The organism is Jatrophihabitans lederbergiae (assembly GCF_031845305.1).
In the GTDB taxonomy this organism is placed as follows: Bacteria; Actinomycetota; Actinomycetes; order Mycobacteriales; family Jatrophihabitantaceae; genus Jatrophihabitans_A; species Jatrophihabitans_A lederbergiae.
Genome location: NZ_JAVREH010000026.1, coordinates 1 through 49,952 on the forward strand (window position 1 = coordinate 1; position 49,952 = coordinate 49,952).

The following is a 49,952-nucleotide window of genomic DNA, read 5'->3' on the forward strand; positions in this document are numbered from 1 at the left end:
CAATGGCCGGCTGGAACATTTGCACGGCACCGCCCTGGGCTTTCGCAACCTCACCAACTACATCACCAGATCACTACCCGACACCGGCGGCTTCAGACCCCAACTACACCCTCTTCTGCGATGAGCCCATTTAACTTGCTCAATTCACTAACCTCTACTTCCACGGCCGCCAAGACCATTGATGATAAAAGGTGCTGCCCACGAAGAGTCCATGGCCAAATCCGATCGACCGGCACGTGCGCCAGCCGACGCACAACGGTGTCACGGGCGACGCCCCGCACGCCGCAACGGTCACACCACCACGAACGCTCAACGGGGTCATCGGACTCGACAACCGGCATCGCAGCACCATGTGGTCGGCGGCGACATGCTGACCGGTGACGGTCAGACCCAGCCGGTCGAGCAGGCAAAACGCGTCGAGATCGGGGGCAGTAGAAGTGGGCTCAGCCATGTCGAGGTTTCCGGATCGGGCGTGTCGGAACCTCCATCATCGGAAGACCTCGACCCCTATCCCGCGACCGACGCGCCAAGCCCTACACCATCAACTGGGAAGAGCCACGGATGAGCCACCGTCAGAAATATTCTGAAAGTACGCGCTCACGCTCCGCTTGCCCCAATGGGGTTACTGTGTAGACAACATCATTCAAGCTAAGCGTACCGGAACTCAGTCGTTCAACGAACTGTTCTTTATCCGGGATGGCGAAGTCCAACTCAGAAACTGATCGATCTTTTTCCAAGATCCGGACGTCGAGGTCGACCCCGACGAATTGAAGCCGCCTCGTCCGTGCGAACCATTTGACGAGCCCTCCGCCCCTGAACCACTCGACGGTTCTTATACGAACATAACCGACACATTGCCCTTCCAAACTGAGTCCCACGACCTTGGGCTCTGAATCGGTTGGCGGCGGAATCGCCGCAGAGAGGTTGTCGGTCACCACCACCACCTGCGGTGTTGTACGTGCTGCGTCCGATAGCGAGGAGTATTACTGTCAAAGTTGGACTCCCAACCACGGCGCCCCTTGTAAGACGGTGAGCGCCAGGATCTAGCACCGGACCGTGAGACCCATCTGGTTCCCCCCGACCTGGTCACGGTCCGCGAAGCGCCACGTCCGAGCCAAAGTCTCCTCGCGCCCCAGCTCGTCGCCCTCGTGGCTCTGTAACCGTCCTCCCCTGCCTCTATCGCCCGGTAAAGCCTGTAGGAACGGTACGCCCAGATGGCACCCGTGGCTTCTGGGACGACGAAGGATGCAACGGTCAACGCGATGTCAACCTTGTGGTGCGACGCCCAACGCCATGCTCGGTGGCACCAACGGCAGTTGCCGTCGAGGTCGAATTGGTCTGTGGGGTTGTTGACGTAGATGTAGGGGTTGTCGTTGCCGCCGGGGACGGGGTCGACGGAGAGGAATCGTCCGGTGGTGGGGTTGTAGAGGCGTACGCCCATGAGGGTGAGGCCGGCGAGGTCGTTGGTGGAGCGTTGTTTGGTGCCGAGCCAGCCGTAGGTGTCGGGTGCGGTGGTGACGTCGCGGGGTGCACCGTATTCGGTGGATTCGCTGTAGCTGCTGATCCCGGGAGTGCCGGTGTCATCGGGGCAGGTCGCCACGATGTCACCGTGCATGTTGGCCAGGTCCAGGGTCACTGTCCCGGTTTGGTCGATGGTGCCGGCCAGGCCTCCGGCGATACCGATGAGGTTGCGGGTCCACGCGGTCGCACTGGTGCTGGTCCAGGCGGGTGAGTCACCGCTGTCGGCGTAGTGGTTGGTGGTGGTGGCACCTGCGGTGTCGGTGGTGTCGATGAACCGGGTTTGGCTGGGGTCCAGGGTGAAGCCGAGGGTCCGGCCGCCCTGGCTTTGGGTGGCGACGAGGTCGTTGGTGTAGTAGCCGATGGTGACGTCACCGGTGGTGGTGTGGGTGCCGATTCCGTGGGCGTCGGCCGCGGGAAGGGTGGTGGTCCTGCCCATGGTGTCGTAGGTGTAGCCGGTGTTGGTGAGCCGGTCGGCCTGGTCATATCCGCCGGCCCATGCGGTGGGGGTGGTGGTCGTGGTGCAGTTACCGGTGCTGGGGTTGCTGTTGTCGTCGGGGTAACTGTTCAGCGACGTGCGGTTGGAGTTCTTGTCCACGGTGTAGGTGCGGGTGGTGCAGGCGACCGCACCGGTCGCGGGGTCGGGGACGGTGTCCTGGGTCCGGGTCAGCCGGCCGGCGTTGTCGTAGCCGAACTGCTGCGCCGAGGCGGGGCTGGTCTGAGCCGCGGTGGCACCGTCACTGCCCGGGGTTTGGATGAAACTCAGCCACGTCGCGCCGGACTTGGTGTAGGTGAGTGCGGTGTCACTGCCGGTGTTGTCGTAGCCGGTCGTGGCGGTGAGCCCGTTGGGGTAGGTCACCGTCGCGGCGTTGCCCTCAGGATCGTAGGCGGCGGTGAACACCCCGGGTGCGGTCCCGACGCCGACGTCCTCGGCGGTCACAAGACCTCGGTGCTCGGTGGCCGAGTCATAGGTGTAGGTGGTGCTGCCCTTGCCGTCGTTGGCGGTGGTCACCCTGCCGGCGATGTCGTAGGTGCTGGTCGCGGTGTTGCCGGTGGCGTCGGTGTAGGAGGTGGTCCGGCCGAGGTTGTCATAGCCGGTGGTCAGGGTCTTGCCGCCGGCGCTGACGGTGGTGGGCAGACCGGTGGCGCTGTCATAGGTGGTCGTCACCGCGGGTAGCGCGGTGCCACCGGCGGCGGCCGGGGTAACCGCGATCGTCAACCCTGCGGGGCGCCCGGCGGGGTCATAGCTGGTGGTCGTGGTCCGTATCGTCGTCCCGGCGGTCTCGGTGGCGGTCAGCGGCTGGTCGTAGCGGTTGTAGGTGGTGCTCGTAATGGGTAGCGGGTTGCCCGTGGTCGGTTGCGCAGCCGGGCCGGTGGAGCACAGCAGTCCGGCCAGTGCGGTGGACACGCACGCTCCGGACGCGCCCGGGGCGTAGTAGCTGGTGACGGTGTCACCGGCGCTGCCGCCGGCGGCCGCGCCCGGCAGCCGGGACTCGATGACCTGCCCTGCCTGGTTGTAGCGGCTGATGCGCACCAGGTCCGCGCTCGGGTCAGCACTCGGACCCATCTGGGTGGTCGTGGTGGTGGCCTGGTGCAGCGTCCAACCGGAGGCCTCGTTCGGGTCGGCGGTGTTGACGATGTCATAGCCGGTGCGGGTGATCCGGGCGTCGTAGTCGGTGCCGTCGCTGCCCTGGACGGTGCTGGTGATCGTCGTGGGCAATCGGTATGGGCCACCGGTCGCCGGTGCGCCCTGGTCGTAGTCGGTGTGGGTGTGGGCGCGGGCGTCGAGCAGGGTGCCGTTGACCAGTTGCACCGGATGGATCGGGCCGAAGGTGTCGGTGATCTCGCTGCCGTCGGTGTTGTAGACGTTCTTACTCGCCAGCAGTTCCGCGGCCGCGCTGCCACTCGCTGCCGCAGCGGCCGGGTCGGTGTCAGTCGTGGGGTTCAGCGCCTGCGCGCGGTTGCCGGCGGTGAGAGACCAGATGTCGTTGCCGTGGGAGTCATACCGGGTGGTGTCGATGAGCCACTGCCCGGCACCGTAGGTCGCGGTGTTGACCTCGCGACCGTTGACGTCGGTGAAGCTCAGGCTGGCGTAGGGCCAGTCAGTAGTGGTCGGCGCGCCGGCGGGAACGTGGTCCGGGCCGAACACCGCCGTACCGGTCGTACCGGGAACGGGCAGGTCACTTACCTGGCCCCAAGTCGCGGCGGCCGCAGCGGACAGGTCCACCGGTGCCCCGGCGCCTGAGGTCGGCACGCCGTAGGCCACGGTCGTGATGGCGGTGGAACCGGAGGGGTCTGGCCGCGACGCCGAGACCAGGCGGTGGCTGGTGTCATAGGTCAACGTCCACACTGCCAGTCCGGGCGGGGTGATCGTGGCCAGTCGGCCGGTGCTGTCATAGGTGTAGGCGGTCTTCAGCGCCGGGCTGACCCGGGGGTCCCACGCGTGGGCAAGGCGGCCGTTGGTGTCGTAGTCAAAGGAAGCGACATCGACCGAGCTCATCGCGCTGGCCTGCGGGTCCCAGGCCACGAACGTCGCGTTCTGCAGTCGGGTGACCGTGGAACCACCGACGGTCAGGGTGGTGTAGGCCAGCTTCAGACTGCGGCAACCCGCCGTGGTGTCAGGAGTCGCACAGCTGATCGCTGCCGACGCCACCGGAGCGAGGATCCGGGTGACCCGCCCGGCGGAGTCACGGGTATAGGTCATCGCCGTCTGAGACCCGGGCTCCTTCACCTGGGTGGCAAGCCACGTACCGCCGCTGGGTGCCCAGCTGGTCACCGTGCCATCGGAGTCGGTCAGGGTGATCGCGGTGGCGCTGGTCTTGGTCAGCACCGAGCCGTCGGTGGCGGCATTCCCCACACCGGCGAAGGTGATCGGGTAGCTGGTCACCAGGCTGGTCGCCTCGTAGGTGGCAGTGTCACCGTCGCTGCCGACCACGTCGATGTAACCGTCGGCGGTCTGATCATCCAGAGTGGTGTCGCCCGCACCGGCGTCGGTGCCGGGCATCGACGCCGCCCAGCCCGGCCCGAACACCCCGGTCGCACCGGCCGTTTCGGTCGGAGTCGGCAGGGTGCTGAGGGTGCGGCCGATCGACAGGCTTCCGTTGAAGGTGGGGACGTTGACGTCGGTCGCCGAGACCTGGAAGTCACCGGTCGTCAGGGACACGGTGCCCGGGCCGACACCGGCCGTGGCGTGGGAGTCACCGAAGGTGTTCGCCGCCAGGGTGATGCCGGCCGGGTCGGCCGGGCACACCGGCGCCGGGTCGGTGGCGCTGGTGTAGAGGCACGCGCGGACCTGGACCAGCCCGTCCGTTCCTCCCACCGTGCTGGCCAGATTCCAGGTGTAAGCGGCGCCGATGGCGCTCACCGGCCATGCTGCGGGCGCGTTGGTCGTGCCCGAAACCGAGACGTCGCCGGTCGGGATACTCACCCACGTGGCGGTGGTGCCACGCCGCCACTGGTAGGCCGCGTACGGGTAGGACGCCGGTCCGGCAGCCGACAGGGTCACATACCGCTGGGTGCGGTCCTCATCGACCGGGCTGGTCAACCCGCCACCGAAGCGATAGATCGTCGGGGCCGAGACATTGCCTGCGGTGTCCTGGGCGAGAACCGACAACGTGTGCAAGGCGTCCCGGGCGACGTTCGGGATGGTCGCGTTCGGGCCACTGACCCACGCCGAATAGTTACCGGCGTCGAACTTGTAAGCGAACTTGATCGTGTCAGTGCTGGCACCGGTCATCGTGAAGCCGAAATCCGAGCTAGTTACCAGTTGCCCCGCCGGCTGCGTGGAGGAGCTGACCGAGGGCGCGCCCGGGGCGGTCGCGTCGATCGTGAACGCCACCGGTGCGCTGGTCGGGCCGACGTCGGTGCCGTCGAATGCCCAGGCAGTGTAGGTGTAAGCACCATCGGGTAGCGGGCTGCCCGCGGGAACCTGCCACGACATGGAGCCGTTACCGGCCGCGGTGGAGTGCCCGGTCAGGATGGTCGAGGACGCATCCGAGGCAGGGTGCACCGCGAAGTAGTGCGCGATCTGACCGCCGTCAGCGTCGGTGGCGTAGGAGGAGAACGTCGGCCGGCCGGTCTTGACGTACCGGGTAGCGCTGGCGGCGCAGGAGCCCGCACACGGCGACACCGACAGCTGCGACAGCGTGGAGGGATAGGAGTTGTAGGTCACCGAGATGGTGACCGCGCCGAACTGCTTGAAGTAGGCCTGCGTGGACTCAGCGGTGGCCGCGACCTTGATCCCGAGATAGTTCGCACCGTTGCCGTTGGCGACCGCGTGCTGGCCCCAGGCGGTGATGTCACCGCTCACCGTCGCCGACGGGCAACCTGTCCCACCACCGGCGTTGGAAGTGATGGTGGCGTAACGGGTGCCGAACGCCGGCTGGTTGTTCCAGTTCGTCGAGGACGTGAACGCCCCCGTGCTCCACACCTCGAACGGCCGGGCGACGCAGTCAGCCGCCGCCCCCGTCTCGTTGAAACGGACCGTGGCCGAGGTGATGTCCTTACCCACCAGGTTGGAAGTATTGAACGCGAACAGACTCCGGCTGACATGCGTGCCTGCAGCGTCATACGCCCCAGCACGAGCACTCGAGCTGGTGTTGTAATACACCGTCGTCGGGGCCGCGGCGTCCACGAACGCCCACGCCGACTTCGTCCACGACGCCGACGGGTCGATCGTCACCGGATACACCGTCGAAGCCGCATTGAGGAACGCCGTCGGAACCGTCACCACCAGGCTCTGAGCGCCCGTCGTACCCGAGAGGGCTAGTCCCAGCGCTACCGAGTGCAGCGGCATGCCGGTCACCGGATCGGTGGCAGCGTCATAGGCCTGGGCACCGGAACTGGTCACCACCACCTTGCCCCCCGCTGTCGCACCGGTCAGCACCCCACCGGCGCTCAACGCCCACGTCAACCCGATGCCCTTCAACGGCAGGCTGATCGACGCGGGCAGCGCACTCACCGGCTTCGCCTTCACCACCAGCGACAGCTCGAACCCGGTCGCGGTAGCCGTAGCAGTCAGGTCCGTCCCGGTAAGCACATTCGGATACGTCGCGGTGTCACCCGCCAGCACCGGCGCCGGCAACGCCGTCAACCAGTCAAAACCCGTAACGCCCGCCGCGGAGACCAGCCGTGCGGCCGACCTCGACCCAGCACCCGCGAACGACGCCCCCGCGGCCGACAGAGCCGGCTTCACAGATCCGTCCGGCTGCGCGGCAAGCATCTCATCCAACGGGCGCCAAACCCCGTCGGCGTCCTTGGCCTGTACCGGCTGCGAGGACTCATCCGTACTCAACGTGCCATCCGGGTTCACCCACGTCGAGGACACCTCACTCGACAACCCCGTCACCAGAACCCGACGCCCCGACACCCGCGCGGCAAGCTGCGCCGACACCACATCAGGACGCGACGCATCCGCCTGAGACGTCACGGGCGCCTCCGTCACCGGCGTCACAGCGCCCGCCGGAGCCACAGCCGTCATGCAACCGGCCACCACCCCTGCCACTGACACCGCTGCCGTGACCGAACGAAACAGAACATGCCGCATGAAGGACTCCCACCATTCAGCAGAGACCCTCAGCGCACTCTAACGGCACACCCACAAAGCTCTGATCCGTGTTAGTGCGAGGAACGTAGCAGGTTTACGTACCGGCCGGAAGGTATTTTGCGTCTGCCGCCTCCGCGAGATGCGCAGACGGAGCCGCCGGGTCACTATCCACATTTCGCGATGGGTGGAGAGGGTAGGAACAAAACTTTCATAACGGGCAGGCTCCTCCCAATCCAGGGCTTTGCTCCCTCTCGACGTCCGCACGTCAGCCGTGGCCTACCGAGCAGTCACCGACCAGCCCAAACAGCTCCGACCGAGCGAACGGAGAGGACAGGGTGACCCGACTGACCCAACGAAGGAGGGCCTCCTCCACGCCGTCCGACGTACCGGGGGTGTGAAAGAGGCCCAATTGGCGGTGGCGGTGGGATTTGAACCCACGGAGGTTTACCCTCACACGATTTCGAGTCGTGCTCCTTCGGCCGCTCGGACACGCCACCGCCGAAGACAATACCGTCAGCGCCGGCCGGCGAAGAACTCGGTCAGCACCTGGGCGCACTCAGCCTCGCGGACACCGCCGACCACCTCGGGCCGGTGGTTCAGCCGGCGGTCGCGGACCACGTCCCACAGCGAGCCGACAGCGCCGGCCTTCGGGTCCCACGCGCCGAACACCACCCTGGCCACCCGGGCCAACACCAGCGCCCCGGCGCACATGGTGCACGGCTCCAGCGTCACCACCAGGGTGCAGCCGGTGAGCTGCCAGTCGCCCAGCACCTCGCCGGCCCGCCGCAGCGCCACCACCTCGGCATGACCGGTCGGGTCGAAGGAGGTCTCACGCACGTTGCGGCCGGTGGACACCACGTCCCCCGCGGCCGACAGCACCACGGCGCCCACCGGGATCTCGCCAGCGGCGCCGGCCACGAAGGCTTCGGACAGGGCCAGTCCCATCGCGCCGGACAGCTCGGCCGCAACGATGCCGGCACTCACCCGCGCAGGGCCTCGAACTGTGCGAGGCAGTCCAGCCGGTCGCACACCGCCTCGATCAGATCGCCGGGCAGCGTCGCCTCACGGGTGGCAAGCTCGACGAGTTCCGGCGCCGGGATGCCCAGATCGCTCAGCAGCTCGGCGTCTCCGAAGGGGGCCACGTCGTGCACGGTGCGGGGCGCGTCCTCGTCGCCGTCCAGCGGGTCGCCGCCGATCTCAGTAAGGCCGTCGGCGAACAGCTGCGCCAGCGGGTAGTCGTCCGCGGCGTGCCCGTTGGACAGGAACACCTGCATCGGCTCGTCGACCTCATCCTCGGCAACATCGAGGCGAGCGATCACCGCATACTCATCGTCCTGCTCCATCGCGAGGAGCCGGATCGGCCCGTCGAAGTCGCGCAGCAGTTCAACGACGTCGTCGACGGTCTCGCAACCCTCGAGATCGAGCTCTTCCAGCACCCATTCACCAGCACAGCCCACCAGAGCGATCGCGAAGTGACTCAACGCGCCACCCGGCCCGCAGGGCGGGCGCGGCGGAATTGATCCTCCAGCCCGATCCGGTCGATCACGGTGTCCAGCGTCTCGTCCGGATAGGCATCCGAGTCTTCCAGAATCGATTCCATCTCGTCCTCGCCCAGCTCGAGGTCGCCGAACAGGTCCATCTCACCTATCGGCCACACCTCGTCCAGTTCATCATCCTCCGGCGGGTCCTCACCCAGCCGTTCCAGCACCTGGGCCGCCAGCGGAAACTCCACCGACGCGGTCAGGTCGGAGAGCAGCAGATCGATGCGAGGCCCGTGCATCCGGGCGATCAGAAAGAACTCGTCCTCCACGCTGGCCACCACGAACGGGCCGCCCTCGGCCGGCTGACCGCGCAGCGCTGACAGCAGCACCCCGAGGTCGTCCAGCACGGCGGACGGCAGCGCGTCACAGCGCCATTCGCCACCATCGCGGTAAGCGGCGACCGCGTAGCTGCTCTGCGCCATGACCCAGTACCTCCGCGTGTTACGTGAACGGTATGTCGAGTCGATGTGGCCTCGTGAGTGTCGATCCTGGCATGAATCGGGTGCGTAACAAAGTTCTCGCCCGGACAGAGTCCGATCCGCCACCGGCATGGGTTGCCCAGCTCACGTTGCCGGCCGCCTGAGGCTCTATCGAGTGTCATCACGGCATCGGAAAGGTCACGCTCCGCTACCGGCCGTAAGTGATCCGCGGTCCGTCGCTATACGTTCATTCCGTGCCTCAATCGTTTGATCGGATCGCCGTCCTCGGCCTCGGGCTGATCGGTGGTTCCGTGCTGCAAGCCCTGAGCCTGGGCGGCTATCAGGTGTCCGGTTATGACCCCGCCCCAGCCGAGTCCGGTGCGGCGCGAGGGGCCGGGTACGAAGTCGCCACCACCCCGGTCGAGGCGGTCACCGGCGCCGACCTGGTCGTCCTGGCGATGCCGCTGCCGCGCCTGGACGAGGCACTGCTCTCGATCGCCGGCGCGGTGGCCCCGGGAACAGTGGTCACCGACGTCGGAACGCTGAAGGTCCCCGTTCTGCGGGCAGTGGTGGCCCGGCTGCCCCAGGCACGCTTCGTCGGCGGCCACCCGTTGGCCGGCACCGAGCAGTCCGGCTTCCTGGCCTCGGACCCGATGCTCTTCCGGGACGCTCCCTGGGCGCTGAGCCTCGAGGACGACACCGACCTCGACGCCTGGCTGTCGCTGGCCGTGCTGCTCTGTGACCTCGGGGCCAAGCCGGTGCCGACCACCGCCGACGAGCAGGACACCGCCATCGCCCGTGTCATCGGCCTGCCACACGTCCTCGCCGAGGCGCTCGCCCTGACCGGCCTGCACGGCGGCGAGCTGGGCCTGTCGCTGGCGGCCGGCTCGTACACCTCCGGCAGCCGGGTCGCCCGTACCCGGCCAGAACTGGTCGCGACCTGGTGCGACGGCAACCCCGCGCTGGTCGCGGCGCTGGACGACGCGATCGGCTGGCTGCAGTCCAGCCGGGACTCACTGGCCCGCGGCGAGTCGGTGCTGCCGCTGGCCCGAGCCGGCCACCGGGCCCGGATCGACTGGGAGCAGCGCGAGTTCGGCCCGGTCGACCTGCCGGCCGATCCCGAGGTCCTGCGCCAGCACGGCCGCGACGGCGGCTGGGTCACCGCGGTGATCGAGAAGGACGGCCCGGACGTCGGCGGCCTCCGGTTGCTCGGAATGTGCCCGCTGACCGACTGAGCTGACACCCCAGCGGGGGTCGCGGACCGGCGGCGGAAGCGCTCAGACACAATCGGGCACGTGATCCGACTTTCCGCTGGCGTGCCCCTGGTCGAGCTAGAGCGCAGTGGCGTCGTCGAGTCCGTGCATACCGGCCACCTCATCGTGCTGGACGCCGAGGGTGCGGTGCGGTTCTCGGCCGGCAAGCCGGAGCAGCCGGTGTTCGCCCGCTCGTCGCTGAAGCCGTTGCAGGCCGTCGGCATGCTTCGCTCGGGCCTGACGCTGGCGCCGCCGGAACTGGCGCTGGGCACAGCATCCCACTCCGGCTCGGTGCTGCACCGTGAGCTGATCGCCGCCGAGCTCGCCGGGGCGGGGCTCACCGAGTCCGACCTGGACTGTCCGCCGGACCTGCCCATCGGTCCGGCGGAGCTGCGCGAGTATCTGCGCGCTGACCTGGCCGAGTCCCGGCTGGCCATGAACTGCTCCGGCAAGCACACCGCGATGCTGCTGGCGTGCCTGGTGAATGACTGGCCGCTGTCCGGGTACCTGGACCCGGCGCACCCGCTGCAGCGACTGCTCGCCGGGACGGTGGCCGACCTCGCCGCAGAGCCGGTGCTGACCACCGGCGTGGACGGCTGCGGAGCGCCGCTGTTCGCGATCAGCCTGACCGGCGTCGCGCGGGCGTTCGCGCGGATCGCCACCGCGGCGGGACCGGAGCGCCAAGTCGCCGAGGCTATGCGCGCGTACCCCGAACTGGTCGCCGGCGAGGGCCGTGCCGCCACCACCCTGATGCGCACCATCCCGGGCCTGATCGCCAAGGACGGAGCCGAGGGCGTGTTTGCCGCGGCGCTGCCCGACGGCGGCGCGGTGGCCGTCAAGATCGACGACGGAGCCGGCCGGGCGGCCGACCTGGCCGTGGTGATGGGCCTGCGCCACCTCGGCGTGGCCGGGCCCCAACTGGCAAAGCTGGCAACGCTTCCGGTGCTCGGCGGTGGCCGTCCGGTCGGCCGGATCGGTCCGGTCACCGGCTGACAGCCGTGCCGGAACCGAGCCATGTCCACACTGCTTCCGCAGACGTCGTAGCCTGTCCGCCATGACCTCTGTCCAGCCCACCAGAACGGAGCAGGCCGCGGCTCCCGCGATAGCCGCGTCCGTCGCCGTTCCTGAACGTCTCAGCTACCGGGTCAAACGGGTGCTGCTGGGACCGCCCCTGGTGAGCTCTCAGCTGCACGAAGAGAAGCTGTCCAAGAAGATCGCGCTGGGCGTCCTGTCCTCGGACTGCATCTCGTCCTCGGCGTACGGCACCGAAGAGATGCTCATCATCCTACTGGGCGTCTTCGGCCTTGCCGGTTTCCACATCCTCGCGCCGATGACCGCCGTCATCCTCGTCATCCTCGTCCTGATGACGCTCTCGTACCGCGAGGTCGTCATGGTCTACACCCGGGCAGGCGGCAGCTACGTCGTCTGCAGGGAGAACTTCGGGTACAAGACCGCACAGATAGCCGCGGTCGCCCTGCTCATCGACTACATCGTGACGGTGGCGGTGCAGGTCGCCGCCGCGGTCGCCGCGATCACCTCGGCCATCAGCTCGCTGGAGGAGTACAAGGTCGAGATCGCGGTGGCGATCATCCTGCTGCTCGCCTTCGGCAACCTGCGCGGCATCCGCGAGGCCGGCCAGGCGTTCGCCTTTCCCACGTACTTCTTCTTCGCCTCGACCACGGTGGTGATCGTGATCGGCGTGATCCGCGAACTGCTGGGTGACCTGCCCAAATACGCCATCGACCGGCCCGGCCAAATGGCGGTCACCGATCAGCATCATTCGATCCTGTCCGGTATCGCGGTGTTCTACCTGCTCAAGGCGTTCGCCAACGGTGGCTCCTCCCTGACCGGATTGGAGGCGATCTCGGACGGCGTCAGCGCCTTCAAGACGCCGCCCGGCCCCAATGCCCGCAAGACCCTGGGCCTGATGTCGGGAATGCTGGCCTTTCTGGTGGTCGGCGTCGGCTACCTCTCGATGGAGACGCACGCCGCCCCGTACACCGGCGGGACGCCGACCGTCATCTCCCAGGTGGCCAAGGCCACGCTGGGAACAAGTCTCTTCGGCCATCTCGGCTACACCATCTTCACCATCGCCACTGCGTTGATCCTGATCACCGGCGCGAACACCCCCTTCACCGGCTTTCCGTTCCTTGCCAACTTCGTCGCCGAGGACTCGTTCCTGCCCCGTCAACTGACCCGGCGAGGGCACCGGCTGGCCTTCAGCAACGGCATCTTCATTCTCACCGGTTTCTCGATCGTGCTGCTGATCGTCGGCCGGGCCAAGGTCGACGCGCTGGTGCCGTTCTACTCCCTGGGCGTCTTCACCGGCTTCACCCTGGCCGGCTTCGGGATGGCCAAGTACCACACCATCCACAAGCAGCAGGGCTGGAAGAAGAAGTGGTGGATCAACGCCTCCGGCGGCGCCCTGTCGCTGACGATCGTCGTGATCACCGCCGTCGTGAAGTTCACCGAGGGTGCCTGGGTGGTGCTGGTGCTGGGACCGCTCCTGTGGTGGGTGCTGATGCGGCTCAACAGCCAGTACCGAGCCGAGGCCAGGTCACTGGACCTGGTGACGGCCGCCATCGGCAAGGGCGGCGCCGGTGCACCGAACTACGCCCGCCACGTCGTCCTGGTCCTGGTGGACCGACTGGACCTGGCCGTCGTGCGTGGCTTGCGCTATGCCGGCAGCCTGCGGCCGACCGAGCTGCGGGCAGTGCATGTGGTGCTCGACGCCGAGCGGGCCGATGAGTTGCAGCGATCCTGGATCGAGCGTGGTCTCGGGGACCGGGTGCCGCTGGAACTGGCCGAGTGCCCGGACCGCCGACTGATCCGGGCAGTGGCCGAGATCTCGCTCGGTGCCGTGGTCGGCGAGCGGGCCGAGGTGACCGTGCTGCTGCCACGCCGGACGTTCAAGCGCGTGTCCCAGCGAATCCTGCACGACCGTACCGCTGACCGCATCGCCGCGGCGATGGCCAAGATCCCGCACGTCTCGGCCACCATCGTGCCCTTCGATACGACCCTGGACGCTGCTCAGGAACAGGAACTGGAGCGGCAGCGGGCGAAGGCGAAGGAGCGGGCCGCACTGGTGGACGAGCAGGTCGCCTTCGACGACGGCGCTCCGAAGTCGGCATTGGCGACCGACCCGGACGTTCCGTCCGAGCCCGACGACAACGGTGTGTTCCCGATCGCGTCGGTGAAGTGGAAGCAGCGGGTCACCATCGAGGGCCGGATCAAGATCGTCCAGGTCGGAACCACTGCCGGAAAGTCCCTGGAGGCACAGGTTTTCGACGCCTCCGGCGGCATGCGGCTGCTGTTCTTCGGCCGTACCCGGATCCCCGGCATCGAGCCGGGCTCGATCGTCCGGGTGACCGGCACCGTGGGTGAGTACAAGGGCCACCTCGCACTGGCCAACCCCCGATACGAGCTGCTGCCTGCCGACGCGATAAAGCCGGACGGGCGAAAGCCGGACGGCAAGAAGCCCGATCTCAAGAAGCCCGATCTAAAGAAGCCCGATCTCAGGAACGCGGACGCCACGAAGCCCGAACTGAAGAAGCCGTGACGGCGAGCGGCCGATGACCGAACCGACAGCCACGGCGCCCAAGCCGCCGCGGATGCGCGGTAACCGTCCCGCCTACACGACCGAGACGCTGCTCGAGGTGGCGGTGACCGTCTTCACCGAGCGCGGGTATGACCGCACCTCCATGGCGGACCTGGCCACCGCGGCCGGGCTCAGCAAGTCTTCGATCTACCATCACGTGCAGGGCAAGGAAGAATTGCTGACGCTCGCGCTGGACCGCGCGCTGGACGCTCTGTTCGCCGTCCTGGCGCAGCCGCAGGCGACCACCGGCCCCGCCGTGGACCGGTTGACGCAGGTGGTGCGCGGCACCGTCAACGCCCTGATCGACGAGCTGCCCTACGTCACACTGCTGCTCCGAGTCCGCGGCAACAGCCCCACCGAGCTGGCGGCGCTCACCCGCAGGCGCCGGTTCGACCAGCTCGTCGCGATCCTGGTGCACGATGCCCAGCAGCAGGGCGACGTGGCAGCCGAGGTGGACGCCGCGACGGCGACCCGGCTGATCTTCGGCATGATCAACTCCCTCACCGAGTGGTACCGGCCCGGCCGGCAGGAGCTGCTGGACCTACCTGAAACCGTCGTGCGGCTGGTCCGGTCGGGATTGGCTCCCTGAGCTGACTTCCGCTGTGGTCAGGTCGGACTGACGCTGACCGGCCGACCGTTTTGGTCCCGCGCACGGCCGTCCCCTATGCTTAGCGAGCCTTCTGACGGGGGCTAAGATGGTGCGGTTGTCGAAAGCAAGCCCCTATCGTCGAAAGCAAGCCCCTATCGTCTAGTGGCCTAGGACGCCGCCCTTTCACGGCGGTAGCACGGGTTCGAATCCCGTTGGGGGTACGCACGAAGCACGGCCCGAGTGTTCGGCGGATCGTGGACGTAGTAAGGTTTCCACGTTGCTTCGGACAGAGGCGACAACGAGGCCCCGTAGCGCAGTTGGTTAGCGCGCCGCCCTGTCACGGCGGAGGTCGCGGGTTCGAGTCCCGTCGGGGTCGCACATGATCCGGTTTCCTGTGTGGGAGCCGGATTTTTGCGTGTGTGTGGCCAGTGCTCCGCCGGCCGGTAACGTGAAGTCATGAGTGACGCCGGTGCCCCGATCCTGCTCGCGGTGGCGCACGGCACCAAGGATCCCAACGGCGTCGCCGAGGTCCGCCGGCTCACCAATATCGTCCGGACGAAGCGGCCCGGCCTGCGGGTGGAGCTGGCGTGGCTGGAGCGCTCGGAACCGCTGCTCGCTGACGTCCTGCCCACCCTCGACGGCCCGGTCGCGGTCGTTCCGCTGCTGCTGTCGACCGGCTTCCACGTGAAGGTGGACATCACCCGGGCGGTGGGCAAGCGCCCGAACGCGGCCATCGCCGCACAGCTGGGACCGGACAAGCGGATCACCAAGGTCGTGTACGAGCGGCTGCTCGCGGTGCGCGGCACCAGCCTGGAGGACGTGGTGCTGTTCGCGTCGGGGTCCTCCGACCCGGAAGCTGCCGAGCAACTGGACACCGCGGCGAACCAGCTAGCGCGGGCACTGCATGTGAAGGTGTACCCGCGGTTCCTCACCAATCGCGATCCGGCGGTGGGGCTGCCGATGGGCTGCCATGTCGCCAACTACCTGCTGGCGCCAGGGTTCTTCAACGACCGCCTTCGCAGCTACGCCGAGGACGAGCTGATGTCGGCTGCCGTGGCAGATCCCATCGGCGCGCATCCGCTGGTGGCCGAGGTTGTGCTGGACCGCTACGACGCCGCCCTCCGTGAACTGGCGGCCGCCGGCTGAACCCGACGGCCGCGCCGGGTTGGGTTGAGCTGGGCTCGCTTATGGCTGTCAGCGATATGTGGCGCGATTTTGTTGGCGTTATGTGGCGCCGAGAACCAGAGTGGTGCCGGCGGCTTCGACGACGTCGCGGTGATGACGGACAGCTCATTGATGGTGAGGATGCGGGCGATCCGGGCGAACAGTCGCTGGATGAGTCGGAAGTTGCCGTTGGTACAGCGTGCCGTATGACCCCCTCCTTACGGATTCTATTTCGGACGGGTCTAGCGGGATGCGTTATTTGACGTTGGCGTTGACCGGGCGCTCGGCGATGGTTCGTCCCGGTAGATGGGGGGTCGATAATCGGCCAGCGCACACTGGTCAGCTTTCCCGCCCGCTGTGGTGATAGGGCAGCTTCAGAGTTGGGTGTCGGTCACTATCTGTCCGTCGATCAGGCTCAGGTGCCGGTGGGCGTTCTCGGCGATGGCTTGGCCATGGGTGGCCAGTAGGACGGTCATGCCGTGCTGTTGCTGCATGGTCTGGATCAGGTCGAGGATTTCGGCTCCGGTGTGTGTGTCGAGGTTGCCGGTGAGTTCGTCGGCCAGCAGCAACCGCGGCGCGTTGATCAGTGCCCGGGCGATCGCGATCCGTTGCTGCTGCCCGCCGGACAGTTGCGAAGGTAACGCTCGGTGCCGTCCGGCGAGTCCGACGGCGTCGAGCAGTTCGGCCGCCCGGGCCGGCGCGTCGAAGCTGGTGCGGATCGGTAGCACCGGGGCCAGCACGTTGTCCAGCGCGGTCAACGCGGGGAGCAGGTTGTAGCGCTGGAACACGAAGCCGACACTGCGCCGGTAGGCCGGCAGTCGTTTGCGGGGCAGGTCGGTGATGAGCTCGCCGTCGACCTCGATGTCACCGCTGTCGGCGGATTCGATCGCCCCGATCAGGTGCAGCAGCGTCGACTTGCCCGACCCCGAGGGGCCGGTCAGCGCGACGAACGAGCCCGCATCGATGTGCAGGTCCACCCGGCCCACCGCGGTCAGCGCGGTGTCGACACCGCCGCGGAAGGTCTTGACCAAACTTCGGGTGCTGACCGCCGCTCCGGTGATGGAGCCGCTACCGGAATAGGTGTCACTGCCTTCGGGGTGCGGGGTATCGGTGTGTCGTCGCACGGGCTCACTCCTCAGCCAGTAGTCGGGCGGTCGGCAGCCGTAGCAGCACCCGGGCTGGTAGTTCGGCGGCGGCGGCGCTGAGCGCTGTACCGGCCAGCACCGCCACCAGTGCGTAGATCACGGTTGCCGTGGTCAGCGAGCCGGCCAGCGTGCTGGCCAGCGCCAGACCGGTACCGGCCCCGACCACCGAGCCGAGCAGACCGATGCCAGCGCCCTCGCGGCGCAGCAACCGGCTGGTGTCGCGTGGCGCCCAGCCCGAGGCCTGCAAGGTGGCGAACTCCACCGACCGCTCCCGGATGTTGAGGTAGAGCAGGTCGGCCACCGCCAGTACCGACAGCAGCATGGTCACCGCGATCGAGGCGTAGTCAACTCCCCTGGTTTGAAAGCTGATCGCGTCACCGAGCAGCGTGCCGACCAGGGTTCCCCTGAATCCGAAGGTGATCGCCAGCAGCAGGGTGAGCCCGCCGACCCCGACCGTCATCGCCGAGGCACCCAGCAACGTCCTGCCGGGCGTGCGGAAGAGGTTCACCATCGCCAGCCCACCGATCGACTTCGGGCTGCCGCCACGGCGGGATCGCAGGACCGGCGGACGGACCGCGGCCGCCGGATGAGCTCGCGACGCGCGGGTGGCCGGCGACAGCCCGGCCAGCACCGCCAGCACCACGGCGGCCGGCACCGCGAGCACCGCCCGGCTCGGCGAGGCGTGCAGCCCGAAGATCGCGCTCAACGGCAGCGCCACGGCAGAGCCGGCGGTACCGGCCAGCAGACCGATGCCGGCCTGTTCGATGATGACCGTGGCGAACAAGCGCGATGGTGGCCAGCCCAGACAGGCCAGCACGCCGAGTTCGGTGCGCCGGGCACGGATCGAGGCTGCCGAGGCGTTGGCGACGAACAGCGCGCAGACCACCAGGATCAACCCGAATAGCACGATGCTCTTGCGATCGATCGCACTCAGGATGCTGACCGCTACGCCCTTCTTCACCCAGCGTTCGGTGAGGTTCAGCGCCGGCCGGCCATGGCTGCCGGCCGGTAGCGCCACGGTGACCGCTGCTGGCGAGGATCCGGTGGTGATGTCGACGTCCAGACCGGTGTCCTGCTGGATCTGCTGGGCGACCAGCCGCACCCGTTCGCGGCTGACCGGATCGGGTCCGACGACGCCGGACACCCTTACTCTGATGGTGGAAATCAGTGCCGAGGAGCTGCCGTCGTAGAGGCTTTTGAGGTTGGCCAGGCCGGCCATCGTGGTGAGCAGCGATGGCGGTTCCTGCAGGTAGCCGGCCGGGTTGCCGTCCGGCAGCAACGCTTTGTCACCCAACGCGGCAGCGCTTTTCTTGTCCGCCCCCACTGCCGACGGCGGGTTGAACGTCTCCAGCGGTACCGAGGACAGCGCGCCGAAACCCGGCAGCTTGTTCGGGTCGAACTGACCGACCACCTGCAGCTGTGGCCGAACGATCTTGTCCAGGCTCGGGCCGTTTCCACCGTCCCCACCAGCCTGATGCTCCACCAGCTGGCGGAATCCCTGACCCTGCACCGTGCTAGACACGTTCTGGTAGCCACCGATCCCGTAGACCGAAGTCCAGGTCGAGTCCGGGGTCTCCGTCGGCTCGGCGGCAAGCACACCGTGCTGCTGCTGGACGTAGTTCGTCGGACCCGGCGTCCAGTAGGCGTCCATCTGCGTAATGAGAGCTGAGGACTGCAGATGGTGCAGCAGCACGTCGCGCAACTCGCTGTACGCGGTCTGAGCGGTCACGGTAAACGACGTCGCCTTGGTACCGGTCACGCCGGCAAGGCGCTGATCCAGGTTCAATGCGCTGAGCGGGTGCCCCGGCACGGCGTCGGCCACTGTCGACGGCAGTTGCTCGACATCAAGCTGCAGCTGCTGATCGGAGGCGATGGCGTCGGGAATCAGCACCGGGACCCGCATGTCCTTGGTGTAGGGGTTGTTGACGATCCCGCCCCGGTCGCTGCCCTGGAGGTACCGGCCGCTGATCACCGACTGGTCGACATGGTCGAGCTTGGCTTCCTGTGCCGGGTCGATCGCGGCAAGCAGCATCGGAAACGCCCAGTACATGAAGTAGCCCGCACCGCCTGGCCGGACACCCGGTATTGGTCCGCCGCCTTCGGAGCCGTTGACCCGCGACCAGCACAATTCCCTGCCGCGCAATGCGGGATCGAAGGGTCCGCTGCCCGACGCCAGTCCGAAATCGTTCAGGCAAACCTGTTTCGAGAACCCGCTGGCCTGCTCGGCCACCGCCGGAACAGTAGTGCCGGACGAGTCCGCGTTGCCGGAGCTCTCAGGAAAGCTGGTGACATACACGTAGCCGGGCGCATCCTGGGCGCGCGACAGTCCTCGGTCGGTGACCCAGGTCCGATTGATTCGAAGTAGCTGCCGGGAGCGCGCGGACAGTGCAGCCGAGACATCGATCAGCACCTCGACCTTGGGCAGCAGGTAGCCTCCCATCGCGATCGGGGCCGCCACGTCGACCCCGGAGAGCTTCTCGATGTGCTGCCACTGCGCCGTGGTGATGCCACCGTAGATGCCGGACAGGTAGTTCGCGCGCACCAGTCCCTGGCCGGATTCCAGCGGGGTGGTGCTGCCCTTCGGGCGGACCAGGATGTCATAGGCCGCGCGTTAGTTCGCCTGCACGGTCCCGGTGACCTGCAACCGCGCGGTCTGGGCGGAGCCGCTGAGCACCGTAAAGCTGGTGGCGGCAACGAAGATGCCCAGCATCAGTGCCGCGGTGCGGCCGAAGCGGTATCGCATCTGACCCGCTATCAGCCGCCACACGTCAAGGCACTCCTTGCTCTCGCTACGGCGCTGCTGCGCACTGCCTCAAGCCTGCGACTGACGATTCTCACTCGATGTCATCGGTGTTACCGAAGATCCTGGCCCAGGACACCTAGTTTCTCGGGTATGTCCAAATACTCTTGACATAATTGATATCTTTGCGAGTGTCCACCCACACTTCTCATACCGTTTAAACAAGGAGTAAACCTCATAACCCAGCTTCTTCGTACGATGGGCGATCGCCTGCTCCAGGTAGTGCTGCACCAGGCTGATGCGGGAGCATGCGTGCCCGAACACGGTCAGCAGTGCGGCTGCTTCAATCACGTCGTGTATCGCTACGACTGCCTCGCCAACTGCACCGTCCAGACCACCACTCCCTGCTGAACCTGACGAGGATGCCGGAGTTCGTCCTGGCCTTGAGGATCCTTCTCATCGGCGTGTTGGTCGTGGCCGGTGTCGGCAAGGTACGCAGCTCCGCCGCGTTCCAGGCGGCCGCCGACTCGTTACCGGCGGCCGCCTTGTCGCTGCCCGGCTGGCTGGGGCCTAGGGTGCTGGCCACGCTCCTGGTCGCGGCGGAACTGATCACCGCCGGAGCGCTCGCGCTCTGGACCAGCGCAATCGGCTTCGTCCTCAGCACGGCGCTGTTCCTAGTGATGACGTCGTCGCTGGCGAAACTCGTGCACGATGGTGCCGATGCGCGCTGCCGATGCTTCGGCACCGACTCCGGCGTCCTATCCGGCAGGCACGTCGTCCGGGCCGCAGCCCTCATGGTGGTCGGCGCGCTCGGCTGGATACTGCAGACCGTGGCGCACCCAGGGCTACCAGTCACCATGACCGGCGCCGGGGCGGCGGTCGGTGGCGTGATGGCCGCCACCGTGATCATCAACTGGGACCTGCTGGTCTACCTGAGGACACCGGCGGCGAGCTAGCACTGCGCACCACGACGCACGCGGGCATCCACCATGCGCAAGTGCCCGTATGCGATCCCACACGACCCGACACCCACAGGGGAATTCCCGATGACCGCCGCCTTGTCGATCTGGGTCCTGCTCTTGACGGTTGCCACCGCCGGGAACCTGCTACTGACCCTAGCCGCGATCCGGCGGATCAAGGCGTCCCCGCACGATCACTCCGAGGACAAGCCGGTGCTCCCCGTGGTCGGCAACAGCATCGGCGAATTCGAGACACCCGCGGGCGCTGGCGCACCTCTGACTGGCACCCAGCTGCGGCAGGGCAACCGACGAGCGCTCTTCGTCACCGCGCACTGCCCGGCCTGCCGGCGTGTCATCAGCGCGATGCGGGCAGCCAAATCCGCCGATCGGCTACCACCGGAACTCGTGAGCTTCTTCCTGGTAGGTGACGACGCCGAAACGCAAACCTCGGAATTTGCCACGGAGTTGCGTCACCTCGGCGGCGTCTCGGTGGTGCCACTGGAACACCCGGCGCTGGCGGCGTTCGGGGGCGTGGAGGTGTTTCCCACCGTGGTCGACCTGCGCGACGGTGAGATCGTCCGGGTAGGGCACCGGCTGCCCGAGGGCGCCCGCACGGATGGCCGATGACCCAAGCGGTCGCCAGCACCTGGCGAACCAGGCTCGGTGACAACCTCAGCGTGCTGTGCCGGGCCGCGGCGCTGCCCTGGCAGGCTTCCCCGGGAGCGTCGATCAGCGCCTTCGGGATCAGCGCGCTCACCGGCGCCGTGCCCGCGCTCACGACCTACGTACTCAAGCTACTGATCGATACCCTGACGGCCGGCCGAGCCGCCGACCACACTCGCGCGCTCACGCTGGCGCTGATCGGGGCCGCCCTCGGCGGGGTATTGCTGATCAGCGGCTACTGCACCGGCTACCTGTCCGGTCTCATCCAGACCAAGGTGATCGGGCTTGCGCAGCGCCGGCTCTTCCAGCGGATCGCGAGCTTTCAGGGACTGGCACAGTTCGAGAATCCCGAATTCTTCGACCGCCTGCAGCTGGCCGAGCGAAGCGTGCAGAGCAGCCCCTCCGGAGTCACCGCATTCCTGGTCTCGACCGTGCGCCAGGCAACCGGCTCGATCACCTACATCCTGATCCTGCTGGCTATCTGGCCGCCGATCGCGCTGCTGCTGCTGGCAGTCGCCGTGCCCGCCGCGATCGCTCAACACCGGCTGGCCAAGCGCGCCACCGGCGACTACCGGGCCGCCGCGGAGAAATACCGGCGCCGCGACTACTTCCACTCGCTTGCCGTCGATCCGATGTTCGCCAAGGAGGCTCGGGTCTTCGGGATGACCTCGTTGTTCCGAAACAAGATGGACAACGCCTACGAAGGCCTCAGTTCGATCGAACTGAGCCAGCAGCGCCGGCTCACCGTGACCGAGTGCTGGTTCGCACTCGGTGGCGTGGCGGTCTCGATGGTGGCCGCCTACATCGCCATCCGGGGCGCGCTGTCCGGGCGGCTGTCGGTAGGTGATTTCACCCTGTTCATCGCCGGGGTGGCGGCAGTCCAGTCCGCGGCCAGCTCGATCACCGCACAGTACGGCTACGCCAGCATGTTCGTCCGGATGTTTCGCAACTACTTCGACATCATCGACGCTCCGACCGACCTCATCGACGGCGGCGCGACACCCGGACCGTTGCGGTCGGGCATCGAGTTCCGCGACGTGGGCTTTCGCTATGACTCGGACGGCCCGTGGGTATTGCGCGGTCTGAACCTCACGATTCCGGCTGGCAGCAGTACCGCGATCGTCGGCAGCAACGGCGCCGGAAAGTCCACCATCGTCAAGCTCCTGCTGCGCTTCTACGACCCGGTGGAGGGCGCCATCCTCTGGGACGGCATCGACATCCGGGAGTTCGGGATCAACGACTTCCGCCGCCGGATCAGCGCGACGTTCCAGGATTTCGCACGCTATGAACTGACCGCCGAGCAGAACATCGGCATCGGCAACCTCGGTGCCGACGACCGGCTCGACACGCTGCCCCGAATCCGCGCCGCAGCCCGGCTCGCCGGTGCGGACCAGTTCATCCAAGCGCTCGGGTCCGGCTACCACACCACGTTGAGCAAACGATTCATCGACGACGGCGAGAGCGGGACGACCTTGTCCGGCGGCCAGTGGCAGCGCATCGCGATCGCACGCAGCCTGCTGCGCGATGATGCCGACCTGCTCGTTCTGGACGAGCCCAGCTCCGGCCTGGACGCGGCCAGCGAACACGAGATACAACAGGCCATCTCCCGGGCACGGCGCCGGCACCCAGCTACTGATCTCCCACCGGCTCAGCACCTTGCGCGACGCCCAGCAGATCCTGGTGCTCAGCGAGGGCGCGGTCATCGAGCGCGGCGTTCATCACAGCCTGATGGCGACAGAGGGCGGCCGATACGCCGAGCTGTTCACCAAGCAGGCTGCCGGCTATCAGCTCGACAGCGGGCCGTCGCTGGGCGCCGGCGGATGACTGACCGGGAGCCGACGGGGTCCGCACGGCGCGTCTCGGCCGCGACGGCGATCGCCCTGCTCGCGACCGCCGGGGCTTTCGCGGGGCTACGCCGCATGCTATGCGTGGCCACCGTCCGCGGCTCGAGCATGTCACCGACGCTCGGAGACGGCGACCGGGTTCTGGTCCGTCGGGGCGGCACACTGAAAGTCGGCTCCCTGGTGCTATTCACCGCCCGCCAGGCGCCGGACCTCGTCAGCGCATCCCAGGACGTGCCCACCATGATCAAGCGGATCGCCGCACTCCCCGGCGACCCGGTGCCAGCTACCTTCCAGCTACCAGCCGGCCCGATCGGTGACACCCGAGTGCCGCCCGGCGCACTCCTGGTCAGCGGCGACAACCCGCGCAGCGAGGACTCACGCACGTACGGGTACCTGTATCGCCACGAGGTAATCGGAATCGGCTTACGTCGACTAGGTGTGAAGTCCACCTGACCCCCGCCGTAAGGATCGCCATGCGAGTCGCCCACCAGCCGCCAACTAGCTCCGCCAAAATTCGCGCCATTTATCGCGACAGCCACAGCTCGCTGTGTTGAGCTGGGAGTTGTATCTCTACAGGGTTTGTTGACAATCCTCGCCGCGGGCTGCACTCTGGCAAGGTGGCTTCGTCGTGCTTCCCCGGACAACCGTTGAGTTTGGTGCGCCGGTTGCACGTCGATTTGATGCGGTTGTGCACATCGGGCTGTCGGGCAGCGTTCTGACCTGCCCTGACCCCGCTGAGCCGTTGCCGAAAGTAGAGCCATCCCATGCACATCGATCTGACCCTGGCCGTCGCCGGAGCCCTGGTAGGGCTGCTCGTCGGCCTGACCGGCATGGGCGGCGGCGCGCTGCTGACCCCCTTGCTGGTGCTGTTCTTCCACGTCGCCCCGCTCGCCGCCATCTCCAGTGACCTGGTGACCAGCCTGGTAATGAAGCCGGTGGGCGCCGCCGTCCACCTGCGGCGGCGCACGGTCCAGACGGGCCTGCTGCGCTGGCTGGCGCTCGGCTCGGTGCCGGCCGCGTTCGCCGGTGCGTGGGTGATCGGCAGGGTCGGCCACTCGGCCCACGTCCAGTCCACGCTGAAGATCGTCATCGGTATCGCACTGCTGGGCTCACTGTCCTGCACGGTGCTGCGCGCGGTGATCGACCGCCGTGGAGCGTCCGGCCGGACGGACGGTCCGCTGGTGGTACGGCCCGGACGGACCATCGCGATCGGCGTTCTCGGCGGCTTCGCGGTCGGCATGACCTCGGTGGGCGCCGGTTCGCTGATCATCGCCCTGCTGCTGCTGGCCTATCCGCGGCTGTCGCCGAAGCAACTGGTCGGCACCGACATCGTGCAGGCGATACCACTGGTCGCCTCGGCGGCCCTGGGCCACCTGCTGTTCGGCGAGGTGCGACTCTCGATCACCGCGTCCCTGCTGGTCGGCGCGCTGCCGGCGGTGTACCTGGGCGCACGGCTGTCGGCACAGGCCCCGGCGGCGCTCACCCGGCCGGTCATCGCGGCGGTGCTGCTGGCCTCCGCGCTGGCTCTGTTGCGGGTCCCCACGCCGATCCTGGTGGTGGCTGTGGTGGCCACCGGACTCGGCATCTGGCAGCTCGGGCGGGGTATCAGCGCGACGAAGGAGCCGGCCGCGCTCGAACTGCCGGTGCTCACCCGGGGCTGAGCGTGCTCCGAGCCGCGTGGCGTTTTCTGTAGCGCCACGGACAGAAGCCGGAAAGCTAGCCGTAGCTCTTTTCCAGACTGCCGTCGGCAAGCGCCGTTACTGCCCGGAAACAGTGAATGGACAGCTTCATGCTGGACAACTCGAACGCCACCCGGCGCAGACCCACCTGCTCGACGTCCGGAATCGCGGTCGTCATGGCGACCGGGTGGGTGGCGTCGAACTCGATCTCGAAGCGGTACGGCCCGTCCAGCGGCGTGAATCTGGTCACCGATCGTCTGCACCGGATTCAGCGCGCTCATCGCGCCCTGAAAGACGATCGACGCACCGGCCCACCCGCACCGCACGGAGCTTTCCCCAGCTTGCACCGGTCAATTCCTCACCGCACCCTGGCCGAAGCCCTGGTTGAGCATTCCGCCCCAGGACACCTCGGTGGCGTCACCCAGCCCCAGAAAGGTCAAAGTGGCTTCGGAGAGGATGGCGCCGGCCACCGTCAGGGTGGCGGACAGCAGGATCAGCGGCGCGACGTTCGGCAGCACATGCCGGACCATGATCTGCACATTGCCGGCGCCGAGCACCCGGCCCGCTCCACGAACGACCGCGCCTCGACGGCAAGGGTCTGGGCGCGGACCAGCCGGGCGGTCGCCGTCCATGACGTGACGGCGATCGCGATGGTGATCGAGGTGTCGCCCTGCCCGATCACGGCGGACAGTGAGATGGCCGGCGGCAGGCTCGGCAGCGCGATGAACCCGAAGAGCCGCACAAGATAGACCGAATGCTTACCCAGCTACTGCGGTCCGGTTACCTAGACGGCATAAGGGCAATCGTTACCGGTACCTTCTCCGGTTGCGGCCCGGTGGACGAGGTCCACCCCATCCTCACCGAGCGGTTGGCCGACCTCGGGATGCCGACGATCAGCTGGGCGAACATCGGCCACGGCGGCCGGTCGCAGAGCTTTCCGATCGGCGTGGCCGCCGAACTCGACGCCGACGCCGGACCTTGCGGTTACTCGATCCCCCGCTGGTGCCGATCGGCAGCTGAGCGGGAACCCTTCGATCGAGCCGATCGCCGTTACCCTCGTGTAGCGTGACGGCACCGATCAGACGCCAGCGCTGGCCCGACGACGAGGACGAACCGTGGGAAGCAACGCCGGAGGTGCTGACCGATCGTCAGACAACCGGTCCGATGTCCTCATCCGGATCCGCGCGATCGTTCCGGAGCTCACACCGTCCGAGCACCGCGTCGCGCAATTGGCCCTGGACGAGCCCACCGAAAGCGCGGCCCGCACCGTGACCGAGCTCGCCCAGGCCGCTGACACGTCCCAGGCGACCGTGGTGCGGTTCGCGCAACGCCTTGGTTTCGGGGGCTATCCGGCCCTGCGGCTGGCGCTGGCGGCGGCCGGGGCTGCCGAGCATGCAAGCTCCGTGGACACCGTCCCGGGCACCGATATCTCTGCCCACGACGACCTTGCCACCGTCGTCGCCAAGGTCGCGAACCTGGACACCAGCGCGGTACGTGACACCGTCTCGCAGCTCGACCTGTCAGCACTGGCAGCAGTGGTCGATGCGGTGGTGACCGCTCCCCGGCTGGATGTCTACGGCGTGGGAGCAAGCACCATCGTCGGCATGGACCTGCAGATGAAGCTGCAGCGGATCGGCCGGTTCACGCAGATGTGGTCGGATCAGCATCTGGCCCTGGCCTCGGCCGCGCTGCTCACGCGCGGTGATGTGGCCATCGGCATCTCGCACAGTGGTACCACCGCTGAAACAGTAAACGCCCTGCAGGAGGCGCGGTCCCAGCACGCGACCACCGTGGCCGTGACGAACTTCCCCAATTCCGAACTGGCCCAGGTCGCCGACCTGACGCTGACGACCGCCGTTCGAGAAACCACCATGCGGTCCGGGGCAATCGGCAGCCGGATAGCGGCGCTGACCGTGGTGGACTGCCTGTTCGAAGCGGTGGCCCAGCGTGATGTGCCAGCCACCCGCCGGGCGCTGCAACGCACCCGTGACGCCGTTGCCCTGCGGGCGCACCGGTTACCGGGCCGCTGACCAGCTAGCCGCGAGCCTCGTCGATGCGGGCGATGACGTGGCGCAGCCGGTGTTGCAGTCGGTCGATCTCTGCCTGGTAGAGGGCACCGGCCCGGACGAGCGCGGCGATGTCGTTCGGTTGTGGTTGCCACGTCACGCCCCCGGGCCAGTCGGCCGGCGGCTGCCGCTCCGTGCCGTGTTCCTCATAGCCGGCCGCCAGTTGTGCGAGCGTGCCGGCCCGGTGGGTGTCGTCGTCGCGCTGCACCGGAATGGCCCGCAACTGGCGGGCACGCTCGATGGAGATGAGCTCCTGGCCGGTGCTGGCGGCGTGCGGACCGGTGCCGTCAGGTGTGGGCATGACGTCCTCTCACGGGGTAGGGCTTTCTGGGTGCGCTGTGCCAGTGATCACCGGCTGCGAAACAGAGACATCGGAGAAGTGGACGGCCGCGGCCCGGCGGCCGAGATGGAAGTAGCCGCCGCGGTAACGGGAATCGTCAATGGTCACGGAATCGGAATCGGCGGGGGCTCGGTCGGTTCTGGTGACCGCGAGCCGCGCCGGTGTGACGTCGATGCCGAGCCTGACGGTACCGCCCGGCTCGACCAGCGCTGTCTGCGCTGATGCCACGGGCGTCGCGATGCCCTGGTCGACGCGGTGGATTTCCAGCACCCCCGATCGGCGCAGCAGAACGTGGTAGCCGTTGAGGCCGGGGTGGTAACGGCCTGCGTCATCGAACGATCGGTCGTCGGCGGCGCCGAGGAACACGCTGCCGTACCCGTCCGGCGTCGCCGTATCGTCGATGCGCAGTGAGAGCGTGAGGCTGTACCGGTCGGCACTGTCGATGGGGCAGCCCCAGCCTTGCAGGGCGCCGCGGTAGTCATCCGCAATGGTCGAATAGCCCCAGTCACCAGGGGCACCGAAGATGCCGCGGTCACCGGCGATCGAGCTGGCCAGGTGGCCGTAGTAATAGGTGCGTTGCGCGAACGGATCCGAGCGCAGGACGGGCGAGCGTCCGGAGACATACAGCGGATCGTTGGAGAACAGACCGGCCACACCCGCCGCCAGCCACGGCGCCGCATCCACCCGGCGGTCGACCACCCACACCACCACGTTCAGACCGGCGGCGACGCCCGGTGCGACGAGGCTTGGCGGCAGCGCCGCGGACAGCGCGAGGTAGCGGATGCCGGACTTCCGCAGGCTGTCCGGGTCATAGTGCTCGGTGGCGGTCAGCATCATCGCGTCGGTGCCGGCGGCAATCACCGGGTCCAGTTCGGCACGCATGAACGACTGGACGATCACCGTATCGAGTACGCCATAGCGGGTCAGGTGCTCGATGATCGCCGAACCACCGCCGGTGTTCTTGGCCTCCGGGCACAGCACTGCCCGCACCCCGAGTTCCTCCAGTACCTCGGGAAACGTCGGCACCCTCAGGGTGTTGGGCCATGCCTCGGCGAACCACTCCCCGGCGTCGACGCGCAACACGCCGGCACCGGCCAAGGTGAGGTCGTGGGTGCGGCCCGAACCGTCCGTGGTGCGGTCGACGGTGTCGTCGTGCATGCACACCAGCCCGCCGTCCCGGGTCAGCCAGCAGTCCGGTTCGACGACATCCACACCGACGGCGACCGTGGCCCGGTAGGCCTCCAGGGTGTTCTCGGGGCAGACGCTGGCCATGCCGCGGTGAGCAATCCAGAAAGGGTGCGGCAGCGTGCTCGCGCTGACCGGTGCGGCGCCGGCCCGAGAGCCAGCCGCTGCCAGGAGGCGGAAGGGGATGCTGATGTCCTCGCTGTCCGACACGCAGTCAGCATGGCACGCCGAGCGCGCACGTGGGGTTCACCGGTACCGGCTGAGCGTTGTGGCCACGCCGCAAATGCTATGGCTACATATGGGATCCGTCAGCGGCTGTCGGCCGTTACTGGCAGCCGACGCCGTTTCCATCGCGGTCCAGGTCATAGATGTCGGGCCCGGTAACGGTGACCGGTCCCTCGACGTAGCGCGGGCCGTTGCCGGATCCACCCGCACAGTCGACGTCTGGTCCGGGCGCGATGCAGGGGCTGTAGCCGGGAGTGCAGTCCGACGCGGCGGCCGGGGTTGGTGTCGGGGTCGGACTGGCGGCCGCCCGTGAGGCCTCGGTTGATCGCTGAGCCGCTGCTGCTCGGTCGGCAGCGGCTTGGGCGGCTGCCTGATCGGCGGCAGCTTTCTGGGCCGCTACCAGGGACGCCGCGGCAGCTGCCTGTCGTACGGCCGCCGCCTTCGCCGCCGCAGCTGCCTTTCGTACGGCCGCCGCCTTTCGCGCCGCAGCTGCCTTTCGTACGGCCGCCGCCTTTCGCGCCGCTGCCTGGGACACTGCCGCCTGCACCTTCGACGCCGACGCTTGCGCCGCCTTGGCCGCGGACGCGCTGGATTCCGCCGCTGCCGCGGACGCGCTGGACTCCGCTGCCGCGGACGTGCTGGCCGACGCAAGACTGACAGCCGGCACCGGCGCCATCGCGGCGGCGTGGGAGGCTTTCGACGGGCTGGAAGTTCCGCAGCCGGTCACCGATGCGCCCACGGCGAGCACCAGGGCCCCGACCGACACCAGTCGGCGTAGCCGAATGGGGAAGTTGCCAGCGATACCCGAGCGGTCCATGTCCCAAGCCCTTCGGTAGCTTGAGTGCAAATTAACACCATTGAGGCCATCGCGCAGCGAATCTCCTGAATCGCAATGCACCGTACACACGCAGCGTGGCACCGGACCAGGCGACGTTGTAGGTGGCGGCTGCCGGCGCCGGCGTGATCGCCGGCCCGCTAACCTTCATGCTCGACGGGTACCGACGGAGGGGAGCTGACCACACCATGGTCCAGGCGCGCACGGGTGACCAGCATCGTGGTTGAGGTCCGAATTCCTGGCTCCAAATCCGTCACCGCTCGCGCGCTGTTCCTCAGCGCAACCGCCGCAGGCACTTCGGAGCTGCTGCATCCGCTGCGATCCGATGACACCGAGGCGTTCGCGGCCGGACTGACGTCTCTCGGTTATCCGGTGCAGCTGTCGGAATCGTCGTGGACGGTGACCGGGTCCGCAGCGGGTCCGTCCGGACAGGCGTCGGTGTACTGCCGAGATGCCGGCACCGCAGCCAGGTTCCTGCCCACGCTGGCCGGGTGCGGGTCCGGCCGGTTCCGGTTCGACGCATCCGAGCAGTTGCGGCGGCGGCCGATCCAACCGGTCACGGACGCGCTGCGCAAGCTGGGAGCCAAGGTCAGCTTCGAGGGCGCCGAGGACCACCTGCCGTTTACCATCGACACCAGTGGCCTGACGGGCGGCAGCATCGAGGTGGACGCCGAGGTCTCGTCCCAATTCCTGACCGGCCTGCTGATGTCCGCGCCGCTGATGCGCGACGGCCTCACCATCCACGTGCCCCGGCTCGTGTCGGCTCCCTACATCGAGATGACCGTACGGATGATGGCGAGCTTCGGAGTGCGGGTCGAAACCGACGGCACCACGTTTGCCGTGCCGGCCCAGCCGTACTCCGCACAGCGGTACGAGGTCGAGCCGGATGCCTCGACCAGTAGCTACTTCTTCGCCGCGGCGGCCCTGACCGGCAACTCGATCACCGTGTCCGGACTGGGCTCGGGGTCCCTGCAGGGTGACGTCGAGTTTGCCCGCATTCTGCAGCAGATGGGCGCCGAGGTCGACTTCGGCGAACGGCACATCACCGTGACCGGAACGGGACAACTGCACGGCATCGACGTCAACATGCGGGATGTCTCGGACACCATGCCCACCCTGGCCGCGATCGCACCGTTCGCCGACGGGCCGGTGCGGATCAGCGACGTGGCCAACACCAGGGTCAAGGAATGCGATCGGCTGGAGGCCTGCGCGGTCAACCTGCGCCGGTTGGGCATCCAGGTGAGCACCGGCCCGGATTGGATCGAGGTGCAGCCCGGTACGCCCGAGCCTGCGCTGATGGAGTGCTTCCACGACCACCGGATAGCCATGAGTTTCAGCATCACCGGGCTGCGAACGCCCGGCATCACGCTTGATGATCCGGATTGCGTGCGAAAAACCTTTCCCGAGTTCCACGAGGTGCTGGCCGGGGTACGCCAGGCGTGGGGTTCATCGAACGGCGCCTGAGGCGGCCGCGCGCTCACCCGACTGGCCGGACCCCATATGCGGCGGCGAAATCGGCCGGTGTGTTTTCTGGTTTCCCGAAATCACCTGCCGCACTCTTCAGCGCGGCTGATGCTCATGACGATGGCTGTGGTCATCTTCGGAACCATTTCAGCAGTGCTTGAGAACTCTGCCCAACTCCGGCGACGAGGTCTCTGGCGACAGGCACGCCGGCCAGCCACTCCCCTTCCTCACGGACCGCATCAGCCAACGCATCGGGGGCGTTGGCGACGATGTCGTACACCCACGTGAGCAGGTCATCGGGCGCGACGCCGAACTTGACGGCCATCCCGCGCCAGTCGTCGCTGGTCACGAGTGCGTTCTCATACTTGCCACCGATGCCCATCGCCATGGCCATGTGCCGCGGATCGAACCGGTCAGGGTAGGGAGCGGTCGAGGAGATGTCGTACAGGGGCGCCAACGCGACCTGCGGTCCGGACAGCAGAAGGGCGTAGTTCTTCGCGTGTGCGTCGGGGCCGTAGATGACCCAGTTGTATGCGAGCGCCTTGCTGAACGTTTCGATCGACGCTGCCGCAACCGATGGTGGCTGCACCCGGCGCAGCAGGTCCACGATGGCCACCGCGCCCGGACCGCCGTCCTGACGTTCGTACTTGCGGTCGGGATGGACTGCCAGAGCCTGGCAGAAATCTTCCTGGTGGACGCGGGTCACCGACCCGTCCGGCCGGATGACCCGGTCGTAGCGGGTCAGCACGATGGCCGGCTCGCCGTCGAAAGTCATCACCTGCGAGAGTGCCGACCGCAGCCCCAGTTTCGACGCCGCCCGAAGACACAGGTGCTCGTTGATCTCCTGGTCGGCCAGATGTTCCAGCGGCGGCTTGAGGATGTGCGTTGTTGCCGTCCGCCCGGTCGGCAAACCCCACTGACCGTCAGAGGAGCGGTAGAGCGCGAATTTCGCTTGCGCGCCCGCGAGGCTGAACTGTCCTGGTGCGGCGAAGTCATCCCATGCCGATCGGTCCGAACCCAGCGCCCGTAGCCGTCGGGCGATGTAGGCGTCGTCGACCGGCTCGATGCCACCGTCGGCGTCTGCCTGTTCGACGCGGTCGGGGCGGATGAACTGCGCGGCGCCGGCAACGTCCTCACCGACATGCGTCAGCAACGCGAACGGGCTGTTCGGCGATACCCCGAATTGCCGCCCCCACCGTTGCAAGACACGGTCGCTGTCGGGTAGCAAGCCACGGACGAACGGGTCGACCACGGCGTGCGGGTGCTCAACGCGGGTCAGCGGCATCGACAGTGACAGCGGCGTCGCACTGCGGGCTACCCGCCACTGCTGGTCGTAGCTGAACGACAGCCGCCCATGCGGGTCCTGGCGCAGCTTTCCCATCAGCCGGCCGCCCATGTGGATCAGGAGCTGCTTCGGTCCCGTCACGACTCAGGCCGCCCCTTGGCGATATTGCGGTTGGCAGCGTCGTGACGGTCAAGGAGCTTCTCTAGATCCAGCGTCGGGTCGACCGATTCACCGTCCTCGGCCGATGGCGCGGACAGCTCGAGATCCAAGCCGAGCTCGGCGAACAGCGCCAGGAGCTTGCCGAGTTCGGCGCGCAGATGACCACCTTCGACCGTGACCAGCCACGGCCGGCTGACGCGGGCACGGTCGGCCAGTTGCTGCTGGGTGAGTCCCAGCGCCATTCGCCGTTCCCGGACCAGATTGCCCACGTCCTCCGCAGTTCGCGCTCGCACAGCACGTAGCTCCCGCCCTGAATGACAACGTACGGCTACTTTACCGACGGTGTCATCATACGGCTACAGTACGCAGATGTCGTCGAACCTTGACATTCTCAGGAAGTTGAAGGAGGCTCTTCCGTCCGTCCGATCACCTGCGGGGACCAAAGGCTGAAACCCCAGACACCCTGGGAAGAAACTGGGTGGCCAGGGGCAGGATCGAACTGCCGACCTACCGCTTTTCAGGCGGTCGCTCGTACCAACTGAGCTACCTGGCCGTCCACCTTCGCGCACGTGCCGCGCAGGCGTAGCGAGCTTACCCGATGCGCCACGGCGCTGAGCCAGGCAGCTACCCTCACCCGCACGCACCCCCGTCGGCCCCCCACTACATTCCAAGACATGACACGAACGAGCCCCCGTGCCTGAGGGCCATACGCTGCACCGACTCGCCCGCGAGCAGCAGAAGCTCTTCGGCCGGCAGGTCGTCCGAGCCAGCAGCCCGCAGGGACGCTTCGCCGAGGGCGCCGCTCTGATCGACGGCCGCGTCCTGCAGCGCACCGAGGCCAACGGCAAGCACCTGCTGCACTACTACGAGGGCTCCGTCGCCCTGCACATCCACCTCGGCCTGTACGGCAAGTTCACCACCGGCACCGGCGAGCCGCCACCGCCCATCGGTGCCCTCCGGCTCCGGCTGCGGGCCGACAGCCACTGGGCGGACCTGCGCGGCGCCACCGCCTGCGAGCTGATCGAACCGGCTGAGATCGCGACCCTGTTCGGCCGCCTCGGACCTGACCCGCTGCGCCGGGACGCCGACCCGACCCGGGCCTACCAACGGATCAGCCGGAGCCGCACCAGCGTCGCCGCGCTGCTCATGGACCAGCAGGTCATCGCTGGCATCGGCAACGTCTACCGTGCCGAGCTGCTCTACCGGCACCGGCTGGACCCGTTCCTGCCCGGCAACGAGCTCGGCCTGGACACCTGGCTGGAGATGTGGCTGGACCTGGTCGACCTCATGCGCGCCGGCGTCCGGGTGGGCCGGATCGAGACGCTGCGACCGGAGGACCGCCCACGCAAGCGGGGGGCGCTGAGCCGGGACGAGGCGGGCTACGTCTACCGCCGCGCCGGTCTGCCCTGCCGGGTGTGCGGCACCGAGATCCGGACCCAGCTGCTCGTGGGACGCAACCTGTTCTGGTGCCCGTACTGCCAGGCATCCGGGGCACACCACGCCTGAGGGCGGCAGCAGGCGCGAACTGGAAGCAAGCCGCACCGGCGAGACCATCGCGGTGCCGGTCAGCTCAGGGCTAGAGCGCCTGGGTCAGTTCCTGTCGAGTGCCTCGATCAGCCGGGGCCTCAGTTCGTGCGCTCCGATCACGGCATCGACCGAACCGACCTCGACGGCGCGCTGGATGCTGTGCACGGCATCGAACTCCGCCGCGACCTCAGCCAGCTTCTCGACCCGCACCGTGGTGCGGACCTCGGCCAGTTCGGTCGCCAGGCTCGCGCGCTCGCCCGTGGTCGCGTCGGCCATCCGCTCCTGCAACGCGCGCAGCCGCGGGTCGCGGTTCGTCCGTGCCTCGACGTCACCGGTGAACACCACGGCGGCTGCCGGAGCACCACCGATCACCGACGCGTACGAACCCTCGACGGCCAGCACCGTCATGGAGCTGTTCAGCGCCTTGGAGAACACCACGAACGCGCCACCGTGATAGCGCGACACCACACAGAACACGATCGGGCCGTCGAAGTTGACGATCGCCCGGCCGATCTCCGCGCCGTACTCGAGCTGCAGGTTGCGCATCGAGTCCGGTGAGCCGTCGAAGCCGGACAGGTTCGCCAGCACCACCACCGGCCGGTTCCCGCTGGCGGAATTGATGGCCCGCGCCGTCTTCTTCGACGAGCGCGGGAACAGCGTCCCTGCCGTCCAGATGTCGGGGCCATCGCTCGGCGGGAACCCTCGCCGCGGAATGGAGCGCGACTCTATGCCGATCAGGCACACCGGACGGCCCCCGAGGTGGACGTCGAACACGACCGAGGTGTCGGCGTCGGCCATCCCCGCCCACCGCTCGAGCACGCCGAGGTCCTGGTCGGCGACCGCCCGCATCAGCGTCCGGATGTCGAAGGGCTTCTTGCGGTCCGGGTTGGCCACCGACGAGAAGATGTCACCGACGGTGTGGAAGTCGCTGTCGGCGAGTTCGTGCGGGTACCCGCTCACATCGCGGTCCACCGGGTCGGTGCTCTTACCCTTGCGCGGCACCATTTCACCCGGTGCAATATAGGTATTCGTGTAATGCGAGATCAGCAGATCGCACGCGGCGGACAGGTTCGGCACCCAGTACTGCGCCTGCCCGTTCGGGCCCATCACGCGGTCGTAACCGCCGATGCCGAAGTTGTCCTCCGCCGACACGCCGCCGGAGAAGTCCAGGGACTGCTTGCCGGTGAGCACCATAGCGCTGTCCGGCGTCATCACGAGAATGCCCTTGGTGTGCATGAGCATGGTGGCTTCGGCGTTCCAGTACGGCTGCGCGCCGACGTTGATGCCGGCCACCACGACGTTGATCTCGCCACCGGCCTGGGTGAACGTGACGATGCGGCGCAACGCCCGCGCCACCCAGTCCATGTTCTCGGTTCCGGAATCCATCGAGATCCGGGCACCGGCGGACAGCGCGAACCACTCGACCGGTACGGACAGTCGCTCCGCCAGATCGATCGCCGCGACGATGCGCGAGCACTCCGGCTCGGACACCGCTCCCAGCGCCCGGGTCGGGTCGCCGAGCAGCACCACCCGGGTGATGCCCTCGGGATGCCGATCGGTCGGGGTGCTGGCGACACCGACCACGATGCCTGCCCGGTTGCCGCCCGGCGCGCGGTCCACCTGCACCAGCGCACCATCGGCGTCGAAGTCGTACTCGGTGAAGCTGCCGCGGCTTCCGGACAGCATTCCCACGAGTTCATAGGGGTAGACGGTCCCGCGACGGCGTGCCCGCAGCACCTTCTGGGCGTAGTCGTCCAGCGGTTGCAGGCGCTCGGTCAAGGCGCCGCTGATGGACGACACGACACCCGACCCGGGGCTGTAGAAGAACTTCGCGGCGACGCTGCGCACCTTTCCGTCCGACGTGGCGATCCGTCCCTCCGCCACCACCTCTTCGATGCCGGCGCCGACGGTCAGGGGCGCGACCCCCGATTGCAGCGCGGTGAGCTGATCCAGCGGAGCGTCGATCACGGGCCAGATGTGCAGCAGCACGTAATTCATGTCGAGCCGGGCGCCGCCCAGCGTGGCCCGGGCACGGCGGATCGCCTCGCCACAGGCCGCGACCGCGCGCTCGGCATGCGGCAGCGACGTGGGCTGCCCGGCCGCGTCCCGGATGACCGCGAACTCGCGCACCTGGGCGAGGGCGACCAGCCGCCGGTCGGCCTCGTTGTGCGGCGCCACGCACAGGTACAGCAGCACGTCCTCGGGCGCGTCCAACCGGGTGATCGTGAAGTCGCGCAGCCGCCACAGGTTCAACCGGCGGCCGACCATCGGGTGCACGCCGCGGACCAGGTCGTCCTCGACGAGGCTCTCGGGGCTCGGCCGGAACGTGAAGTACGAGACCGGACGGCCACCGCCCGGGTACACCGCCAGCGCCACCCGGCGTGCTCGGCGCGCGAAACCGACGTCGATGAGGCGCTGGCGCAGCTGCTCCGAGGCTTCGGCCGGGGAGTCCGGCAGCTCCGGCCACAGTAGGTAGAGGTCGATGACGCACTCGTGCCCGGTCGGCGCGGCGTCCAGTTGTGCCTCGATCGCGGCGACCAGCCGGGAGTTCACCGACAGCTCCGAGAGCTGACCCACGGTGGTCACCAGGTGGCTGGGCCGGAAGTCCAAGGTGTAGTCACACACCACGAACGGCCGCTCGGCCGCCGTGAGCCGCCGCAGATCGTGCAGTTCGTACTCGCGGTAGTGCCGCTTGGCGAGCACCTCGAGCATCGGCTCGTGCTCGCCGATGCCGGCTTCCAGCCGCTCGGCGAGGAACCGGACGATCCGCTCCGGAATCGCGGCGAGCGCGTCCAGCCGGACGGTGTAGTCCGCGGCGTCCGGATTGGCCGCCAGGTAGCTGACCTCGTCCCGGACGCCCGCCAGGACGGTGGCGCGCGCGGCATCCACCAGGGGCTTGTCGAACCAGCGGAACCGCACGCTGCGGGCCAGCTCGCCGACCACCGGATAGCGGAGCTGGGTGGCGGCCACCAGCCGTTCGAGGACATCGCGGACCTCGTCGGCGATCGCCTGCGGCGCGGCCTCATCGGACAGCCACCGCTGCAGCAGTGAGGTGACCAGGTGCAGGTGGCTCTGCACGCCGGCCTGTGCCAGGAAGATCCGGTACACGGCATCTTCCAGGGCCGGCGTGCGGTCCAGCTCGGGAACGCCGTAGTGCGCCAGCGCCCGTGACAGCCGCTCCCGGAACGCCTGGGGCAGCTGCTCGCGTTCGAGATCGAGGCTGTGCAGGTAGGCGTGGAACAACTCGCGCGGGCTGTGCACCCGCTCGTCACCGAGATCGCCGCGGCCGGGGCGGTTACGGCCGAGCTCGCACAGGTCGGCGAACGCCCCGAACAGTGCCATCTCTGCCTCGATCGGCGCGTGTCCCTCGGATTCCGCGGCCGTCCGCAGTCGCTGGTACTGCGCCAGGGTGCTCTGAGCGTCCTCGTCGCTCAGGTCGAAACCGAGCAGCAGGCCGCGTAGGTCCCGCAGGCAGGCGGCGGCCTGGACGGCCACGGATTCGGTGCGCCGCTCAGGCAGTTCCAGGTCGGTGGCCGGTCCGGCGGCGGCGGTCTGCTCGACATCGCCCAGCGGCTCCAGCCGGACCAGCGGCATCCCCGACTCGACCTGGGTTCCGGAGGACACCAGTAGCTCGCGTACCCGCGCCGGGAACGGCGCGGCGATGATCGTCTCCATCTTCATGCTCTCGAGCACCAGCACGGGGGCGCCCGCGGCCACCTCGCTCCCGACGGCGACCGGCACCGCGACGACCAGCGCGGGTGCCGGTGAGCGGAGCACGCCGCCCTCGTCGCGGGTGACCCGGTGGGTGGTGGCATCGACCTCGATCAAGTTCACGGCGCCGTGGGTGGCGCTGACGATCCGGAACCGCTGGTCGCCGATCTCGAGCCGGCCGGAGTAGCTGTCCAGCCGATCCAGCCGGGCATCGACCGGCGGTGCGTCGTCGATGCCGACCCGGAACCGGTCCGGTCCCAGCTGGTGCACGGCCACCCGGTGGGAGTTGCCGCGCAGCTTGAGGTCGATCGCCCGCTCGGTCTGGTGCCGAGCCTGTGGCCGGCCGCCGTGAGCGGTCGCGAAGAAGTTCAGCCGCTCGCCCTGCTCCTGCACCTGGTACGCCTCGATGGCGGCGACCACCAGGGCGATGCCGGCGTGCAGCGAGGACACCAGCCGCCCCTCACCCCGCACCCGGTCGATCCAGCCGGTGTCGGCGCTGCCGTCGATGACCTCGGGCTGGTCCAGCAGGTCGAGCAGGAAGCTCTTGTTGGTGGCGCCGCCCTCGATGATGACGGTCGTCTCCGCGAGCGCTCTGCGCAGCCGGGCCAGTGCCTCGTCCCGGGTGGGGCCGAAGGCGATGATCTTGGCGATCATGGAGTCGAAGTCGGCCGGAATCAGGTCGCCGCTGGCGAAACCGGTGTCCACCCGGACCCCGGGACCGGCAGGCAGGTCGAGCAGCGCGATCCGGCCCGGCGACGGCGCGAAGTCCCGGTCGGGATCCTCGGCGTTGAGCCGGGCCTCGACCGCGTGGCCGACCTCGACGGGCCGGTCACCGTCGAGGGAGCCGCCGGCCGCCACCCGCAGCTGGGCCTTCACCAGATCGGTGGCGGTGGTCAGCTCGGTGATCGGGTGCTCCACCTGCAACCGGGTATTGACCTCGAGGAAGGCGAAGATCTTGTCGACCGGCTGGTACAGGAACTCCACCGTGCCTGCGCCGCGGTAGCCGACCGCCAGCGCCAGCCGCTCCGCCGCCGTCTTGACCTCGGCCTCCTGCTCGGGTGCCAGCACGACCGAGGACGACTCCTCGATCACCTTCTGGTTGCGGCGCTGGACGGAGCAGTCACGTACGCCGATGGCCCACGCGGTCCCCTGCCCGTCGGCGATCACCTGAACCTCGACGTGCCGGGCACCGGTGACCAGGGACTCCAGGAACATCACGCCGCTGCCGAAGGCACGCGCGGCCTCGTCGCTCGTCTGGTCGAAGACCGCGGTCAGGTCCTCGTCCGAGCGGACGATCCGGATGCCCCGGCCACCACCGCCGGCGGTCGCCTTCAGCATCAGCGGGTACCCCAGCTTGGCGGCATGGGACAGCGCGGCCGGCAGGTCCTCGACTGGGCCACCGCTCCACGGCGCCACCGGAACGCCGACCTGCTCGGCCAGCAGCTTGGAACCGATCTTGTCGCCCAGCGAGCGCATCGCGGCGGGAGAGGGCCCGATGAAGGTGACACCGATCCGCTCGCACAGCTCGGCGAAGGCAGGGTCCTCGGCGACGAAGCCCCAGCCGACCCATACCGCGTCGGACCCGGTCTCGCGGATGGCACGTTCGAGGACCTTGTGATCGAGGTACGGCCGCTCGGCCGCCGGCCCCAGCGGGTACGCCAGGTCGGCCTCGCGGACGAATTTCGCCGCACTCTCGGCCTCGGTGTACAGCGCGACGGTCTCGATCCGGGGCTGCCCGGCCGCGTTGAGCTCACGTACGGCGTGGATCAGCCGCATGGCGGCTTCTCCCCGGTTGACAACCGCGATGCGTCTGAACACCTACCTGCCCCCTCGTTGCTGTAGTCGGCGTCTCACCCTAACGGCTGGTTTAGGCCTATCGGAACAAACACAGCCCGTTCAGCGCTGTCCGGAGTGGCCAGCCAGGTAAGGTGGCCTCTGCGACCGGCTCTCGTTCTGCCACCGGTTGCAACTGGCCGATTGGGCTGATCCAGCTGATCGGACCAGCGTCGACTATCACGCGCCGCGACCGCTGGTCTGCGCCGGGCAGGACGACCTTCTAGCTATGGAGTTACTTGTATGGCGGCTGACCGCCCCCAGTCCATCAATCCCAGCTCAACCCAGGCAACGCCCGACCAGCGCAGTTTCACTGACCTCGGCGTTCCCGCGAGCCTGACCACGGCGCTTGCCGAGAACGGCATCACCGCTCCCTTTCCGATCCAGACCGCGACCCTGCCGGATTCCCTGGCCGGCCGCGACGTACTGGGACGGGGCCGCACCGGCTCCGGCAAGACCTACGCGTTCGTGCTCCCGGTGCTCGCCCGGCTTGCCGCCAGCGCCTCACCTCGTCGGCCCAAGAGCCCGCGTGCACTGATCCTCGCTCCCACCCGCGAGCTGGCCAGCCAGATCGAGGCCTCCATCGCCCCGCTGGCCAGGGGCCTGTCGCTGCGCACCCTCACCGTCTTCGGCGGCGTCGGGGCGAACCCGCAGATCACCGGGCTAAAAGCCGGTGTCGATGTCCTCGTCGCCTGTCCCGGCCGGCTCGAGGACCTGCTCTCCAGCGGCCACGCCGACCTGAGCCAGGTCGAGATCACCGTGCTGGACGAGGCGGATCACATGGCTGACCTCGGTTTCCTGCCTGCGGTACGCCGACTGCTGGACCGCACGCCGGCCAACGGGCAGCGGATGCTGTTCTCGGCCACCCTGGACGCCGGCGTGGACGTCCTGGTCAAGCGCTACCTGACCAACCCGATCACCCACAGCGTCGATTCGGCGCAGTCGCCGGTGGCGAAGATGGCGCACCACGTGCTGCAGGTCGCCGCTGACGACCGGCTGCCCATCCTGGTCGAGCTCACGTCGGCTCCGGGGCGGACGTTGGTGTTCACCCGTACCAAGCACGGCGCCAAGAAGCTCACCAAGCAGCTGATCGCCTCGGGCGTTCCGGCGGTGGAACTACACGGCAACCTCAGCCAGAATGCCCGTACGCGCAACCTCGAGTCGTTCTCCGACGGCAGCACCCGCACGCTGGTCGCGACCGACATCGCCGCCCGCGGCATTCACGTCGACGACGTCAACCTCGTCGTGCACGCCGATCCGCCGGTAGAGCACAAGGCGTACCTGCACCGCTCCGGCCGGACGGCCCGGGCCGGTGCCGGCGGCACCGTGATCACCCTGATGACCGCCGACCAGGTTGCCGATGTCCGCGACCTGACCCGCAAGGCCGCCATCAAGCCGACCACCACCAAGCTCGGTCCTGGGCATCCGCTGCTCGCCGAGCTGGCACCGGGCGAGCGCTCCTTCGTGGCCCCGCCGCCACGGGCGGCCGAGCAGGCCCCGAGCGGGGGTCGCGGTCGCGGTGGCCGTTCCGATGGCGGCTCCAACGGCTCGCGCTCCGCTGGTGGCAGATCCGGCGCGGGACGCTCGGCGGATAACGCACCGGCGAGCCGCGGCGCTGCCGGTGGTGGCAATCGCTCACGCGGCGCGGGTGCCGGAGCGCCCGGCAAGGGCCGGGGCGGCGCGGGAGCAGGCAAGCGCACACCGACCACGTACTCGACCAGCAGCCCGGGCTTCGGCTCCGGCGAGGGCTCCTCGTCAGCCGCTCCGGCCGCCTCCCGGGTCTCCGGCGCGGCGGCGTTCTCCGCGGGTGCGCGGCCACGGGGACGGGCCGGCAGCCGCTGACGCGCTGGGTCGGTCGGATAGCCGGCCCATTATCGAGCGGTATACGTCCGCGTCGTGTATAGTCTGTGTCAGCAGTCCGCCTAGAGGCTGTCAGGCAGCGAAACGAGCGCCTGGTCTGTAAGGCTAAAACCCAAGCAGGTATGAGAACCGGTTCGGTTCTGCCGTACGGCGAGTGTGCCGTAGGACAAGACGCCGAACCGATGGTGGAAGGAACGCGTCATGGACAAAGACATTGACGATTACGGTCCCTGGGACGACTAGGGAAGACTGAGAATGGCCCGCCTGCACATGCAGGCGGGTCATTTTTTTGTTCTGCAGGCTCGTTTTTTGTTCTGCAGGCTCGCCATCGACTTTGTCGGGTCGCGCTACCGAGTCAGCCCAGCAGTGAGTCCACGTAGCACCAGCGCCAGGCCTCTCCCGGTTCGACGCTGCGCATCACCGGGTGCTCGGTCTCCACGAAGTGCTTGTCCGCGTGCTGGCCCTCCGATGAGTCACAGCAGGCCACGTGGCCGCAGCCCAGACACATTCGCAGGTGCACCCAGCTGAGGCCCTCGTCCACGCACTGCTGGCAGCGGCCGGGAGTGTCGGGACGGGCGGTGCGAGGCGCGTGATCCAGGTGCTCGCATTCGGCACCGATCCGGGCTCGCAGCGGTTCGTCGCGGCCAGGCTCGTCCTCGCCCTCGTCGAAGCGGTCGATCAGCGACTCCTCGAGGTCCAGCACCCGCATCACCGACTGCAGCACCTCGTGGTCCAGCACTCCGGAGTCGCGGACCTTCAGCAACTCCTGGCGCTCGGCCTGCAGCATGCTCAGGCGCAACCTGCGGTAGTGCTCGCTCGGGGTCAACAGCGAGGACTCGTCCGGGCCGAGTCGCTCCCATACCGCATTGACCTGCTGGCCGACCCGCTGGCGCAGGCTGTCCACGACCTCGACCGGAGTGTGCTCGTCGGAGTTCTCGTCCAGCACCACCAACCCGGCATTGGCGACCCGCTGCATCAGCCCCGCCTCTTGCAGGGCGTCCTCGGCGCGGCTGGGACCCCGAAGGTCCAGCCAGCGCACCAGCCACGGCAGTGTCGTCCCCTGGAACAACAGCGTGCCGCCTACCACCGTCAGAGCCGCCAGGATCAGCACGTCGCGGTAGGGAGTGTCAGCCGGGATGAGGAATACCGCGGCCAGTGTCACGACGCCTCGCATGCCTGCCCACGAGATGACGGCCGGGTACTCCCACGGTGGGGACGGGTCGGCCACCCGAATCCGGCGGCTCAGTATCCGTGGCAGGTAGATCGCGGGGAACACCCAGATCGGGCGCAGCAGCACGACCGCCGCGAAGATAGCCACGCAGGAGCCGATGAGCTGCCAGTGGTTGAGATCCGCCCGCCAAGCATTCTCGATGATGACCCGGACCTGCAGGCCGATCAGCAGGAACACCGAGTTCTCCAGCAGGAACTCGATCGTCCGCCAGTTCACGCGTTCAGAAATCCGGGACGCCGCACTCTGCCAGGTAGGCGCGCGGTGGCCCAATATCAAGCCGGCCACCACCACCGCGATCACGCCGGAAGCATGGATCGCTTCGGCGGGTAGGTAGGCGATGAAGGGCGCCAGAAACGACAGGGTGGTATCGAGCACCGGGTCGGTGATCTTGCGCCGGAGAAAGCCGAGTACCACCGCAACCACGATGCCTACCGCCACGCCGCCACCCGCGGCCAGCAGGAAATCACCAGCCGCGTGCAACAGGCTGATCGAGCCTGCCGCGGCGGCGATGGCCGTACGCAGGACCACCAGGGCGGTGGCGTCGTTGAACAGCGATTCCCCTTCGAGAATCGTGACGATCCGCCGCGGCATGCCCACCCGCCGGGCTACCGCGGTGGCCGCCACCGCGTCAGGCGGAGCCACCACCGCGCCGAGCGCCAACGCCACCGCGAACGGGATCGGCAGCAGGAGCCAGGCCACCGCGGCGACGCCGAAGCTGCTGAACAGCACCAGCCCGACGGACAGCAGGCTGATCGATCGCCGGTTGACCCTGAAGTCCACCAGGGACGTCCGGATAGCGGTCGTATAGAGCAACGGCGGCAGCAAACCCAGCAGCACCAGGTCCGGGCTCAACGCCACGTCCGATACGAACCAGAGATAGGAGCCTGCGATCCCGGCCAGCGTGAGCACCAGCGGTTCGGACACACCGAACCTGCGAGCGCCCGCGGCGAGAGCGGTTGCCACGGCGACCAACACGACAAGGCCGACGGCAATATGCACGTCACCATCCTGCCAGGTTCGACGTCGGTGACGTGTTCTGCTGATTTCCACCAGTCACCCGCTCGATGCGGCTGTGCCCACGGATTAGGGTCGAGCAGTGTCACCCCACACCGGACGAGAGGAACTCCGATGCCACGGTCCCGCGCGTTGCTGATCGTCGATGTGCAGCCGACCTTCTGCGAGGGCGGTGAGCTTGCCGTCGCCGGTGGCAATGCGGTCGCGGGCCGGATCGCGGACTACGTCCGGGCCGGCCGTGGCGACTACGCCCTGACGGAGACGAGCCAGGACTGGCACGTCGACCCCGGATCGCACTTCTCCGACCATCCCGACTTCGTCGACACCTGGCCGCCGCACGGCCTGGTGGGTAAGCCCAACGCCGAACTGCACCGGGACGTGAGTGCGGCCTTGGCTCCGGCCGGTGCCGACGTGACCATCAAGAAGGGCCTGCACCAGGCGGCGTACTCCGCCTTCGACGGGACGGACGCCGAGGGCCGGTCGCTGGCCGAGGTGCTGGGAGCCGCGGGCATCGACGCGGTGGACGTCTGCGGCATCGCCGAGTCGCACTGCGTGCGGGCCACCGCCCTGGACGCTCTGAGGGCCGGGCTGCGGGTGCGGCTGCTCACCGACCTGACCGTGCCGGTCACCGAGGAGTCCGGCGCGCAGGCCAGGGCCGACATTCAGGCCGCCGGCGGCGAACTCGTCAGCGTCGGCTAACTGGAATGTCGGGGCGGGTTGGTCAGCCCAGCCGCTAGCGTGATCGGAATGGAGAACTTCGAGCACCTGCGGCGGGCTGACACGGTGCTGCTCACCACTCGGCGCAAAGACGGCCGGACGGTGGACACCCCGGTCAATGTCGCGATCGACGAGGCCGGCAACGGCTACTTCCGCACCTGGTCCACTGCGGGCAAGGCGCTGCGCATCCGCAACTACCCCGATGTCCGGGTGGCGCCCTGCAGCCGCCGCGGCCGGCCACAGGGCTCGGACCAGCCCGCCGTAGCCACCCTGCTCACCGGTGCGGACGAGCGAACGGCCAGCGCTGAGCTGGCGCGCAGGTTCCCGGTGATCCATGGCGTCCTGGTGCCGCGCCTGCACCGGTTGCAGAAGCACCGCACGGTGTACTACCGGTTGACCCCCACCGAGGAGCCGACGTCCTGGCGGGTATGATCGGGGTAGGGATAGACGTCGAGTTCGGTGGCTTTCGCCGTCAGCCACACTGATGTTCCCTCGGCCAGGGAAAGTTCTGCGACCGCCGCCGCGGTGATGTCCACCAGAGCGTCGGGATGCCCTGCCACAGAGACCCGGACCCGGTCGGTGAGCAGCTCCATCCCTTCAACGACGCCCCGCCAGACGTTGCGGTAACTGGAATCGCGCGGTTCGGTGATATGCAGGGCGATCGCAGTGGGAGCCAGCGCCACCAGCACCCTGCCAGCTACCGGGGTCTCCGAAGCGGAAACGAGCGTTCCGCCACCGTCCAAGCTGACCGTGACCGCTCCGCTTCCGCCCGACGCGGCTCCGGCGTACAGATTCAGGCCGACCAGCTTGGCGACGTACCGGGTCGCCGGGCGGCGCGCTACCTCGCCGGGACTGCCCTGCTGCACGATGCGGCCCTCTTCGAGCACGAGGAGCCGTGAGCACATCACCATGGCCTCGAGGGGATCGTGCGTCACGAACAGCGTCGGCCCGCCGAAGTCGGTGAGGTGCCGGCGCAGCTCTGCCCGTACCGACCAGCGAGTTTCGGCGTCCAGCGCGGCCAGCGGCTCGTCCAGCAGCAGCAGTGACGGCTCGGTGGCAAGCGCCCGAGCCAGGGCGGCACGTTGGGCCTGGCCGCCGGACAACTGCGCGGGCTTGCGCTCGGCCAGTTCCGCAAGCCCCAGCCGGGTGAGCCACTCCGCTGCGGTGCCGCGCGCAGCAGCGCGACCAGCCCCTTGCCGGCGCGGGCCGAAGGCGACGTTGTCCCGCACGGACAGGTGCGGAAACAGCCGGTAGTTCTGAAACAGCAGGCCGACCGGGCGGCGTTCCGGCGACACGAACACACCGGCCGCCACGTCGTCCAGGGCGGCGCCGCCCAGCGTGAGACGTCCCTCGGACAGTTCCGTCAACCCCGCCAGGGCGCGCAGCAGCGTGCTCTTGCCGGCGCCGTTCGGCCCCAGCACGCCGAGAACCTCACCCGGAGCCACCGCGAACCGCACGTCGAGGTGAAATCCGCCACGCCGCACCACCGCGTCGACCTCCAGCCCCGTTACCTGCGGCAGCCCGGTCACAGCCCGCCGCCCGTCGGAAGCCAACGATTGCGCAGACCGACCAGCACCGCGACGGCGACCGCGAGCAGCACCAGACTCAGCGCGATGGCCGCCTGCGGATCGGTTTCGAGCGCGTTGTACACGGCCAGCGGCATGGTCTGGGTGGTGCCGGGATAGTTGCCGGCAAAGGTGATCGTCGCCCCGAACTCACCGAGCGCGCGGGCCCAGCAGAGCACCAGCCCGGCCAGCAGCGACGGTGTGACCAGCGGCAACGTGACCGTGCGCAGCACCGCCAGCCTCGAGGCGCCCAGCGTCGCCGCGGCCTCTTCCAGCCCCAGGTCGGCCGAGCGGAAGGCGCCTTCCATGGTGATCACCAGAAACGGCATCGCGACGAAGGTCTCGGCCAGCACCACCCCGGCGGTGGTGAAGGGCAGCGTCAGGCCGAACCAGGCGTCGAGGTACCGGCCGAGAATCCCATTGCGCCCAAAGGCAAGCAGCAGCGCCAGGCCACCGACGACGGGCGGCAGCACGAGCGGCAGCATCACCAGCGCGCGGAGCACAGTGACACCCCGGAAGTTGGCTCTGGCCAGCACCCACGCCAGCGGAACCCCGAGCAGCAATGACACCGCAGTCGCGGCCGTGGCACATTCCAGCGACAATCGAAGCGCGGTCAGCACCTGACTGTCGGACAGCAACCGGCCCAGGCCCCGCCACGGCGCGCGGACGAGCACGGCCAGCAGCGGCAGCAGCATAAAGGCCAACCCAAGCGCAGCCGGCACGGCCAGGAGCACCGGCGCTGGACCGCCCCGGGCGCGGGTAGACCTGGTCACGGCTGTTGAAACCCGGCCGCCTCCAGCACACTTTTGCCCTGCGCTGACTGCACAAAGGCCAGAAACGACTTCGCCCCGTCCGGGTTCTTCGCCTTGGTCAGCGCCGCGATCGGGTAATCGGTGGAGGCATTGAGTGAAGCGGGGATCTCGATCCCCTTGACCTTGGCCCCAGCGGCACGCACGTCGGTGCGGTACACCACTCCGGCGTCGACCTCATTGAGCTCGACCTTGGTGAGCGTCGACTTGACGTCCGCCTCGAGGGTCACCGGTTTGACGCTCACTCCCGCGTGCGAGAACACCGCCACGGCCGTCGCACCGCACGGCACCTGAGCCTGGCACAGCGTCACCTTCACTCCCGGCTTCACCAGATCACGCACGGCGGTGATGCGAGCGGGATTGCTTGGTGGAACCGCAATCTCCATGTCGTTGCGGGCAAAGGTCACCGGGTTGGTGGCAGAGCCGCCGCTCGTCACCTGCGTCATGTTCTTGACCGAGGCGGACGCGAACACGTCGGCCGGCGCACCGGCATTGATCTGCAGTGCCAGCGCCGAGCTTGCGCCGAAGTTGAGCTTCACAGTGGTGTTCGGATGTGCGGCCTCGTACCGTGCGGCCAGCGTGCTGAACGTTTCCTGCAGCGAGGCCGCGGCGAAGACGGTGACCGTGTTGGCCCCGGCCTGTGCACTACCGCCTGCTGCGCTGGCGTGCTGACTACCGGCGCCGCCCGAGCCGCAGCCGGCCAGCAGGCAGAGGCCAAGGCTTGCGGTGATCGCGCGCAGTCCGCGCATGGCGTGCTCCTCGAGTGTTGTGACGGTTCAGGTATCGGCTGCTGGTCAGGGCTGTTCGGGAACCTCGATGACAACGTTGGTCGCCTTGACGGACGCGATCGCGAGCGAGCCGGGCTCCAGCCGTAGTTCGTCCGCGGCCTCCCGGCTCATCAGCGACACCACGCGGTGCTGTCCGGCCTGGATCTCGACCTGCGCCATGACAGTGTCCCGAACCACCCGGGTGACCAATCCGGTGAACCGGTTGCGCGCCGACTCGCTGACGACCGCCGGCAGCGGCGGGCGCTCCGCGGCGGCGGCCAGTTCCTCGGCGAACCGGGCCAGCTCCGCGCCGTCGATGGAGCGCCGGCGGCCGGTCGCCGCGGTGGTGGTGGCCAAGCGCCCGGTGTCGCACCAGCGACGGACGGTGTCGTCGCTGACCCCGAGCAACTCTGCTGCCTCGCGGATGGTGAAGCTCGCCATGTCGGGAACTATAGCCGCAGTTACGGTTGCGCATGGGTCTTATTCCCGCTTCTGCGGAACTGCCGCCGATCTGAGTTGGCGTCCGCTGCTACAGCCACCGCCGACGGCACAGCTCGCTCGGCTACCAGGCCCAGCGGTCTACGCTGCTGCCTGCACCCACCGATGGGCGGCTCCGCCACGAAATGGATCCGTTCGCGGCGTCCGGCCTTTCGGATGCATGCCAGGAACCAGAGGATTATCCATGGACGAGGTGAAGTTCGAGCAAGGCCTGGTGCGCGCACTGCTGCGCGATCAGCATCCGGATCTTGCGGACCTCGAACTGCGCAACGTCGACGGCGGTTGGGATAACCAGCTGTGGCGCCTCGGGGAGGAACTGGCCGTCCGCTTGCCGCGCACCGAGCGCGCTCCGGCTCTGCTGGACATTGAGCGGACCTGGCTGCCGACGTTGGCCGAGCGCCTGCCGCTGCCAACGCCCACCCCGGTGCGCGCTGGCAAGCCTTCGAGCCTGTTCGAGCACACCTGGACGATCGCGCGCTGGGTCGAGGGTGAGCCGGCCGATCGTGCGCCGATCACGTGCATCGAGTCGGCCGATATCCTCGCGGGGTTCCTGCAAGCGCTGCACCACCAGGCACCGGCTGAGGCCCCGGCCAACCCTTCGCGCGGCATCCCGCTGGCCGGATTGCAGCGGGGGTCGACGGCTGGTTCGAGCTGATTGCCGACTACGCGGACGCTGAGGCCGCGCGGCAGGTGTGGGACAACGCTGTCGCAGCACCCGCCTGGCAGGGCGCGCCAGTCTGGCTGCATGGTGACTTGCATCCAGCGAACGTGGTCGTCCGGGACGGGATGCTCGCTGGGGTGATCGACTTCGGCGAGCTGTGCGCAGGCAATCCCGCGACTGATCTTTCAGCCGCCTGGATCCTGTTGCCCGCCGGTGCCGCCGGTCGGTTCTTCGACGCCTATGAGCGGGCCGACGGAGCCACGATCACCCGGGCCCGCGGCTGGGCTGTGCTGCGCGCCCTGAACCTGATCGCAATCGGGCAGAACGGCAGGCTTGGTCTGCCCGGAGGCAAACCGACGTGGGAACCAGCAGGCTACGCCACGCTCGAACGGGTTCTGGCGGCGAGCTGACCGCGGTTGCGCGTAAGCGTGGTTCCCGCCCGCTCCTCGACCATTGACATGTGACCGATCGGTCACCTATCTTTGGCGGCATCCCCCTTCCGTCCGGCGCGCAGCGCTGACTGAACCGACTTGGAGAGCCGACATGGAGAAGATCTTCGAGATCTACATCCGCACCACGCCGGAACGACTCTGGCAGGCAATCACCGACAGCGAGATTCGCGGCAAGTTCCAGTTCGGCAATCGGGTGACCTCGGACTGGACGCCCGGCTCACGCCTGGAGGTGAGCAATCCCAAGGCTCCCGGACTGCTGGGAGAAGGCGAGAACCTCGAGGTAGACCCGCCGCGGCGGCTGGTGCAGACCATGGTCGCGCTATGGGGCGAGGACGTGAAGAGCGAGGGAACGTCGCGGATCACCTGGGAGATCGAACCGATCGCAGCGGACTCGTGCCGTCTCACCGTCACCCATGACCAGCTCCGCGAGGGCGCCAACAACCAGCTCTACGGCGGCTGGCCCATGATCCTGTCGGGATTGAAGACCTGGCTCGAAACGGGCGAGGTGCTCACGACGCCCGGCTCGCTGATGTACGGCTGACTGCTTGGATGGGCGGCGTGGACCTGCATTCGACCGAGAGAGCCGCGGACTCCTTCCAGCAGCCGGTGACGGCGGCGGAGATCCGGGCGCTGTGCCGACGCTCCCTCGGTGCCGACGTGCGGGTCACCGCTGCCACCGAGATCGGCGTGGGGACGTACAACAGCACTTATCGCCTTGACCTGGAACGGCTGGACCTGGAACGGGAAGCTCCGGTCGTCCTGAGGATCGCCCCGACTCCGGCACGGCAGTCCCCAGCTGCCCGTGACGCCATGCGCAACGAGTACGCGGCGGCCCCCTTTCTGGCCCCGTTGGGCTTGCTGGTTCCACGCATCCTCGCGGCCGACTTCACCCATCAGCTGATCGATCGCGACTACATGGTGCAGACGCTGCTGGCCGGCGTGCCGGCCAGTACCGGCCTAACCGTAATACCGTTCAGTTAGTGGGTTGTGATCTGGTAGATGGGTGGGTGTTGGGGTCGGGGCCAGGTGGCGTGGTGGGCGCGTTTGACGTGCCATTTGGGCATCTTTCTTTTGATGACGCGGGGTTGGGC

39 protein-coding genes, 4 tRNA genes and 5 pseudogenes are annotated in these 49,952 nt (G+C 68.2%); 22 read left to right on the top strand and 26 right to left on the bottom strand.

The window, feature by feature from the left end; all coding sequences use genetic code 11:
* Positions 1–227 precede the first annotated feature (227 nt).
* From RM423_RS16405 to RM423_RS16435, 7 genes and pseudogenes are all read right to left on the bottom strand, one after another.
* Positions 228–451: pseudogene (locus tag RM423_RS16405) on the bottom strand (ISL3 family transposase); the annotation flags it as partial.
* A gap of 121 nt (positions 452–572) precedes the next feature.
* Positions 573–935 (bottom strand): hypothetical protein, encoded by a 363-nt coding sequence (locus RM423_RS16410; protein ID WP_311424126.1) that lies wholly within the window; start codon positions 933–935, stop codon positions 573–575.
* Complete coding sequence (locus RM423_RS16415; protein ID WP_311424127.1) at positions 932–6,946, bottom strand: RHS repeat-associated core domain-containing protein; 6,015 nt, start codon at positions 6,944–6,946, stop codon at positions 932–934. The genes RM423_RS16410 and RM423_RS16415 overlap by 4 nt, the downstream gene beginning before the upstream one ends.
* A gap of 527 nt (positions 6,947–7,473) precedes the next feature.
* Positions 7,474–7,560 (bottom strand) — tRNA-Ser (locus RM423_RS16420).
* 16 nt (positions 7,561–7,576) lie between these two features.
* Positions 7,577–8,008 (bottom strand): nucleoside deaminase, encoded by a 432-nt coding sequence (locus RM423_RS16425; RefSeq protein WP_396327753.1) that lies wholly within the window; start codon positions 8,006–8,008, stop codon positions 7,577–7,579.
* Positions 8,009–8,043: 35 nt separating this feature from the next.
* Positions 8,044–8,544, bottom strand: a complete 501-nt coding sequence (locus tag RM423_RS16430) for a tRNA adenosine deaminase-associated protein (protein ID WP_311424129.1) — start codon at positions 8,542–8,544, stop codon at positions 8,044–8,046.
* A complete protein-coding gene (locus RM423_RS16435; RefSeq protein ID WP_311424130.1) occupies positions 8,541–9,026 on the bottom strand; it encodes a tRNA adenosine deaminase-associated protein in 486 nt (161 codons plus the stop codon). Before RM423_RS16435 ends, RM423_RS16430 begins: the two co-directional genes overlap by 4 nt.
* 251 nt (positions 9,027–9,277) lie before the next feature.
* On the opposite strand from RM423_RS16435, the gene RM423_RS16440 reads away from it, so the two are divergent.
* From RM423_RS16440 to RM423_RS16470, 7 genes are all read left to right on the top strand, one after another.
* Positions 9,278–10,258: a prephenate dehydrogenase/arogenate dehydrogenase family protein gene (locus RM423_RS16440; protein ID WP_311424131.1), complete on the top strand. Its 981-nt coding sequence runs from the start codon at positions 9,278–9,280 to the stop codon at positions 10,256–10,258.
* Positions 10,259–10,318: 60 nt separating this feature from the next.
* Positions 10,319–11,269, top strand: coding sequence for an asparaginase (locus tag RM423_RS16445; RefSeq protein ID WP_311424132.1), 951 nt, complete (start codon positions 10,319–10,321; stop codon positions 11,267–11,269).
* 61 nt (positions 11,270–11,330) lie between these two features.
* Positions 11,331–13,835, top strand: a complete 2,505-nt coding sequence (locus RM423_RS16450; RefSeq protein ID WP_311424133.1) for an amino acid permease — start codon at positions 11,331–11,333, stop codon at positions 13,833–13,835.
* 13 nt (positions 13,836–13,848) lie between these two features.
* A complete protein-coding gene (locus tag RM423_RS16455; RefSeq protein ID WP_311424134.1) occupies positions 13,849–14,463 on the top strand; it encodes a TetR/AcrR family transcriptional regulator in 615 nt (204 codons plus the stop codon).
* 148 nt (positions 14,464–14,611) lie between these two features.
* Positions 14,612–14,684: transfer RNA gene (locus RM423_RS16460), tRNA-Glu, on the top strand.
* A gap of 81 nt (positions 14,685–14,765) precedes the next feature.
* Positions 14,766–14,839: transfer RNA gene (locus RM423_RS16465), tRNA-Asp, on the top strand.
* 80 nt (positions 14,840–14,919) lie between these two features.
* The gene (locus RM423_RS16470) at positions 14,920–15,609 is read left to right on the top strand and encodes a sirohydrochlorin chelatase (RefSeq protein WP_311424135.1); all 690 of its coding nucleotides are present in this window, start codon (positions 14,920–14,922) and stop codon (positions 15,607–15,609) included.
* Between the two features lie 78 nt (positions 15,610–15,687).
* Here RM423_RS16470 and RM423_RS25705 read toward each other — a convergent pair.
* The 4 genes and pseudogenes from RM423_RS25705 to RM423_RS16485 all read right to left on the bottom strand — a co-directional run.
* A pseudogene (locus RM423_RS25705) lies at positions 15,688–15,827 on the bottom strand (AAA family ATPase); the annotation flags it as partial.
* 174 nt (positions 15,828–16,001) lie between these two features.
* On the bottom strand, positions 16,002–16,613 hold the full coding sequence (locus RM423_RS16475) for an ABC transporter ATP-binding protein (RefSeq protein WP_396327754.1): 612 nt from the start codon (positions 16,611–16,613) through the stop codon (positions 16,002–16,004).
* Between the two features lie 142 nt (positions 16,614–16,755).
* The gene (locus RM423_RS16480) at positions 16,756–19,314 is read right to left on the bottom strand and encodes an ABC transporter permease (RefSeq protein WP_311424137.1); all 2,559 of its coding nucleotides are present in this window, start codon (positions 19,312–19,314) and stop codon (positions 16,756–16,758) included.
* 69 nt (positions 19,315–19,383) lie between these two features.
* Positions 19,384–19,515 carry a hypothetical protein gene (locus RM423_RS16485; RefSeq protein WP_311424138.1) on the bottom strand — a complete coding sequence of 44 codons (132 nt, stop codon included), beginning with the start codon at positions 19,513–19,515 and terminating at the stop codon, positions 19,384–19,386.
* Between the two features lie 419 nt (positions 19,516–19,934).
* On the opposite strand from RM423_RS16485, the gene RM423_RS16490 reads away from it, so the two are divergent.
* The 4 genes from RM423_RS16490 (at position 19,935) to RM423_RS16505 (ending at position 24,639) form a co-directional block, all read left to right on the top strand.
* Positions 19,935–20,468 carry a MauE/DoxX family redox-associated membrane protein gene (locus tag RM423_RS16490; protein WP_311424139.1) on the top strand — a complete coding sequence of 178 codons (534 nt, stop codon included), beginning with the start codon at positions 19,935–19,937 and terminating at the stop codon, positions 20,466–20,468.
* Positions 20,469–20,558: 90 nt separating this feature from the next.
* Positions 20,559–21,098, top strand: a complete 540-nt coding sequence (locus tag RM423_RS16495) for a hypothetical protein (RefSeq protein WP_311424140.1) — start codon at positions 20,559–20,561, stop codon at positions 21,096–21,098.
* Positions 21,095–23,431, top strand: coding sequence for an ATP-binding cassette domain-containing protein (locus RM423_RS16500; protein ID WP_311424141.1), 2,337 nt, complete (start codon positions 21,095–21,097; stop codon positions 23,429–23,431). Before RM423_RS16495 ends, RM423_RS16500 begins: the two co-directional genes overlap by 4 nt.
* Before the next feature lie 311 nt (positions 23,432–23,742).
* On the top strand, positions 23,743–24,639 hold the full coding sequence (locus tag RM423_RS16505) for a sulfite exporter TauE/SafE family protein (protein WP_311424142.1): 897 nt from the start codon (positions 23,743–23,745) through the stop codon (positions 24,637–24,639).
* Between the two features lie 55 nt (positions 24,640–24,694).
* On the opposite strand, the gene RM423_RS16510 is transcribed toward RM423_RS16505, so the two are convergent.
* The 3 genes and pseudogenes from RM423_RS16510 to RM423_RS16515 form a co-directional block, all read right to left on the bottom strand.
* Positions 24,695–24,907 (bottom strand): hypothetical protein, encoded by a 213-nt coding sequence (locus RM423_RS16510; protein ID WP_311424143.1) that lies wholly within the window; start codon positions 24,905–24,907, stop codon positions 24,695–24,697.
* Positions 24,888–24,996 (bottom strand): annotated as a pseudogene (locus RM423_RS25710) (ABC transporter ATP-binding protein); the annotation flags it as partial. The pseudogene RM423_RS25710 and the gene RM423_RS16510, both read right to left, overlap by 20 nt.
* Before the next feature lie 11 nt (positions 24,997–25,007).
* Positions 25,008–25,187 (bottom strand): hypothetical protein, encoded by a 180-nt coding sequence (locus RM423_RS16515; RefSeq protein ID WP_311424144.1) that lies wholly within the window; start codon positions 25,185–25,187, stop codon positions 25,008–25,010.
* Between RM423_RS16515 and RM423_RS16520 the strand changes: the two genes are divergently transcribed.
* From RM423_RS16520 to RM423_RS16530, 3 genes are read left to right on the top strand one after another with little or no spacing between them, the layout of a single operon-like run.
* Positions 25,176–25,406: a hypothetical protein gene (locus tag RM423_RS16520; RefSeq protein WP_311424145.1), complete on the top strand. Its 231-nt coding sequence runs from the start codon at positions 25,176–25,178 to the stop codon at positions 25,404–25,406. The genes RM423_RS16515 and RM423_RS16520 overlap by 12 nt on opposite strands.
* Before the next feature lie 5 nt (positions 25,407–25,411).
* Complete coding sequence (locus RM423_RS16525) at positions 25,412–25,726, top strand: hypothetical protein (protein ID WP_311424146.1); 315 nt, start codon at positions 25,412–25,414, stop codon at positions 25,724–25,726.
* 46 nt (positions 25,727–25,772) lie between these two features.
* Complete coding sequence (locus tag RM423_RS16530) at positions 25,773–26,687, top strand: MurR/RpiR family transcriptional regulator (RefSeq protein WP_311424147.1); 915 nt, start codon at positions 25,773–25,775, stop codon at positions 26,685–26,687.
* 4 nt (positions 26,688–26,691) lie between these two features.
* Here the strand turns inward: RM423_RS16530 and RM423_RS16535 are convergent, their stop codons facing one another.
* From RM423_RS16535 to RM423_RS16545, 3 genes are all read right to left on the bottom strand, one after another.
* Positions 26,692–27,024: a hypothetical protein gene (locus RM423_RS16535; RefSeq protein WP_311424148.1), complete on the bottom strand. Its 333-nt coding sequence runs from the start codon at positions 27,022–27,024 to the stop codon at positions 26,692–26,694.
* Positions 27,025–27,033: 9 nt separating this feature from the next.
* The gene (locus RM423_RS16540) at positions 27,034–28,458 is read right to left on the bottom strand and encodes a glycerophosphodiester phosphodiesterase (RefSeq protein WP_311424149.1); all 1,425 of its coding nucleotides are present in this window, start codon (positions 28,456–28,458) and stop codon (positions 27,034–27,036) included.
* A gap of 115 nt (positions 28,459–28,573) precedes the next feature.
* Positions 28,574–29,290, bottom strand: a complete 717-nt coding sequence (locus RM423_RS16545) for a hypothetical protein (protein ID WP_311424150.1) — start codon at positions 29,288–29,290, stop codon at positions 28,574–28,576.
* 225 nt (positions 29,291–29,515) lie between these two features.
* Here RM423_RS16545 and aroA point away from each other — a divergent pair, with 225 nt between their 5' ends.
* Positions 29,516–30,772 (top strand): 3-phosphoshikimate 1-carboxyvinyltransferase, encoded by a 1,257-nt coding sequence (aroA, locus tag RM423_RS16550; RefSeq protein ID WP_311424151.1) that lies wholly within the window; start codon positions 29,516–29,518, stop codon positions 30,770–30,772.
* Positions 30,773–30,902: 130 nt separating this feature from the next.
* On the opposite strand, the gene RM423_RS16555 is transcribed toward aroA, so the two are convergent.
* The 3 genes from RM423_RS16555 to RM423_RS16565 form a co-directional block, all read right to left on the bottom strand.
* The gene (locus tag RM423_RS16555; protein WP_311424152.1) at positions 30,903–32,198 is read right to left on the bottom strand and encodes a type II toxin-antitoxin system HipA family toxin; all 1,296 of its coding nucleotides are present in this window, start codon (positions 32,196–32,198) and stop codon (positions 30,903–30,905) included.
* Positions 32,195–32,509: a helix-turn-helix domain-containing protein gene (locus RM423_RS16560; protein WP_311424153.1), complete on the bottom strand. Its 315-nt coding sequence runs from the start codon at positions 32,507–32,509 to the stop codon at positions 32,195–32,197. The genes RM423_RS16555 and RM423_RS16560 overlap by 4 nt, the downstream gene beginning before the upstream one ends.
* 186 nt (positions 32,510–32,695) lie before the next feature.
* Positions 32,696–32,769 (bottom strand) — tRNA-Phe (locus RM423_RS16565).
* Positions 32,770–32,909: 140 nt separating this feature from the next.
* Here RM423_RS16565 and RM423_RS16570 point away from each other — a divergent pair.
* Complete coding sequence (locus RM423_RS16570; RefSeq protein WP_311424154.1) at positions 32,910–33,722, top strand: Fpg/Nei family DNA glycosylase; 813 nt, start codon at positions 32,910–32,912, stop codon at positions 33,720–33,722.
* 84 nt (positions 33,723–33,806) lie between these two features.
* On the opposite strand, the gene RM423_RS16575 is transcribed toward RM423_RS16570, so the two are convergent.
* Positions 33,807–39,272, bottom strand: a complete 5,466-nt coding sequence (locus tag RM423_RS16575) for an ATP-binding protein (protein WP_311424155.1) — start codon at positions 39,270–39,272, stop codon at positions 33,807–33,809.
* Positions 39,273–39,530: 258 nt separating this feature from the next.
* Here RM423_RS16575 and RM423_RS16580 point away from each other — a divergent pair, with 258 nt between their 5' ends.
* Positions 39,531–41,129 (top strand): DEAD/DEAH box helicase, encoded by a 1,599-nt coding sequence (locus tag RM423_RS16580; protein WP_311424156.1) that lies wholly within the window; start codon positions 39,531–39,533, stop codon positions 41,127–41,129.
* A 373-nt stretch (positions 41,130–41,502) separates the two neighbouring features.
* On the opposite strand, the gene RM423_RS16585 is transcribed toward RM423_RS16580, so the two are convergent.
* Positions 41,503–43,377 carry a Na+/H+ antiporter gene (locus RM423_RS16585; protein WP_311424157.1) on the bottom strand — a complete coding sequence of 625 codons (1,875 nt, stop codon included), beginning with the start codon at positions 43,375–43,377 and terminating at the stop codon, positions 41,503–41,505.
* Between the two features lie 129 nt (positions 43,378–43,506).
* Between RM423_RS16585 and RM423_RS16590 the strand changes: the two genes are divergently transcribed.
* Positions 43,507–44,091 (top strand): isochorismatase family protein, encoded by a 585-nt coding sequence (locus RM423_RS16590; RefSeq protein WP_311424158.1) that lies wholly within the window; start codon positions 43,507–43,509, stop codon positions 44,089–44,091.
* A gap of 48 nt (positions 44,092–44,139) precedes the next feature.
* The gene (locus tag RM423_RS16595; RefSeq protein ID WP_311424159.1) at positions 44,140–44,541 is read left to right on the top strand and encodes a PPOX class F420-dependent oxidoreductase; all 402 of its coding nucleotides are present in this window, start codon (positions 44,140–44,142) and stop codon (positions 44,539–44,541) included.
* Here the strand turns inward: RM423_RS16595 and RM423_RS16600 are convergent.
* Genes RM423_RS16600 through RM423_RS16615 form a run of 4 tightly spaced genes read right to left on the bottom strand, consistent with a single transcriptional unit; the run spans position 44,496 to position 47,691 of the window.
* On the bottom strand, positions 44,496–45,638 hold the full coding sequence (locus RM423_RS16600) for an ABC transporter ATP-binding protein (RefSeq protein ID WP_311424160.1): 1,143 nt from the start codon (positions 45,636–45,638) through the stop codon (positions 44,496–44,498). The two genes, RM423_RS16595 and RM423_RS16600, sit on opposite strands and share 46 nt — an antisense overlap.
* A complete protein-coding gene (modB, locus tag RM423_RS16605) occupies positions 45,635–46,447 on the bottom strand; it encodes a molybdate ABC transporter permease subunit (RefSeq protein WP_396327752.1) in 813 nt (270 codons plus the stop codon). The genes RM423_RS16600 and modB overlap by 4 nt, the downstream gene beginning before the upstream one ends.
* Positions 46,444–47,232 carry a molybdate ABC transporter substrate-binding protein gene (modA, locus tag RM423_RS16610; protein ID WP_311424162.1) on the bottom strand — a complete coding sequence of 263 codons (789 nt, stop codon included), beginning with the start codon at positions 47,230–47,232 and terminating at the stop codon, positions 46,444–46,446. The genes modB and modA overlap by 4 nt, the downstream gene beginning before the upstream one ends.
* A gap of 45 nt (positions 47,233–47,277) precedes the next feature.
* Positions 47,278–47,691, bottom strand: a complete 414-nt coding sequence (locus RM423_RS16615; RefSeq protein ID WP_311424163.1) for a TOBE domain-containing protein — start codon at positions 47,689–47,691, stop codon at positions 47,278–47,280.
* Positions 47,692–47,932: 241 nt separating this feature from the next.
* On the opposite strand from RM423_RS16615, the pseudogene RM423_RS25715 reads away from it, so the two are divergent.
* The 3 genes and pseudogenes from RM423_RS25715 to RM423_RS16635 all read left to right on the top strand — a co-directional run bounded on the left by RM423_RS25715 (position 47,933) and on the right by RM423_RS16635 (position 49,842).
* A pseudogene (locus RM423_RS25715) lies at positions 47,933–48,819 on the top strand (aminoglycoside phosphotransferase family protein).
* A 133-nt stretch (positions 48,820–48,952) separates the two neighbouring features.
* Positions 48,953–49,402, top strand: a pseudogene (locus RM423_RS16630) (SRPBCC family protein); the annotation flags it as partial.
* Between the two features lie 17 nt (positions 49,403–49,419).
* Entirely contained in the window at positions 49,420–49,842 is a 423-nt protein-coding gene (locus tag RM423_RS16635) for a phosphotransferase family protein (RefSeq protein ID WP_311424166.1), read from the top strand.
* Positions 49,843–49,952: the final 110 nt, after the last annotated feature.

Excerpts from the sequence above, each read along its gene's own strand:
- RM423_RS16425 (WP_396327753.1), bottom strand. The coding sequence starts at position 8,008 with ATGGGACTGGCCCTGTCCGAAGCCTTCGTGGCCGGCGCCGCTGGCGAG.
- RM423_RS16435 (WP_311424130.1), bottom strand. The coding sequence starts at position 9,026 with ATGGCGCAGAGCAGCTACGCGGTCGCCGCTTACCGCGATGGTGGCGAA.
- RM423_RS16450 (WP_311424133.1), top strand. The coding sequence starts at position 11,331 with ATGACCTCTGTCCAGCCCACCAGAACGGAGCAGGCCGCGGCTCCCGCG.
- RM423_RS16455 (WP_311424134.1), top strand. The coding sequence starts at position 13,849 with ATGACCGAACCGACAGCCACGGCGCCCAAGCCGCCGCGGATGCGCGGT.
- RM423_RS16470 (WP_311424135.1), top strand. The coding sequence starts at position 14,920 with ATGAGTGACGCCGGTGCCCCGATCCTGCTCGCGGTGGCGCACGGCACC.
- RM423_RS16485 (WP_311424138.1), bottom strand. The coding sequence starts at position 19,515 with ATGCGATACCGCTTCGGCCGCACCGCGGCACTGATGCTGGGCATCTTC.
- RM423_RS16490 (WP_311424139.1), top strand. The coding sequence starts at position 19,935 with ATGCCGGAGTTCGTCCTGGCCTTGAGGATCCTTCTCATCGGCGTGTTG.
- RM423_RS16495 (WP_311424140.1), top strand. The coding sequence starts at position 20,559 with ATGACCGCCGCCTTGTCGATCTGGGTCCTGCTCTTGACGGTTGCCACC.
- RM423_RS16500 (WP_311424141.1), top strand. The coding sequence starts at position 21,095 with ATGACCCAAGCGGTCGCCAGCACCTGGCGAACCAGGCTCGGTGACAAC.
- RM423_RS16505 (WP_311424142.1), top strand. The coding sequence starts at position 23,743 with ATGCACATCGATCTGACCCTGGCCGTCGCCGGAGCCCTGGTAGGGCTG.
- RM423_RS16520 (WP_311424145.1), top strand. The coding sequence starts at position 25,176 with ATGCCGGACCATGATCTGCACATTGCCGGCGCCGAGCACCCGGCCCGC.
- RM423_RS16515 (WP_311424144.1), bottom strand. The coding sequence starts at position 25,187 with ATGGTCCGGCATGTGCTGCCGAACGTCGCGCCGCTGATCCTGCTGTCC.
- RM423_RS16525 (WP_311424146.1), top strand. The coding sequence starts at position 25,412 with ATGCTTACCCAGCTACTGCGGTCCGGTTACCTAGACGGCATAAGGGCA.
- RM423_RS16535 (WP_311424148.1), bottom strand. The coding sequence starts at position 27,024 with ATGCCCACACCTGACGGCACCGGTCCGCACGCCGCCAGCACCGGCCAG.
- RM423_RS16545 (WP_311424150.1), bottom strand. The coding sequence starts at position 29,290 with ATGGACCGCTCGGGTATCGCTGGCAACTTCCCCATTCGGCTACGCCGA.
- RM423_RS16580 (WP_311424156.1), top strand. The coding sequence starts at position 39,531 with ATGGCGGCTGACCGCCCCCAGTCCATCAATCCCAGCTCAACCCAGGCA.
- RM423_RS16590 (WP_311424158.1), top strand. The coding sequence starts at position 43,507 with ATGCCACGGTCCCGCGCGTTGCTGATCGTCGATGTGCAGCCGACCTTC.
- RM423_RS16595 (WP_311424159.1), top strand. The coding sequence starts at position 44,140 with ATGGAGAACTTCGAGCACCTGCGGCGGGCTGACACGGTGCTGCTCACC.
- modA (WP_311424162.1), bottom strand. The coding sequence starts at position 47,232 with ATGCGCGGACTGCGCGCGATCACCGCAAGCCTTGGCCTCTGCCTGCTG.
- RM423_RS16615 (WP_311424163.1), bottom strand. The coding sequence starts at position 47,691 with ATGGCGAGCTTCACCATCCGCGAGGCAGCAGAGTTGCTCGGGGTCAGC.